We start from the raw sequence: 45,586 nt of genomic DNA on the forward strand, positions 1-45,586 counted from the left end.
TACATGTCCATGGACAGCGGCGGCAGCGCGGTCAGCCCGCCCAGCACCAGCGTCACCAGGAACCCCACCCGCCGCGCAGCCACGACACCGCGCTCGTTTTCCGACATCCAAGGCTCCTGTCGCGCTCTTTCCATGAAATCGCCCCCATGTTCTCAGTTGGTCCGTCGATACGAACCACCCGGTTTCGGGTGGGTGTGCGCCCCGCGACGCGCGCACGCTGACGTACGCTGCGGGCTCATGGACGACGCGAGGCGGAAGAGTGCCGTGGTCACCGGCGCGGGTTCGGGCATCGGCCGCAGTGTCGCGCTGGCGCTCGCGGCGTCGGGCTGGTCGGTCGCGCTGGCGGGACGGCGGGCGGAACCGCTGGAGGAGACGGCGGCGATGGCCGCCTCCGCGTCCCGGTCGGACGCGGTGAACGTGCTCTGCGTCCCGACCGATGTCACCTCACCGGAAGCCGTCGCGGGCTTGTTCACGGCGGCCCGGGACAGTTTCGGCGGGGTGGACCTGCTGTTCAACAACGCGGGCACGTTCGGCGCGAGCGGCGTGCCGGTCGATGAACTCCCGTACGAGACATGGCGTTCGGTCGTGGACACCAACCTCAACGGGGCGTTCCTGTGCGCCCAGGCCGCGTTCCGCGTCATGAAGGAGCAGGATCCGCGGGGCGGCCGGATCATCAACAACGGATCCGTCTCCGCCCATGTGCCGCGCCCTATGTCGGCGGCGTACACGGCGACCAAGCACGCGATCACCGGCCTGACCAAGTCGCTGTCCCTGGACGGGCGCGCCTACCGGATCGCCTGCGGTCAGATCGACATCGGCAACGCCGCGACCGACATGACCCAGGGCATGCGGACCGGGATCCTCCAGGCCGACGGGCGTACTGCGGTCGAGCCGGTGATGGACGTGGCGGACGTGGCGCGGACGGTGCTGCATATGGCGGAGCTGCCGCTGGAGGCGAACGTGCAGTTCGCGACGGTCATGGCGACCAACATGCCCTATATCGGGCGCGGCTGACATCCACCGCGACGGCGCGGGAACATCCGGTGATCACACGCGGTTCCCTCCACATGACGACAACGCATAACCAGGAAGTACTGCGCTACACGGCGTTCTCCGCCGACCCCGAGGGCGGGAACCCGGCTGGTGTGATGCTGGACGCCACCGGCCTGGACGACACCGACATGCTGCGGATCGCCGCAGAGCTCGGCTATTCGGAGTCCGCGTTCCTGACCCCGCCGCCCGAGGAGCTGGCCGGTGGCGGCACAGCCCCCACCGACGGCACATCCGGTATACGGGCCTACACCATCCGCTATTTCAGCCCCCAGGTCGAGGTGCCGTTCTGCGGGCACGCCACCGTCGCCACGGCCATCGCGCTGGCCGAGCGGACCGGTCCGGGTGAGCTGGTGTTCGCGACCAGGGCGGGGACCGTCCCGGTGACGGTGGCCGAGGACGAGGGCGGGGCGCTGCGGGCCACGCTCACCAGCGTCGAGCCGAAGATCGAGGAGATCGCCGACGCCGATCTGGCCGAGGCGCTGGCGGCGCTCGACTGGCCGTCCGCCGACCTGGACCCGGCCCTGCCGCCGCGTATCGCCTACGCGGGAGCGCGCCATCTGGTGCTCGCAGCGGCGACCCGCGCCCGTCTCGCGGACCTCGCGTATGACTTCGACCGCCTCGCGGCCCTGATGCGGCGCCTGGACCTGGTGACCTTGCAGCTGGTGTGGCGGGAGTCGGCCGATGTGTTCCATGTCCGCGACCCGTTCCCGGTCGGCGGCGTGGTCGAGGACCCGGCGACGGGCGCGGCGGCCGCCGCTTTCGGCGCGTACGCCCGCGAGCTGGGGCTGTTCCCTGGCGACGCGGCGGAGGACACCATCCTCACCCTCCACCAGGGCGAGGACCTGGGCCGCCCCGGCGTGCTCACGGTGACGCTGCGCCCCGGGGACCCGCGGGTCCGTGTCGGGGGCACGGGAGCGCGTATCGGCTGACCTGTCTCGACGCCCACCAGGGCACGCACCGCCGCCCGGCCTACTATGAGAATGCTCGAATAGTACGAATGGGGGGAATAGGGGGATACGGGGGTGTATGTCGCCAGGCGGAGGAGGACCCGTGACTGAAGCACGCAGAAGTGCCCCGGCCCGAAGGGACTCCCCCCGCTATCTGCCGATCTCCGAGCACGGTCTGATCGGCGACCTGCGCAGCGCCGCCCTGGTGGGCACCAACGGCACCATCGACTGGTACTGCTGCGGCCGCTTCGACGCGCCGAGTGTCTTCGCGTCGATCCTGGACGCCGAGCGGGGCGGCTGCTTCGAACTCGCCCCGGACGTACCCGTCAGGACCAAGCAGTTCTACTTCCCCGACACCAATGTGCTGATCACCCGCTTCTTCGCGGAGGACGGGGTGGGCGAGGTCCAGGACTTCATGCCGGTCACCGACGACGGCGTGGAGGCGGACCGCCACCGGCTGATCCGCCGGGTGGTCTGCGTACGCGGCACCCTGCCGTTCCGCGCCGTCGTGGCGCCCCGCTTCGGCTACGGGGCCCAGCAGCACACCGTACGCACGGACGGCGGCTGCCCGGTCTTCGAGTCGCCCGCCTTCAGCCTCGCGCTCACGGCCAGTGTGCCGGTGGAGAGCGACGGCCGGGATGTGTGGTCGCTGTTCAAGCTGAGCGAGGGCGAGACCGCCGTGTTCGCGCTGGACCGGGTCGGCGGACCGGTCGAGCCGCGCGGCTGCGCCGTGGCCGAGGCCGAGCAGTTGTTTGACTCCACGGTCCGCTACTGGCGGCAGTGGCTGTCGAAGTCCCGCTACCGGGGACGCTGGCGCGAGATGGTCCACCGCTCGGCCCTGACCCTCAAGCTGCTCACCTACGCCCCGACCGGCGCCATCGTGGCGGCCCCGACCACCAGCCTGCCGGAGCAGATCGGCGGCGAGCGCAACTGGGACTACCGCTACGTCTGGATCCGCGACGCCGCCTTCTGCGCCTACGCCATGCTGCGGCTGGGCTTCACCGACGAGGCGCGGGCCTTCATGGGCTTCCTGACCGACCATGTCTGCGTCTCGCGGTCCGCCGCCGGTCCCCTGCAGATCATGTACGGGGTCGACGGCCGCAAGGAGTTGCCGGAGCTGGAGGTGCCGCACCTCGAGGGCTATCTGGGCTCCGCCCCGGTCAGGATCGGCAACAGCGCCGTCGACCAGCTCCAGCTCGACATCTACGGGGCGCTGGTCGATTCGATCTACCTGTACGACAAGTGGGGCGAACCGATCTCCAGTGCCCACTGGGACACCGTCTGCGAGCTGGTCGACTGGGTCTGCGAGCACTGGGACCAGCCCGACGAGGGCGTATGGGAGACCCGCGGCGGACGTAAGAACTTCCTCTACTCACGCCTGATGTGCTGGGTGGCGATCGAACGCGCCATGCGTATCGCCCGCCGCCGGGGCCTGCCCGCCGACCTGGCCCGCTGGGGCGCGTCACGCGACCGCGTCTACCGCCGGATCATGGACCGCGGCTGGTCCGCCGAACGCAAGGCGTTCGTCCAGCACGAGGGCAGCGACGTACTCGACGCCTCGGTGCTGATGATGCCGCTCAGCAAGTTCATCTCGCCGACCGACCCGAAGTGGCTCTCCACCCTGGACGCACTGGGCGACGAACTGGTCTCCGACTCCCTGGTCTACCGCTACGACCCCCAGGCCAGCCCTGACGGTCTGCGCGGCGAGGAGGGCACCTTCTCGATCTGCTCGTTCTGGTACGTCGAGGCCCTCACCCGCGCCGGCCGACTGGACGACGCCCGGCTGGCATTCGAGAAGATGCTGACGTACGCGAACCATCTGGGCCTGTACGCCGAGGAGATCGGCCGCACGGGCGAGCAGAACGGCAACTTCCCGCAGGCGTTCACGCATCTCTCGCTGATCAGCGCGGCATTCAACCTGGACAAGGCGCTGGGCTGACGGGCCCAGCCGGGTGGTGTTCCGGCCCCCTGAAACGGGCCGGAGCCGCCCCACCGGCGACAGCCTCGGCGGCGGCGGCTTCGACCGGCTACGGCTTCGATCGGCGGCGGCTTCGATCGGCGGCGGACTCCTCGCCGGCGCTCAGGAGCGGACCGCGGTCAGCAGCTCGCCGGTCGCCACCACCCGGGCGAAACCGCCGCCGTGCAGCGAGACGGCACTGGCCCGGGCCAGTTCTTCGGCCGTCAGGTGCCAGCCGTCCGGGCCCGCCAGATCGAAGGTATGGGTGGCGTCGAGGGCGACCAGCACGTCATAGCCGAGGTTGCCGCCCATGCGGGCGGTGGTCTCCACACACATGTTGGTCTGGATACCGGCCAGCACGACCTGGGTGATGCCCACCGCCTCGAACCACTCGGCGAGGTCGGGGGTGCCGTAGAACGCCGAGTTCACGCACTTGGTGACGAGCAGTTCCGGCCCGCCGCCCTTGCCGCGCCTCTCCTCGACGTACTCCTTGAAGTCGTTGCCCTCGTATCCGGTCCGCAACGGCGAGCCGGGGTGCTCCGAGTCGTGCCGTACGAAGACGACCGGCCGGTCCGTGTCCTGCCAGGCCGCGATCAGCGAGGCGATGTTCTCGTCCGCGGCCGGGTTGTTGCGCGCTCCCCAGAACTCCGACTCGTCGAAGCCCTTCTGCACGTCCACCACTACCAGCGCCGCGTTCTGCGTGATCTCCATGACCACGATCCTGCCTCCCCTCCGGACTCGCTCACAGAAGGCAAGAAGACAGCGATCGATGGTTTACTGCCAGGATGACCCGACCGGTACCGACCCACCGCATCGCCCTGCTCGCCTTCCCCGGCATCCGGGCTTTCGACGTCTCGGTGATCACCGAGGTGTGGGGCGCGGACCGAACCGACCGCGGGGTGCCCGCCTTCGAGCTGCGCCGGGTGGCCGCAGGCCCTGAACCCGTACCGATGCACGGCGGGCTGGCGCTCACTCCGGACCGCACCCTCGCCTGGCTGCCCCGCGCCGAGCTGATCCTGGTGCCGGGCCTGGACGACCAGGCCACCCCGGCACCCGAGCCGGTCCTCGGGGCACTGCGCCGCGCCCATGCCCGGGGCACCACCATCGCCGCGCTGTGCGGCGGCGCCTTCACACTCGCCCAGGCGGGGCTGCTCGACGGCCGCCGGGCGCTGACCCACTGGGCACTGACCGACCTGCTGCGGGCACGCCACCCCCGGGTCCGGGTCGAGCCGGACGCCCTGTTCATCGAGGACGGCAATCTGTGGACCTCCGCCGGCACCGCCGCCGGCATCGACCTGTGCCTGCATCTGGTGCGCGCCGCGCACGGCGCGGAGGCGGCGGCGACTGTCGCCCGCTCCATGGTCACGGCACCGTTCAGGACCGGCACCCAAGCCCAGTTCATCGAGCACCCGACCCCGCACACCCACCGCGACGCGGACGCGCTTGCCGAGGTACGCGCCTATGCCCTGGCACATCTCGACGAGCCGCTCACCGTTACCTCACTCGCCGCGCGCGCAGGGATGTCGCCGCGCTCCTTCGCCCGGCACTTCGCGGCGGTCACCGGAACCACCCCCCTGCGCTGGCTTCTGGACCGCCGCATCGCGGCAGCCCAGAAACTCCTCGAACGCACCGACCTGCCCATGCCGGAGGTCGCCCGCCGGTGCGGCTTCGGCAGCGAGGTCACCATGCGCCAGCACTTCACATCCCGCCTGGCGACCAGCCCACGCGCCTACCGCATCTCCTTCGCCGAGCAACCGCCCCCTGCACAGCGGCGCTGACCGCAGGCCGCCACGACCCTCCGCGGACGGGACGGCGGCAGCGTCCGGCTCCAAGCCTGAGCGTCACTGCGGCCATATAAGATCCACACAAGATTTGATCATCAAATCTTGACCTGGGGGGCCGGATCATGAGCACGCACGTCATCAGAGGTGCTTTCGCACTCGCGCTGAGCGGAAGCCTGGTGGGGGCGCTGTCCATCGAAGCGGCTTCCGCGCCGAACGCGGGCACCGCGCCCGGTACGGCCGCGGTGGCCACCGATCCCGTACAGCCCGGAGTCTGGAGCACGGCCACCGAGCTCGCCCCCGCCGACCAGCACGGCGTCCTGGACCTGCAGGCCCGCCCCGATGGTGCCCTCGTCGCCTTGCGCGACCAGCCGCAGGACCCGGCGCAGACTGCGGAGGTCCGCCGGCTCACCGTCCAGATCCGCCCGGCGGGCGCCACCGCCTGGGCCGCGCCCAGGACCCTGTCCACCGCGGCCGACTACCGCAGCGCCCTCGTCCCGCAGGCCGACGGCTCCTTCGTCGCCTACTGGCTCGAACGCCTCCCGGAGGGAAGGAACCTGCTGAAGGCCGCCACCCTGGCCCCCGGCGCCACCCTCTGGTCCACCCCGACGACCGTCGCCACCCTCTCCGCCCGGACCGAGCATCCGCTGGTCTTCGGCAGCGCCACCGGCCGCCTCACCGCCGTCTGGGCCGAAAGGATCCCGGGCGGCGTCGAAATGCGTATGTCCGAGCGTCCGGCTCCCGGCGGCGCCTGGTCCGCGTCCACCGTGTTCGACACGGTCACGAGCGAAGCCGTGGACGAGGACTGGGAGGTCTACCTGACCGGGTTGCATGCCGCCATCGACAAGGCGGGCAACGCGGCCATCGCGTGGAATCTCGGCGACCGCCACGGCGAAGGGGGCTCCGTGTCCCCGGACGGACCCTCGTACCACTCCCGGATCATGGAGCGGAAGGCCGGCGCGACCACGTGGGGCCCCGCCGAGGCCCTGTCCCCCCTCACCGGCACCCAGCCCGGTGCCCTCCGCCTCGACGCCGATCCGGCCGGCGGCCTCACTCTCCTGTGGGCGAGCTCCGGCGGCCCAGTCCGCTTCGCCCGCAAGGCCGGCTCCGGTGACACGTGGAGCGCCCCCGAGCAGACCGGGCTCACCGGCTGGTACGCCCCCCGCGCCCTGCCCCGTCCGCTGACCGCCCCGAACGGCGACGTCACCCTCGTCGGAGCCACGGGCAAGGCGGTGGTCTCCACCACCCGCGCCGCCGGCACCGGCTCCTGGGGCGCCGTCGAGCAGGCCGACGCCCGCCGCCCCCTCGGCTCGACCGGCAACGCCGTCAGCTCCGGTATCGCCACCGACGGCACCGTGCACGCCGCGTGGGCCGTGTCCATCGGCAACGGCAAGTACCGCTTCGTGTCCGGCTTCCGCACCCGCGGTGGTTGGTCGGCCCCCAAGACGCTGGCCACCACCACCGGCACCCGGACCGTCGGCGGCGCCGTCACGGTCGCGGGCACCCGCCCAACAGCGCTCTGGTCCGACACCTCCGCTGTCGGCGGACCGCTGCACACCGTCTCCGGCACCAGCCGCGCGCTGCCCCGTGCCCGGGACTACGGCGACGACCGCCGCGCCGACCTGCTCGCCCTGACCGGCACCACCCTGACCCGCTACGACGGCGACGCCGCCGGCCACCTCGCCGCGGGCACCGTGCACAGCGGCGCGGTCACCACCGGCTGGCCCGCCGGCACCCGGTTCACCGGCTTCGGCGACCTGAACGGGGACCGCCTCAACGACGTCCTCGCCGTGCTGCCCACGGGCGAGGCGCGCATGTACCAGACCCCGGCGGGCCGGCTGCCCGCGCCGAACTCCCCGTACAGGAAGGCCGGCGGCGACTGGCGCGGCTACGACGTCCTCACCACCCCCGGCGACCTGACCGGCGACGGCCGCACCGACCTGCTGGCCCGCTCGGCCGCGACCGGAGACATCTACCTGTACAAGGGCGACGGCAGCGCGGGATTCGCCTCCCGCGTCAAGATCCGTTCCGCATGGAAGAGCTACACCCGGGTGATCGGCGCCGGAGACCTCAACGGCGACGGGCACGGGGACGTGCTTGCCCTCGACGGCTCCGGCGAACTGTGGCGCTACAACGGCACCGGCACCGGCAGACTCGCCGACCGCGTCCTGGTCTTCCGTGACTGGGGCAAGTCCTACCGCCAGGTCCTCGGCGCCGCCGACCTGAACGGCGACACCAAGGCAGACCTGCTCTCGATCGACACCGACGGCACGGCCTGGCTCAACCCGGGCACCGGCCAGGGCACCTTCGGCAACCGGGTCCGCGTCGGCTCTGGTTGGGCCGACCGCACCCTCTCCTGACCGGCGGCCCGCCCCCACCCGTCGGCGGCGTCAACCCGGTCTCGGGCGCCGGAAGGACGGTGACCGTCGCCTCGGCGCCGCCGGCGGACGCGGGGTGACGGACCGTCGTCCAGCCACCCGGCTTGCGGTCACGCACCCATTCGCGGATCCGCCCGAGTCACGAGCGTGGGTTGACCCGGTCCGGCCGAACCCCGAATGGGAGTATCGGCCAACCAGACCGGACATCGTCCGCGGCCGACAACGGGTGGCTGATTTCGAGTTCATAAACACCGGCAAAAGCGGCGTGCCACAGGGCGTGAATTCGCCGAATCCACCGCGGACGCCTCCGATGACAGGACCCGAACCCTGGACAGATGCGCAGCTCAGGGGCTCAATACAGAGCAGGGCAGCAAAGGAGGAAAGGCCTGGCGATTCTCGCTCACTGGAGAGCGAATACACGCAAGGGCGGAACAGCGGCGCACCCCCGCGCACAAATAGATGCATTCGAAGTTAGCATGACAATCACATAAGTCTCTGATGCTCCGAATACGCTCTGTTGGTGATGGCATTCATCGGGTTGAATCAGATTCAGGCGAGACGGACCGCCTAGATCGACCGATCGGCTGGATCTCCGATCCGTCAGGATCATTCGATCCGTCGGCGATTCGCTCCGGGTGGCCGGTCCCCTGCGCGAGGACCAGCAGACCATCCCGGCGAGACGCGGACCGTTCCACCGTACGACTCCTGCCTCACGGCTTCGTGACGCCCCACTCGCCTACCGCCGTCGGCCCCGCTGCGCACGCTCGAAGCGCTGTGGCAGCCCATCGGTTCCACCACCCGGCTTCACATCCCGCCGCAATCGCCCGGGACATGCCGTGAAGCCGCGGACTCGCACCACACCCGGTCAGCCGCACGCCTCCTACCACGGGAGCACAACGAGCTCAAGGAGACCCGTCATGGCAACTCTCACCTCACTGACACCCACCCAGAGCCACAACGGAATCACCCTCACCCTCACCGGCACGGGCCTGTCGGGTACGACCAAGGTGAACTTCGGAACGAAGAAGATCAACCCCGCCACGGTCGGCGCCACCACCGTCACCGTCGTCATCCCGGTGCTGTGCCCCGGCCAGGTCAACGTCAGTGTCAGCGCGGGAACTTCGACTAGCAATTCGCTGTCGTTCTTCTATATCGATCCCCCGGCACCCACCGGCCTCAGCGCCAACAACGGTCCGGCGACAGCCACTTCCCTGAGTGTCTACGGCAGCGGCCTGCTGACCGCGACCGGGGTGACGTTCGGCGCCGTGGGCGCCGGCACCGCGCTGACGGTCCTGTCGGACAGCGAACTGACCGTCACCTGCCCCGCGCACGGCGCCTTCGGCGGTGCCACCTTCGACACGGTGGACTGCACCGTCACCACCGCCGGAGGCACCAGCATCTCTCTCGGCGCCCCCACCCAGTACACCTACTACGACGCCCCGACCGTCACCAGCCTGGCTCCCACCTCAGGTCCGGTCGGCTCGGACACCACTGTCACCGGAACGAACCTGGTGGATGTCAGCAGCGTGACCTTCACCCCCACGGGCGGCGGTGCCGCGGTCGGCGCCGACTTCTCGAGCTTCTCCGACACGACACTGGTCGCCACCGTCCCACCGGGGCTCGCCACGGGCACATACGACGTCCGGGCGACCACTCCGGGCGGCCAGACCGCGATCGTCGCCGGTGACGTGTTCACCGTCATCTGATCTCCCGGCCCCGCCGGCTCAGCGCCAACGGGTCGTCAGTACCTCCCCGGCCGGTCGGGCACGACCTGATGACCGCCGAGTGTGAACCCGCTGCGCCCTGGCCGACACACGTCAGCCAGGGCGCAGCATTCTGAGGAGCACAGGAAGGAACAGGTCTCATGGCTCCGGTAGTGAGCAGTCTCAATCCCAACACGGGACCGGCCGCGGGAGGGACCGCGGTGACAATCAACGGCAGCGGCTTCACCGGGGTCACCGCGGTGAGGTTCGGAACCGTCCCGGCCGCGTTCATGGTGATCAACACCAGCCAGATCACCGCCACGTCGCCGATGGGCTCCGGGACGGTCAACGTCACGGTCGTCGCGACGTCGGGCACGAGCAACGGCGTCGCCTACACCTACATCGCGACCCCGGTACTCAGCTCCCTGACACCCGGCCGGGGGCCGACCTCGGGGGGAAACACGGTCACCCTCATCGGCAGTGCCCTGTCAGGGGCCACCGCGGTGAAGTTCGACTCGAGTCCGGCCGTCATCATCGGCAACTCCTCCACCCAGGTCACCGTCACCGCGCCGGCGGGGCCGGCCGCCCCCGCCGACGTCACGGTCACCACGCCGGGCGGTGTCAGCAATCCATTGCCCTACTTCCACATCGCGCCTCCGGTCATCAGCACGGTCAGCCCGGACAAGGGCCCCCTCGCCGGCGGAAACTCCGTCACCATCACCGGCAGCAACCTGACTCTCACCAGCACCGTCCGCTTCGGAGCCGGTACGGCCGCCGGCATCAGCATCGACTCCGACACCGAGGTCACCGCACTGGCCCCCAGCGGATCGGGCACCGTGGCCGTCACCGTCACCACCCCGGGCGGCACCAGCACCAACGGGCTGGGAGACGCCTACTACACCTACCTCGCGAACCCGTCCCTCAGCAGCCTCGACCCCTCATCGGGTCCCTCTCTCGGCGGAACCGTCGTCACCATCACCGGCAGCAACCTGACCTATGCCGACGAAGTGCGCTTCGCGGGCGTTCCGGTGCCCTTCACCGCGGTCTCCAACACCCAGGTCGTCGCCATCGCCCCCGCAGGGATTCCGGGAGCGGCGACGGTTGTCGTGCGCACCCCGGCGGGCACCAGCCCAGGCATCCCGTACCAGTACGTCGCTTGAGCCAGTACGTCACCCGAACCACTGCCCCGCCCTCGCACGCACGAGACGGGTGACGGCCAGGCACCGGTCGGCCCCGCGGCGGCCGCGACCCAGTCGCTCCGCCGCGGTGACGGCCATTCAGGTCGCAGCCGGATACGCCCGAGTCTTGGCGCCGCCGAGCCCGTCCCCTCCGGGAAGCGGGCGCTGGCCGCGTTGGGCGCTTGGATGGCGCCGCCTACCACTCTCCCGATCTCGCCGGACTCTGATTCTCCCCAGCGATGAGCCGGATCAAGGAATCTAGGGGAAAGCCCAGGTCAGAACCTTAAGGGGGCAGACGAGTCGGGCTGTACGCCGGGTTCTGTCACCCGGAGACCTCGCGGTCGCCGGGGAGACGGCCATCCATCTAGGGCCGGTGTTGCCACCGGCCTCGTGCGGTCTACCCGCGAACTCGGGCGGGCAGCCCTCGATCGTCCGCGCAGGAGCGCCGAGGCGCTCCCTCTTGACCTTGCTCCGGGTGGGGTTTACCTAGCTGCCCAGGTCACCCTGAGCACTGGTGGTCTCTTACACCACCGTTTCACCCTTACCGGGGACCGAGGTCCCCGGCGGTTTGCTTTCTGTGGCACTGTCCCGCGGGTCACCCCGGGTGGCCGTTAGCCACCACCCTGCCCTGTGGAGCCCGGACGTTCCTCGGGAGACTCCCCGAAGGGGCCCCACGCGGCCGTCCGCCCGGCTCGTCTGCCGTGGTGACCATGGTAGCGGGCAACCCTTGAGACCGGAGACGCCGGGACAGCCTCAGAGGAACTCGGCGGTGTCCAGCTCGAAGGCGAAGGGCTCGGGGAGACTCAGCACCTTGCCGAAGTGGATCGTGCGCTGCTGGAGGTAGTCACCTCCGTCGGGATCGCTGAAGAGCGTGAGCTCTGACTTGTCGCGGTCGATCAGCAGGTACAGCGGGATGTCGGCCCGTGCGTACGAGCGGCGCTTGGCCTCACGGTCCCGGTGCGGGCGGGTGGAGGTCACCTCCATGACCATGGCTACGCCGTCGGCGGGCATCCACGGGTCGGCGCCGCGGAACAGACGCAGTTCCGTGGGCGCGAACGTCCCGTCGGGGATGACATGGTCCCTGGAGCAGTCGGGCGCGCTCCTCAGCCTGAGGCCCTTGTGTCCTGAGAAGTCCATGTCGGTGTGTGAACGCCTGATCACCTGCTTCACGATCAGACTGATGTAGTCCTCGTGGTCCCCGTCCGGCGGCGGTGTCACAGCGATGTCCCCCTCGATCAGCTCCGCGCGGAAGCCCTCCGGCGTGTCCAGCGCCAGGAAGCCCTCCAGCAGGACGTCCGCCTGCGTGAGCGGTTCATGCGGCATGGCAGTCATGTCGCGCTCCTTCCTCGGTCGCTCGCCAGACTGGGACATCGCCGCACCCGCCGTTCGTGAGAAGGGGACTGGTTCCCTCGATCGTGGCACACCATCACCGGCCCCGGGGCCGTTCGCCACCGACCCCGTCTGTGGCAGCCTCGCTTATTGACCTTGCCGCAGCGTCAGGGTTTCTACTGGGCCCATGCGAATCGGAGAGATCGCCGCGCTCATCGGGGTCACCCCTCGGGCGGTACGGCACTACCACCATCAGGGCCTGCTGCCCGAGCCCGTGCGGCAGGCCAACGGCTACCGGGACTACTCCGTGCGCGACGCCGTGCTGCTGGCCAGGATCCGGCGGCTGACCGAGCTGGGGCTCGGGCTCGACGAGGTACGGGATGTCATCGCGGACGACGCCGGGCGGGAGCTGGTGGAGGTGCTGGAGGAGCTGGACGAGGATCTCGCGCGGCAGCAGGAGCAGCTCGGCGAGCGTCGGCGGCGGCTGGGATTGCTGCTGGCGCAGGCGCGGGCCGGGCGGCTGACGGCCGATGGTCCGCTGTCGCCGGAGTTGACAGCGCTGTTCGCGAACGTGGACGAGGCCATGGCCGGGCGGCCCGCCTCGGCGATGGCCGCCAAGGACCGGGAGATCCTCGCCCTGCTGGACACCGCCACCCCCGGCGACGGGCGCGAACAGCTGGTGGGGGCCATGCGGCGGCTGACCGAGGCGCCGGGAGTTGTGGACCGCGTGTACGAGGTGTACGCGCTGCTCGACGCGCTCGCGGACGCCGAGCCCGACGACCCGCGTGTGGAGCAGGCGGCGCAGGCGCTGGCGGATGTCATGCCCGACGAGCTCACGGCGGAGATGACCCACGTCCCGGAGGGCGGGTTCATGGACGCGCTGTACGCCGACTTCTCCCCCGCCCAGGCCGCCGTCGTACGCCGCGCTCTGCACCTGGTCATGGAGCGGACCCGGTGACGCGGCTGCTCAGAGGGATCGCCTACACGGTGCTCCCCGGCGAACTGGTGCTCATGGTCTGCCTGGTGGCCGGAACCCGGCCGCCCGCACCCGTGCTGGTCGCGGCCGAGGTGGTCGTGCTGCTGCTCCTCCTGACCGAAGCCGCCGCCTTCGTGAGGCTGCGCCGCGAGGGCCGCACCTCCCGTGAGTGCGTCGAGGAGCTGGTCCCCCGTGCCGTGCTGCGGCTCATTGGGCACGAGCTGCGGCTGATGTGGAGCCTCGTCCTGTGGGCCGCGCGGCGGCGGGACGGAGTCGGCCCGGACGACCAGGCGTTCGGCCACGCCCGTGACGGGGCCGCCCTGCTGCTCGGTTTCACCTTCGTCTGTGTGGTCGAGACCGTGGGGATGTCGTTTCTCCTCGCTGACGTGCCGGTCGTCCACGAGATCGTGCTCGTACTCGACGTGTACACCGTCGCCTTCATGCTCGGGCTGTACGCCGCGTCCGCCGCCCGTCCGCATGTACTCAGCGCGGACACTCTGCGGCTGCGCCAGGCCGCCCATGTCGACATACGCATTCCGCTGGAAAGCATCGCCACGGTCTCGTACGAGCTGCTCTTCTCCCACGACAAGAAGGAGGAAGGCGTGCTCAACCTCGCCGTCGGCGCTCAGACCTCCCTCACTCTGGAGCTCTCCGAGCCCGTCACCTCCGTCGGGCTGCTCGGCCGGGAACGCCGGGTCCACACCGTGCGCTGCCACGCCGACGACGCCCGCGCGCTGCTCGCCGCCCTGACCCGGGCTCGCACGGCTCACATGGGCCGCACCGACCGCACGGACCGCACCCCGGTATGAGCGGTACGGGGCACGACTACCCTGGCCGGGGGCCGCACCCCCGCCCCGTCGTGTACGTACCAAGAGGAGAACCACCGTGCTTGTGCTGTTGCCGCCGTCGGAGGGCAAGGCCGCTTCCGGCCGTGGGGCGCCGCTGAAGCCGGAAACCCTGTCGCTGCCCGGACTGGCCGAGGCGCGAGCGGCAGTGCTCGGTGAGCTGGTCGAGCTGTGCCGGGCCGACGAGGAGAAGGCCCGGGACGTACTGGGCCTCAGCGAGGGCCTGCGCGGGGAGATCGCGAAGAACGCCGGACTTGCGACGGCCGGGGCGCGTCCGGCCGGGGAGATCTACACCGGCGTGCTCTACGACGCCCTCGGCCTCGCCACCCTCGACCCGGCGGCGCGCCGCCGTGCCCGCAGGTCGCTGCTGGTCTTCTCCGGCCTGTGGGGCGCGGTCCACATCGACGACCGGATCCCCTCGTACCGCTGCTCGATGGGCGTGAAACTGCCGGGACTCGGGGCCCTGGGCGCGTACTGGCGGACCCCGATGGCCTCGGTGCTGCCCGAGGCCGCGGGGGACGGGCTGGTCCTGGACATGCGGTCGTCGGCGTACACGGCGGCCTGGCGCCCCAAGGGCGAGCTCGCGGGGCGCACCGCGACAGTGCGGGTGCTGCACTCGCAGGTGGTGGACGGGGTGGAGAAGCGCTCGGTCGTCTCCCACTTCAACAAGGCGACGAAGGGCCGCATCGTGCGCGCCCTGCTGGAGTCCGGCACCGCCGTGCCGAAGGACCCCGCCGCGCTGGTGGAGGCCTTGCGGGACCTCGGCTACACGGTGGAGGCGGAGGCTCCCGCGAGAGCCGGGAAGCCGTGGGCCCTCGACGTCGTCGTGACCGAGATCCACTGAGCGCAACCGCACCCGTGGTCCCCCGCCCCCCGTGCGACGGGCACACGAGGGGGCGGGGCACCACGGCGTGCGGAACCCGTCAGCGCAGGTGCGAGGTCTCGTTCAGGAGACGCACCGACGCGTTGCCGTCCGCGTAGTACGACACCGCCGACAGCGACGCCGCGTCCAGCTCCATCCGGAACAGCGCCTCCGGGGGCGCCCCGAGGGCCAGCCTCACCAGTTGCTTGATCGGGGTCACGTGGGTGACGAGAAGGACCGTGCGCCCTTGGTACTCCGCCACCAGGCGGTCCCGGGTCGCGGCGACGCGGCGGCCGACGGTGGCGAAGCTCTCGCCGCCACCCGTGGGGGCCGCCTTCGGTGAGGCGAGCCAGGCATCGAGGTCGTCGGGGTACCGCTCGCGGACCTCCGCGAAGGTCAGGCCCTCCCAGGCACCGAAGTCAGCCTCACGCAGGCCCTCGTCCACCCGCACGTCGAGTCCGAGGCGGGCACCCACCGCCGCTGCCGTCTGACGGCAGCGGACCATCGGTGACGAGACGATGTGCTGGATCCTGCCGCGCGCGGCGAACGCCGTCGCCGCCGCCTCGGCCTGGCGCAGTCCGGCCTCGGACAGCTCAGGGTCGGTACCGCCGCTGCCCGAGAAGCGCTTTTCGGGGGTCAGCGGCGTCTCGCCGTGCCGCAGCAGCACGAAGGTGGCCGGCGGCCCCAGGTCCGCGGGCCCCCAGCCGACGGCCGGAGCGTCCTCGTCCGCGTCAGCCGGGGCTGTGCGCACCGCGTCGACCGGCGCCGTACGGACCGCGTCCGTGCGCGCGGCCACGGCGACACCCGTGCCGGCGGTCGCGGCAGCACCCGCGTCACCCCGCCCCGGCAGCCCCGCCAGCGCCGCCCGTGCCTTCGCCGCACCCGCCGCCGCGTCGCCGACGATCCGGGCCGCGTCCGCGTCGGTGCCGGAAGCCGCTCCGGAGGCGAGCACGGCACTCGAGGCGGAGGGCTCCCACTGCCGGCCCCGCTTGCCCGCGTCCATCGCCTCGTTGGCGAGCCGGTCCGCGTGCTTGTTCCTCTCGCGCGGGATCCACTCGTAGCGGACCTGCCCGGCAGGAAAGATCCGCGCCGCCTCGGCGGCGAGCGGCTTCATGCCGGGGTGCTTGATCTTCCAGCGCCCGGACATCTGCTCCACGACCAGCTTGGAGTCCATCCGGACCCGCACCGACGCCCCGGGGGCGAGTTCCCTCGCCGCCATGAGGCCCGCGATCAGCCCGCGGTACTCGGCGACGTTGTTGGTCGCGACCCCGATGTACTCGGCGCGCTCCGCGAGCGTCTCACCCGTCACCGGGTCGAGTACGGCCGCGCCGTATCCGGCGGGACCCGGGTTGCCCCGGGAGCCGCCGTCCGCCTCGACGATCAGCTCGCGCATCAGAGGCTCACCCATCAGAGGCCGGACTCCGGGGTGCGGACAAGGATGCGGCGGCAGTTCTCGCAGCGCGTGACGGCGTCGGGCGCTGCGGCCCGCACCTCGTTGAGCTCGGTGATGTTGAGCTCGATGTGGCAGCCCTCGCAGCGGCGCTGGTAGAGCCGGGCCGCGCCGACCCCGCCCTGCTGGCCGCGCAGCTTCTCGTACAGCTTCATCAGGTCGGCGGGCACGGTCCCGGCGACGACCTCGCGCTCCTTGCCGACGGACGCGGCCTCGGTGTCGATCTCCCCGAAGGCCGCGTCCCGGCGGGCGGTCGCGTCGTCCACCCTGGCCTGCACCGACGAGACCCGGTCGGTCAGCTCGGAGACCCGCTCCTGGGCGGACTCGCGGCGCTCCATGACCTCCAGGACGACGTCTTCGAGGTCGCCCTGCCGCTTGGCGAGCGAGACGATCTCCTTCTGGAGGTTCTCCAGGTCCTTCGGCGAGGTGATCGCGCCCGAGTCGAGCCGCTGCTGGTCGCGGGCGGAGCGCTGGCGCACCTGGTCCACGTCCTGCTCGGCCTTGGTCTGCTCGCGGGCGCAGTCGCCCTCCTCCGTCTGCGCGGCGACGAGCAGGTCGCGCAGCTGGATGAGGTCCTTGTTCAGCGACTCCAGCTCGGCGTGCTCGGGCAGCGACTTGCGCTTGTGGGCGAGCTGGGACAGCCGTACGTCGAGAGCCTGGACGTCGAGGAGTCGGATCTGGTCGGCGGGCGCGGCGTTCAGTTGGGGGCTCCAGAGTTGTGGTGGGCGGACCAGGGGTCGGTGACCGTCTTCGAGACATGGACCCGCAGGTCCCAGCCGTGGCGGTCGGAGATCTCGTCGAGCTGGGCGGCGGCCTGCTCACACCAGGGCCATTCGGTGGCCCAGTGGGCGGCGTCGATCAGGCCAAGCGCCGACTGGGCCGACTGGGCCGAGTGCTGTACGGCCTCGGATGCCGGGTGGTGGCGCAGGTCGGCGGTGAGGTACGCGTCCACGCCCGATGCCCTCACGAGGTCGAACAGGCTGTCGCCCGAACCGCCGCTGACGGCGACCCGGCGCACGGTGGCGTCGAGGTTTCCGGCGACCCGGATGCCCTGGGCCGTGGCGGGCAGCCGCTTGGCTGCGCGCGCGGCGAACTCCCGCAGGGTTTCCGGGTGGTCGAGCTCGCAGATGCGGCCGAGCCCGGTTTCGGGGTCGAGCGGTCCGGTGACCCGGAGGTCGAGCGCGCCGGCGAGGGCGTCGGAGACCCCGGGGTCGGCGGTGTCGGCGTTGGTGTGCGCGACGTGCAGGGCGATGTCGTGCTTGATGAGGCTGTGCACGACCCGGCCCTTGAAGTGGGACGCGGCGACCGTCGTCGTACCGCGCAGATAGAGCGGGTGGTGGGCGACGATCAGGTCCGCGCCGAGCTCGATCGCCTCGTCGGCGATCTCCTGGACCGGGTCGACGGCGAACAGGACCCTGGTCACGTCGGTGTCGGGGTCTCCGCAGACCGTGCCGACGGCGTCCCATTGTTCGGCCCGCTCAGGGGGCCAGAGGGCGTCGAGCGCGGCGATGACTTCAGACAGACGGGGCACGGGTGCAAGGCTACCCGCCCCCTGGGGTCAGCGGTTCTGCGGCTGGTTCCGGCCGTGAACGAGGTGCGCAGCACAACCTTCCCGACGCGCTCAGGCGAACCGAAATACGGCCACACGTATGTGTGAAGAGAGCGCTCACGCATTGTTCGGGTGGAAGTGCGAAAACTAGCGTCGGTTGCGTGGAGGTGACCAACCGATGACAGCGTGTGCCATCGAGGAAGCGGTATCCGGGGACGGATCCGGGCGCGGTTTCGGGCTCGCTTTCGAGCCCGACAAGGCCGTACGGCTCCCGGAGACCCGGTTCACGCTCAGCGCGGACGGCTGCTACGCGGCGCGTCTCGCGGGGACGGGAGAGGCCCGGTACGTCGAGCGGTGGACGCTCGACGGGCCCGAGCCGTACACCGTCGCGCTTCCCCTCGGACAGCCCGAGGAGCCGGACTCCGAAGTGGCGCCGATGGCCGACGGGCGGGTGCTGATCCGGCGGCGGATCGCGGGGCGGCAGGCTTTCTCGCTGCTGTACCCCACGGGGCCGGGCACCGGGGAACTGCTCCTCGGGGTGGCCGACTCGTCGGCGATGACCCTGCTGCCTCCGTCCCCGGACGGCAACTGCGTCTACGCGCTGGCTCCGGACGCTTCGAGGACTACGAGCGCCTCGGGTGCTTCGACTGCTTCGGGCGAGGGGACGACGGCGGTATGGCGGGTGGCGGGCGGGGCGTTCGGCGCCGTACGGGTCGCCGAGGTGCCAGGGCACTGCTCGGGCGGGGTGTGGCTGGACCGCGGGGGCCGCATACTCGCGCTCGACCAGGAGCTGGGCGGGGTCACCAAGACGGTGACGGTGGACCTGGAGCGCGGCGGTGAGGTGACCCCGCTGCTCCAGATCGCGGAGGACAGCAACGACCGGCTGCTGCTCGCGGACCCGGAGAGCGGGCTGCTGCTGATCCGCTCGGACGCGGCGGGCCACGACCGGCTTGGCTGGGGCGTGCTCGGCAGCCGGCGGCCGGTGCGGTTCCCCGAGTGCCTGCGGCTGGCGGACGCGGCGGTGACACCATTCGCGATCCAGCCGGGCCAGGTCCTCAGTCCGGAGAACTGCGCGGTGGCGCTGCGGATCGACGGAGCGGCGGGCAGTTGGCTGGGCGTATGGCGCCCGGCGGCCCGCCGGATGGTCCAGATCGCGGCCCCGGACGGCTGGTTGCCCGGGGCCGGGATGTGGACCCGGCAAGGCGAGCTGCGACTGCCCTGCGCGACCCCTCAGACGCCTTGCTCGGTCGCCCGGGTGCCGATGCCGGAGCTACCGGACTCCGTCGGGGCGCCGACCGGTTCCACCCCGACGACGCACGCGGAATCCGCAGGTGGGGAGCGTCACGGGGGCGACGCGACCGGTGCGGGTGCGTCCGCTTGCAAGCCCGTACCGCTTCAGCAGGCGGCTCTCGTGGGGCGTCTGACCCCTGGTTAGACTTTCGGCCAGGGGCTACGCAGCCGCACTGCCCGGACGCGGACGGTGAGGTTCCCTGCGACAGGACACCAGCGATGATCGACGGGGTGACTTCCCACATGTCTGAAGCCCGAACCGACCCGGCCCAGGCGCGACCGCAGGGCACGGCCGCGAACCAGGCCGAATCAGGCGGCGCCGCCGGAAAGCACCGAGGGGGCGCGGCGGCTTCGGAGGACTCCACGACTCCGGCACACGGCCGCCATCGCCGCCCCTCGGGAGGCGAGTCGGCGTAAGCAGAGCGGTGGGGGTCGTCAACGACCGGTGGTGTCCCACCGGCCCTGACGGCCCCCACCGCGTTGGTGGCCCAGCGGGCTGTCACTGCTCCCGCTTGAGCCCCAGTACCTCCGCCGACGCGAACGTCTCGCCCTCCCTGGACTCGTAGTACGGGGACAGCAGTCCGTCCAGTTCCTCGTACGAGAACGTCTCCTTCGCCGAGTCGAACTGCGCCGCCACCCTGGGACGTTCGACCACCGCGACCATTCCGCCATGGACCACCAGGAGTTGGCCGTTGACCCGGGACGCGGACGGGGAGGCCAGATAGCCGACAAGCGGGGCGACGTGCTCGGGGGCCAGGGGGTCGAGGCGGCCTTCGTCCGGTTCGGCGAATCCGGCGAAGACATCCTCCGTCATACGGGTGCGGGCACGGGGGCAGATCGCGTTGACCGTGACCCCGTACTTGGCCAGGGCCAGTGCGGTGGAGGTCGTCAGGCCGACGATGCCGCCTTTCGCCGCCGCGTAGTTGGGCTGGCCCGCGGAGCCCGCGAGGAACGCCTCGGACGAGGTGTTGACGATCCTGCCGTACACCGGGGCACCCGACCCGGTCGCCTTGGAGCGTTCGCGCCAGTGGGCCGCGGCGAAATGGGTGGTGTTGAAGTGGCCCTTGAGGTGGACCCTGATCACCGAGTCCCACTCGTCCTCGCTCATCGAGAACACCATCCGGTCCCGCAGGATGCCCGCGTTGTTGACCAGGATGTCCAGCTTTCCGTACGCGCTGATCGCCAGGCCGATCAGGTCGCGGGCCGTTCCGTGGTCCGCGACGTCACCGAGGTGCGCCACCGCCTGTCCGCCCATCGCACGGATCTCCGCCGCGACGGACTCGGCGGGAGCGGCCGACGCCTCGCCGGAGCCGTCACGTCCCGGCTGACCGTAGTCGTTGACGACGACGCTCGCGCCGAGCCGGGCCAGCTCCAGCGCCTCGGCGCGGCCGAGGCCGCGTCCTGCGCCCGTGACGACGGCCGCGAGGCCGTCCAGGGGAAGGTCCACCGGTCCGCCCCTCACAGCTCGATGCAGGTACGCAAGGCCTCGCCCGTACGCATCTGGTTCAGCGCCTCGTTGATCTCCGGCAGCTGCACCCGGTGGGTGATCAGCGACTCCAGGTCGATCCGGCCCGCCCGCCACAGTGCGATGGCGCGCTCGTACGAGTGGAGCACGTCCCCGCCGCCGTACATCGACGGCAGGATGCGCTTCTCGTCGAAGAACAGCTCGAACATGTTGAGTTGGAGGAAGTCGTCCATCGCCCCGGCGCCCACGATGCACAGCGTGCCGCCGCGCCGGGTGGTCTCGTACGCGGTCCTGGCCGTGGCCGACTTTCCGACGACCTCGAAGACGTAGTCGAAGCCCTCGCCGCCGGTGATCCGCTGCTTGGCGTCACCTAGCGCGTCCGGGGCGACCGCCTCCGTGGCGCCGAACCTCAGGGCCGCCTCCCGCCGGGACTCCACCGGGTCGACGGCGATGATCTGCGCGGCGCCGCGCACCCGGGCGCCCTGGATCGTGGAGATGCCGACACCGCCGCAGCCGATCACGGCGACTGACGACCCGGCCGTCACCTGCGCGGTGTTGATGGCCGCGCCGAGTCCGGTGGTGACCCCGCAGCCGATGAGGGCGGCGATGTCGTACGGCACGTCATCCGGTATCGGCACAGCGCAGCCCGCGTCGACCACGAGCTCTTCGGCGAAGGTGCCGGTGCCGGCGAAGCCGAAGACATCGCCGCCGGGGCGGCGGAAGTTGGGGGTCCCGGCGTTCATGAACCCGGCCAGGCAGAGCTGGCTCTGGCCGCGCTTGCAGGCGGGGCAGCTGCCGCAGGCGGGCAGCCAGCACATCAGCACCCGGTCGCCCTGCTTGAGTCCGGTCACCCCGTCACCGATGTCGGTGATCTCGCCCGCGCCCTCGTGACCGGGGATGAAGGGGGCGGGCTGCGGAAGGACTCCGTTCATCGCGGAGATGTCCGAGTGGCACAGCCCGGTGGCCCTGATCCGGATCTTCACCTTGCCGGGGCCAAAACCCACCGTCTCTATGTCGTCGAGGACTTCGAGTTTGTCCTGGCCGATCTCGTGCAGTACGGCTGCGCGCATGGTGCGGCTCCCTTCAGGAGGGCCGGAGTTCCAGAGGAGAATCCAAAGGCTCGGTGAGGTTCGGGGAGATCAGGCGGGGCCGGGAAGGGTGGCGGGGGTCAGGCGAGTTCGACGAGCGTGTCCGCCAGCACCGGGGCGTCGTCCCGTTCCACCGCCGTCACCGACGCCTGGAGCGTGGTGGCGTCCTGTCGCCACATCCGGATGCGCAGCGTCTCCCCGGGGAAGACCACCCCCGCGAAGCGGGTGGCGTACGAGCGGACACGGCTGACGTCGCCGTCGAGCAGGGTGTCCACTACGGCCTTGAGCGTGATGCCGTAGGTGCACAGGCCGTGCAGGATCGGCCGGTCGAAGCCCGCCAGTTTGGCGAACTCGGGGTCGGCGTGCAGGGGGTTCCAGTCGCCGGACAGCCGGTAAAGCAGCGCCTGATCCTCGCGTACGGACCGCTCGGCCACCGCGTCCGGCTCGCGCTCGGGCTGTTCCGTGCGCGTGGACGGGCCGCGTTCACCGCCGAAGCCGCCCTCGCCGCGTACGAAGATCTGGGCGTCGCTCGTCCACAACGGGCCGTCCGCGTCGCCGGCTTCGGTGCGCAGTACGAGGATCGCCGCCTTGCCCTTGTCGTAGATCGCGGCGACCCGCGAGGTGCTGGTGGCGCTGCCCTTGACGGGGATGGGGCGGTGCAGTGTGATCTTCTGCCCGCCATGCAGTACGGCGGCGAGGTCCACTTCAATACCGGGGGCGGAAAGGCCGCCGACGACTCCCATACCCGCCCCCGCGACGGTGGCGAAGCTGGGCAGGACGTGCAGCCGGGACTCGAGGACATAGCGCAGCTCTTCGAGATCGGTCGCCGCGCCTGGCCGGTCCTGGGACGAGCCGGCGCCGAGGCCGAGGTGGTAGAGCTGGATGTCCTTGTGGTCCCAGCTGATCTCGGTGCTGCGCGGCTCTGCGGCGAGTGCCTTGGCGGCGTCGATGGGCATGGAGGTGCTGCTCCTTGGCTCCGTGTGGCGCTTTGGCTGTGGAAGACCTCGGCACGGCCGTCCGCACCGTCGGCCGCACCGAGGCCGTTACGGGTCCGGCCCCGCCCCGCATCCGTTTTAGAACGCGTTCTAGGTCGGACTGGCCTTATGTATAACGCACCCCTGGTGACTTGTGAAGGCCCGCTGACGGAGCATCAGACTGCGTGTCGGCGCCGCCGCGCGGCTCTGCCGGTGAAGGCACCGGCGCCACCCCTGACAGCCCGCGGAACCGCGGGCCACCGCGACCGGCCCCCGGGCCCTCGCGCCGCCGGACACGCCGTCCGGCCGGCAGGCGCCCATGACACGGCCGAGGGGTCGAAACACCTGCCAGTCACCGCTGCGTCGCCGTGCCGGCTCACAGCTCCCAGGCAGGGGCCGACCCCTCGCCGAGCCCCCGTCGGCGGAAGTATTGCATGGTGCAAAGGTCCAGCTCTACCGACTGCGACCGGCTACTGCCGGGCGCCACCGGGCACTACTGAGGTGGAGTCACCGCCTTCTCGACATCCGCCAGGGTCGCCGCGTCCACGAGACCGGTGTCCTCGAGGACCTCCATGTGGTCCAACACGGTCTGGTTCGCCTGCCGGGCGTGGCGGCGTATGAGGTCGTTCTGTGTGGCGGCCCTGACCTCGGCGATGGTGGCGAAGATCTTCCCGTGCGAGGCACGCAGCACGTTGGCGAACAGCCGGTCGAACTCGGCGCCCCGCGCCTCCTCAAGCTGCTTGACCCAGCCCTGCTGCTCCTCCGTGGCCTGGTCGGGCAACTGCACTCCCAGCATCCGCGCGTCCTCGCGTACGAGCTGGTCCAGCTTGCTGTGCCCCTCCAGCAGATGCAGACCCGCGCGCTTGACGGCCTCGCTGGAGGCCTGGGTCTGGGCGAGGCGGCCGGCCGGGATCTCCCACAGGCCCGCCTGCCGCACCTTGACCAGGAACGTCTTGTCGACCTCGGTGACCGGCTGCGGCCCGCCCTGCGCCGCAGACTGCGCGTCACCCGCCGCGGCGCCTCCCGAGTCGGCCGAACCACCGGTATGGCCGGAGCCGGAGTGGCCGTAACCCGAGCCCGCGGACTGGCCGTAGCCGCCGTTCTGCGCCACGACACCGGCGGGGACCTGCGCGTTCGCGGTCTGGTCGTCGTCCCCGCCGCGGGTCATGAGCAGCGCGGTGGCGATGACGGCGCAGACGGCCGCGATGACGGCGATCGTCCGTATCGGGATACCGGTCTCGGCTGAGTGTCGCTTCGGGCGCATGGTGTGCCTTCCGTTCGGCATGGGGTGGTGGTGCTGGTGCTCGGTCGTGTCGTCGGAAGCTGTGTGTTCGGTGCGGCTGGCACGGCGCGCAGCCTCCAGTACGGGCGGAGGCGCCGAACCGTTCACCGGGCCGATGCGGGGCACGATAAAAAGGAGGTATGACCGACATGAGGCAGTCTCCGCCGTCTCCGCCCCGCATCGGCGCCGTGGACGCCGTAGACGACGTGGACGCGGTCGCGCGTGCGGTTCTGACAGCCTCCCGGCTCCTGGTCGCGGTCTCCGCCCGTTCGCTGGCGGCCGTCGAGGAGCGGGTGACCCTGCCCCAGTTCCGGCTGCTCGTAGTGCTCTCCATGCAGGGCCCGGCGAAGCTCGTCACCCTCGCCGACCGACTCGGCGTCAACCCTTCCACCGCGATGCGCATGGTCGACCGGCTGATCGCGGCCGGGCTCGCGGTGCGCGAGCCCAACCCCGACAGCCGACGCGAGACCCTGCTGCGGCTCACGGACGAGGGTCACGCTCTGGTCGAGGACGTGATGGCCAGGCGGCGCCGGGAGATCACGGCCATCGTGACCCGGCTGGACCCCGCGCAGCGGACCGCCCTGGTGGACGCGCTGACCGCTTTCACCGAGGCGGGCGGCGAGCCTGCGGCACCGGCGGCCGGTCACGCCGCTGCCGCGACCGGCGCCTATCCGCTGAGCTGGGAGGACGCCCCGTAGACGCACCCACGGGCGCAGGGCGGTCGAGCGGGGCGTCGTGACCGCAGCAGCAGCTCGTCGCACCCTCTCGTGAACCTGATCGACTCCGTCGGGAAAAGGAAGGTGATCACACACAGACCAACCGCAATGTAGGGACCGAGATGAAAACGTCGCTGGCGGCGAAAGCAGCCTTCACAACATCCTGTGCCATGCTCGTCGGCGTCTTAGGCGTCGGCACGGCTACAGCCGCTCCCGTCTACACGGAGTCGTTCGACCGCACGGTGCACACGCTCGGCTACACCAAGGGCAGTGTCTCCTTCTACAACCAGTCGGTGGGCATCCAGGGTTCCGTCAAGTCGAACACCAAGGACTGCATGCAGGTTCGCTTCAATTTCTACAAGAACTACCCTGCCAGCGAAAAGGTGGCGGCGCAGCAGACCCGTACGGCATGCGGGCGTGGCACCGGAACCAGCACCGACTTCAACTTCACCGTGGACCCGAAGGTCCAGGTGTCCCTGGTGCAGATCGACCTGTACGACAACACCAGCGGCTTCTGGCTCGAGGCCGACCTGCACAACGTCTGGAACTGCGCTGTCGTACCCATTTGCTGAGATCCCCTGATTTCGCGCCGATGAGGGCTCCCTCCCGCGGACACCACGCGGGAGGGAGCCTTCGCACACCCCCGGCGCCCTGTCGCGCTACGAGGGACAGGGCCTCGGCGGCCCTCCGGTGGCTCAGGTCCACCCAAACCACCAGCGGTGACGGGGTGGTACAGGAGGCCGCCGCCACAGTGACGCGGTGACGGCCTCCTCGGCACGATTGACTCCCGAGGGGGTCAAGCCCTTTCCACGTCCGCGGCGGCGAGTTCGGCGGGCAGTCGTTTTCCCGATCCAGGCTGTGGCCCGCCTTGGTACACGTAGCGACTGCCCTTGAGAACGTAGATACCGTCCCCACCGGTGATCACGAAGTGGTCAGGATTCTCCTTTCCATCGTTCTTTCTGAGATAGAGCAGATAGGTGCGGCCTGCCTCCATCAAACGAGAGGTGTCGGGAGAATCGACGTCCTGTGTGCCGAGTTGCCGCACCTTTACGCTTGATCCGGAGATCTCTCCGGATAGCGTCCTGACCTTGTTGATGTCGAACTGTGTACTCGTCGAGTTCCACGCCTCCACCGCCTTGTGAGCGGCTGCGGAATAGCCGGACGTCGTGGTCGCGTCCTGCCATTTCAGGCTGCTGGTGGAGAACTTGCATCCAATGGGCTCGTACGCGGCCGCCGGAGAGGCCGGTACGACCACGACGGCGGAGGTGACGGCGAGCGTGGCCAGAATGCTCTTCTAGTGCTTCAGTGAATTCCCTTCAGGGCGTATACCGGACAACTCTCTTTACCCGGAGCTCGCATATGGGTTCACGGAAGGAAGCACACCCGCACGAGAGCTGCTGGCGAAGGCGAGTTCGGCATCACCGCGCCCCCGCTCCCTGCCGGGAACCTGCTGGATGCTGCCCAAGACCCGCGCGCTCACGTGTGACGTACCCTCTGGACGGTTGTACGAGGAATCGGTCGTGCGTGGGGGATTCAGCGCACGATGTCACCTAGGGGGAGTTGGGCGCATGGCGCCATCGCAGTCCGGTATCAAGCGCTCCGTCGTATCGCTGGTCCTGTCGGTCCTCGCCGGACTGATCCCGGCATGTCCCCGAACGGCGGACACACGTCACGAGCGTGTCACCGTCTGGATGTACCCGGTCGTCGCCGACCCTGAGCAGAACCGGCGCTACTGGTCCCGGATCGAGCGCGACTTCGAGAAGGCCGCTCCTGAGGTGGACCTCTCCGTCGTCCACCACGAGTGGGAAGGCCGGGACGAGGCGCTGGTGACCGCGCTCGCCCGCGGGCAGGGGCCGGATGTGGTCCTTCTGATGCCCGACCAGATTCCCCGGCTGGCCGCCGACGGACGGATACGGCCGGTTGAGCCGGTGCTCGGGGACGAAGCGAAGGCGTTCCTGCCGGCCGCCCTGGATGCCGTCAGCCACAGCGGGCACATCTACGCGGCGCCGGTCTACCAGACCGTCGCGACGACCATCTACAACACGCGTCTGCTGAAGGCAGCCGGTGTGAGCACACCACCCGGCACCTGGGACGAGATCAGAGCCGCCGCACCGAAACTGAGGAAGACCGGGGTCGCCCTCTTCGACTACTCGGCCGACGACGCGGCCACCCTCAACCTCAACTTCTATCCCTTGCTCTGGCAAGCGGGCGGCCGGGTGTTCAGGGAAGACGGCGAGAAGGTCGCGTTCGACGGGCCGGAGGGAATCGAGGCCCTCACCTTCCTCACCGACCTCTACCAAGCGGGCGGGATACCCAGGTCCGCGATGACGAACACCAACTTCGTCGTCGGCAAGGCACTGGGCAAGCAGGAGGCCGCCATGGGATACGCCGTGGTACTGGCGGGCGCCGAACTGGCCGCCAAGCTCTGGGGTCACGAGAACGTGCTGGTGGGCTCCCCGCTCAAAGGGCCGGTGAAGGAGGTCGCCTTCGGCGCACCGGGCTCACTGGCCGTCAACGCCGCGGGGAACACCGCTGCCGCCGAGAGGTTCGTCTCCTTCATGGCAGCGCCCCGGCAGATCCGGTCGCTCGTCCAGGCGAGCGGCTACTTCTCACCCCGTGCGGATGTCAGGGTTCCCAGCGACTCACCGTACGCACGGGAGTACCAGGCGGCGCTGGCCAGCGTCCATCCCGGGGAACCCCATGTCGCGGCGCGGCGGGTCATGGCGCTGCTCGCACCCGAGATCCGGGCGGCACTGGCGGGCCGCAAGAGCCCCGAGCAGGCCCTGCGGACCGCCGCCGACGCCGCGAACGCCCTGCTCGCAAAGGAGAACGCTGCTGCCGAGTAGAGCTGCGGCATGGCTCAGTCCGTGAGGCCCGCCTCCTCCACGATGCTCGTGGAGGTCCGGGTCGCCGTGGCGACGACGGTCCCCTTCTTCACCAACGGGCCCGATGATGAGGCACCACCGACGCGGTAGTCGATTCCCGCCACGTATCGCACACCCCGGTACGCGTAAGTGCTGGGATCGAGCAGCACCTGCATCGCGTTCCGTTCGTCGGAGTAGTCACGGAAACGCCCGCTGATGCCGATGGCGAGGACCGGGCGCCCCTCACCGTCCGTCACCCCGGCAGACGAGGTCGCTCCCGGAAGGCCGACGAGAAGCTCGTGCAGGAGCCTGGCCTTGTCAGCCGTGACCCTGGAGCATCCGGCAAGGACCTCCACGACTTCGCCGAAGTCCCGCTGAGCCTGGGTCATGCGTCCCGCGCCGACGAGACGGCTGGGAAGCGATCGCTCGCGGATCGTCAGCAGAGCCTTGCCCTGCTGGTCGGGCAGCGAAGCCACAAGCTCGTCCGACGACCGCGGTGGCAGCATCTGCCAAGCGTCCTGGAAGCGCCCCTTCCACACGTCCACATCGTCCGGATCCTCGGTGCTCTCGTCCGGGGTGGCCAGGGCGCCACCGTCGTAGCGGACCCACCGCGTCTGGTAGACGGGCTGCGCCGGCTTCGCCTCACAGGAGCGCGACACGGAGCCGAGGTTGAAGGATCCGACCTCGCTCGGACCGTATGTGCTGGCACCCGTGTCGCACTGCCAGGTGTCCCACCGCACCTTCTGATATACCCACGGTGCCGAGACGGGCGGGGGCGTCGCTGTGTCGTTCTGCCCACCGGCCCCCCAAGGGAGGGCTGACAGCAGCGCGACCGCGGCCACCCCGCACACCGCGGCGACGGCCGTCAGCTTCCAGCCGACGCGTCTGCGCGGCGACTTGTGGATCTCCTCGAACAGACGGCGGCCGACGCGCCCCAGCTCTGCGCGGTCGGGCAGTGGCGCGTCCTCGCGGAACCGCCGGACTGCTTCGATCTCATCCAACGCTCATCAACTCACGGAGGTCGTATACGGCCGTGGGGTCCTGTCCGCCGAAAGCGGCGCGCACCTTCTTGCGTGCGCGGTTGAGACGTGAGCGTACGGTGCCGACCGGTATGGACAGGGCCTCGGCCACCTCCAGGTAGCTCAGATCCGCCCACGCCACCAGCAGCAGGACATGGCGGTCACCTTTGGACAGGTCGGCGAGGGCCTCGGCAAGCGCCCCCTGCACGGCCTGGGCGGAGACCCGGCTGTCGGAGCGGTCGGCCCAGGAGTAGGACACGGCGTCGTGCCCGCTGCGCGCCAGGGCTCTCAGCGCCCGCACCTCGGCCCGGTGCTGCTTGGCGATGAGGTTGCCGGCGATGCCGTACAACCAGGGCAGGGCGTTGGGCCGCGAAAGATCGTAGGTACCGCGTGCCCGGAACGCCGCCAGGAACGTCTCGGCCGTGATGTCATCGGCAGCCTCCGTACCCAGCCGCCGGGCCACGTACCGGTGGATGGCGGCACCATGGCGGTGGAAGAGGGCGCCGAACGCCTCAGGCTGTGCCAGTGAGTCAGCGACGACCCCCGCGTCGTCCACTGCCTGACCATGCCGGTCGTACAAGCGTCCCTCCCTGTCCGGTGTGCACACCCCCTTTTACCCGTACGTGCCGATCGGGTAAAGAAGATCGCCGGCATGCGTCGGCACACCGAGACACGACACTGACGGGCGGTGCCGCCACCCGCACCGCTGAGGAGTTCCGTTGCAACGAGTATCACGAGTGATGAGACGACTGGGCGGAAGGACCAGCCCGGCGGTGCTGGCGGCCTTCGCGCTCTTCGCGGCACTGCTGGTCTCTGCGGCGCCCGCCCAGGCTGCCCCGGCCCGTCCGGGCGGCAAGGCGAACTGGGTGGTCTCGGTGGGGGGCCTGAACACCGCCGCCGCCAACAACTACCGCAACTGGGTCCGTTTGGGGTACTACGTCTTCGCCGGCGACGGAACGGTGACCACCACCCACTGGAACTGGGCCCAGCGGGACCAGCCGACACGTGTGGACGCCGTGACCGCCGACTGCGGCGGAAACGTGCCCGAGTGCACGGTGCGCACCGTCGACGGCTTCGCCGGTAATCCGACGGGCGGCTACCAGGGCACGTTCCGCTATGCCGACGACGGCCGGCTGGTGGTCACCTGGACCAAGGACACCGCGGGCAAGGCCCTGACACGTCCGCTCACCGAGTACTGGAACCTGGAGACCGGGCTCGCCTCCGGGGGCGCGGCACGCATCACCAGTCCGAGCTACTACGGCGCGTACGGACGCGACGTCGAGATCCCGGCGACCGGTGAGTTCTCCGACTACACCGCCACCTTCGGTGTCGGCTACGGAAGCAACGCCTCACTGGGCCGCGACAGCCGGGCCACCATGAAACAACTCGTGACGGACCCGCGGTACAACGCCCAGCCCTACCGCGGAGCGTACGTCACCACGACGGCCTCGTCCGCGGATCCGGACACCCGGGTGGGCATCGTGGAGCGTCAGGGCACGGGGGGTATGTGGAGCTTCGGCGACACGGCCAACCCGTGGAAGGTCTGCTCCAGCGGCTCCTGCATGGGCTGGCTGCAACCCAACACGTCCTGCAACAGCGTCGACAAGGACCGTGTGCGCTACATCGCGGAGATCGGAGGAGGGCGCCGGAACACCGAGGAGTACTGGTGCCAGTCGCTTGCCCAGGGCAAGCCCTGCTACAAGTACAACTCGCACCCCCGCCCCATGCTCCAGGTCATCGACGACAGCGGAAGATTCCAGGGCTGGGTCGGCGTCGAGGCATTCACCCACGTGAAGACGTCGACCGGGCTGCCCGACAGCGAATGGATCTCGGGCTACTGGGGTGTCTTCGACATGGTGTCCGCCAACCTGAAGCCCAAGCTGCCCGCCTGAGGGATGTGAGGCCGCTTGGCATGTCCGGGCATGCCAGTAGCGGCGACGCTATCGGAGGTCCGCCAGTGTGACGCTTCGGGGAAGTTCCGTCTCTTCACCTCCCTTGAAACGGTACTTCCCGCTTCGGCTGTCCATGATGTACGAGCCGCGCCCTCCGGTGATCACGTATCGGCCGGACTTCTTGTCGGCCGGCACGAACAGCAGATAATTGCTGCCCTCCTTCAGGACCTCTGAAGCATTGCTCACCTGCATGTCCACAGACCCGACCTGCGACACCGAAATCCCTTGCCCGCGATGCGCCCGTAAAGGACCTCATCGGCCCTGACCTGAGTTACGGTCACGGGGATTCCCTTTTCTTCAGTGTGACTCGCCCCCCTTGGCTGTCACGCGGACGATGACACTGCTATCCGACCTGAGGGAGGAGATGTCCCGATAGTCGCTCGCTCGGTCCGGTGCATTCTCCCCGCCTGTTGCTGTTCTCGGGGCAGTGGTACAGCCTGCAGCAAAAGCCGCCACCACAAGGAAGCCGACCACGGAAATCTCGAGCATTCCACGAGAACACGGGCCGTGCTCAGCAGCCCATCTTTGGCCCCCGCCGTCCCGCAAGGGTCACTTTCTGCCTCTCCCTTCGATTTTAAGCGTTAAGTCGCTATCTTGTTCCATTACCAGAGCGCTCGCAGACATGTAATCCCAGCGCACCGATCACCCATCTATCCAACCGAAAGAGGCTTTTCTATCCATGCGAACTTCGTGGCGTTCCCGGACTGTCGCAGTAGCCGCAGCCTTTGGCTGCGTTACCATCTCCGCACCACAATCCCACGCCTATGATTTTGAATTCTGGCCAGGCGTTACCTGCAAATACAATGCCGGCGGGAATACATTGAAATGGTCCAATGTGACCTCGTCGTACACTTATTCCAACCCGGCGCAGCTTGCCATAAGCGCATGGAACTCCACTTCAACTCAGTTCAATTTCACCCAGGTTAACACCGGGGCGAACCTTCGAGTTGCTGACGGGAACTTCGGCAACGTCTCTTACGATGGGATAATCCTCGACGCTTCAGGCGTGAACCGAGAAACTGACAGTGCGCTGGCCAAGTGCCGGGACTCGGGGACTGGATTCTGGCAGGAAACCAACACGGCATGGATAAACCGAAAGTACGCCGATTCGTATCCTGCAGCGAAGAGGAAATCCATATTTGTTCATGAAATCGGGCACGCCTTGGGTCTGGCCCACGAGGACGACCTGGGGTGCGCGATCATGAATGAGGGATCTTACACACGTTATGACGAATGCGGACTTCACGTGCCGGCGGCGGATGACATAGCCGGCGCCAACGCACTCTACTGATCGCACTTGGAGAAACGAAATGAAGCGGATATTTGCGGTGCTCGCGGCCTGCGCGGCGGTCGTGCTCGCGTCTGGATGTGGCGCCTCAGACTCCAGCCCGAAGCCCAATGCGTCAAATGAGCGTAATCCCGTGCTGCATGCCAGCCGCGTAAAGGATTACAATTCATTCGCTGAGCTCAAGCGCGACAGTGTCGCCGCTGTCAGTGTCACTGCGGTCAAGTCGACGGTAGGTAGCCTTAATGGTGTTGCGACGACAACCGTCGAAGTCAAGGTAGAAAAGGTACTGTGGGGCAAACTGAACGAGGTGTCGATTTCGGTTCTTCAGCTCGGAAAGGCTGGCTGGGGTCTCGAGGATAGTGGCGCAATTCTTGAAGAAGGCCAGCGGTATGTCCTTTTTGTTCATCCGTACCACCTGAAGCCCAATGACGACACAGGTCTCTACGTTATCACTGGCGGTCAGGGTGCCTATAAGCTGGACGGGGAATATTCGGAGTACAATTTCGCCGGAGGTGGGCATCCTCGCCTTCCTGAGGAAGTCTCCGTCAAGGATTTCAGGGCCCACATTCTGAACGAGCAATAACCTAGATTATCGCGACGGTCCGTTGGAGCTTCCAGCGGACCGTTCCGGTATCGCTCGATCATTCACGTGCGCGCCGGCGTGAGGGGGCTGGCTGGGGCGTCCGGTTCCTGGCAGTTCGTTCTGTGGGCTGATTACTGCGGGTCAGGTCGGTGGGTCGCGTGTCGTCGCGGGATGCCGTCGGCGTCCACTCGCCGAGGGTGCTGCGGGGCTCCGCCGGCCTGAAGCCCAAGCTGTCCGACTGAACCAGGGCGTGTTCGCCCGCGTCAGGAACGCTGCGGGTCAACACACCTGGGGGTCGAGGTCCTCTGGAGGTCCCCGCAGAAGCCAGGACCTTCCCACTCGCGGATCCGCGCTCAGGAGCTGCCGGAAGGGAGCCGTCTCCACACAGGACCTCCCACCTGGTGTGACGACAACTCCTGAGCCTGCGTGCGTCAGACGTTGAGGAACGCGTTCACGCCCCGCGCAGCACCGTCACCACCGCCGCCCCGCCGAGACCGATGTTGTGGGCGAGTCCGTTCCTGGCCCCCGGCACCTGTCGCGGCCCCGCCTCGCCGCGCAACTGCCAGGTCAGCTCCGCGGCTTGGGCGAGCCCGGTCGCGCCGAGCGGGTGCCCCTTGGAGATCAGACCACCCGACGGGTTGACCACCCAGCGGCCCCCGTACGTCGTCGCCCCCGACTCGGCCAGCTTGCCCGACTCGCCGTCCGGGCACATGCCGAGCGCCTCGTACGTCAGCAGCTCGTTGACCGAGAAGCAGTCATGCAGCTCGATCACGTCGATGTCCTCGATGCCGAGCCCCGATGCCTCGTACGCCTGCCGGGCCGCCGCCCGCGACATCGGGCGGCCGACCACGTCGATACACGAACCGGAGGCGAAGGACTCCTCGGTGTCGGTGGTCATGGCCTGCCCGGCGATCTCGACGGCCTTGCGGTGCAGCCCGTGCTCGACCACGAACCGCTCGGACGCCACCAGCACCGCCGCCGCCCCGTCCGATGTCGGGGAGCACTGGAGCCGGGTGAGGGGCCGGTGCACCGGCTTGGCGGCGAGGATGTCGACCACCTCGTACACCTCGCGGAACTGGGCGTACGGATTGGCCGCCGAGTGCCGGTGGTTCTTGGCGGCCACGGCGGCGAGCTGGCGCGGTGTGGTGCCGTGCAGTTCCATGTGCTCACGGGCCGCGTCGCCGAAGATCTGGGCGGTGGGCGGGGTCATGTCGAAGCCGTGCCGGGCGGCCATGATGCCGTAGTGGCGGGCCACCGGCGAGGTCCTGAGGTCGCCGTCGCCGCCTCCCGCGCCGCCCAGCGAGCCGCGCTTCATCTTCTCGAAGCCCAGGGCGAGTACGCAGTCGGCGAGCCCGCCGGTGACGAACTGCCGGGCCATCATCAGGGCCGTGGAGCCGGTCGCGCAGTTGTTGTTGACGTTGTAGACGGGGATGCCGGTGAGGCCCAACTCGTAGACGGCCCGCTGGCCGGCCGTGGAGGGCTGGAAGCAGTAGCCGACGGCGGCCTGCTGGACGCGTTCGTACGGGATTCCGGCGTCGGTGAGCGCGGCGTTACCGGCCTCCCTCGCCATGTCCCAGTACTGCCAGTCCCGGGATTCGGGCTTCTCGAACCTGGTCATTCCGACCCCGACGATGTACGCCTTCATCTCTTGTCCCCAAGCCCTTCGGTTCAGTCTCGCGGCAGGCCGAGGATGCGCTCGGCGACGACATTCAGCTGCACCTGGGTGGTGCCGCCCGCGATGGTCAGACAGCGGCTCATCAGCAGCCCGTGCAACGCCCGTTCGCCCGCACCCTCCCGCACCGCGCCCGCAGGGCCGAGTAGTTCGAGGGCGAGCTCGGCGACGTTCTGCTGGTGCGTGGTCTGGATGAGCTTGCGTACGGATGCCCCGGCGCCCGGCTCCAGGCCGTCGACCTGCCGCAGGGTGGTCCGCAGCCCGATGCAGGCCAGTGCGTGCGCCTCGGCGGCCAGCGCGCCGACGCGGACGCGGCGCCCGTCGTCAAGCCCCGGCGCACGGGCGATCAGTTCCTCAAGCCCCGTGTCGAACGTCAACTGGTCTGCCATGTGCACGCGTTCGTTGCCCAGCGTGTGCCGGGCGACCCGCCATCCCCCGTTCACCTCCCCCACGACGGCGTCGGCGGGCAGCAGCGCGCCGTCGAAGTACACCTCGTTGAAGAGCGAGTCCCCGGTGATCTCCTTCAGCGGGCGGATATCGATCCCGTGGGTGGCCTTCATATCGACCAGGAAGTAGGTGAGGCCCTTGTGCTTGGGCGCCTCGGGGTCGGTGCGGGCCAGCAGGATTCCGTGATCGGCCCACTGCGCCGCGCTGGTCCACACCTTCTGGCCCGTGATCCGCCAGCGGCCGTCCGGCAGACGCTCGGCCCGGGTGCGCAGACCGGCCAGATCGGAACCGGCGCCTGGTTCGCTGAAGAGCTGGCACCAGAGCAGCTCTCCGCGCAGAGTAGGCGGCAGATAGCGGGACTTCTGCTCCTCGCTGCCGTAGGAGATGAGCGACGGCACCACCCAGGTGGCGATCCCGAGCTCGCTCAACTCAACTCGTGCGGCACGCAGTTCCTGTTGCACGGCGAGCTGCTGGACAGCCCCTGCGCCGAGGCCGTACGGAGGCGCCAGGTGCGGGGCCGCGTATCCGGTGGGCGCGAGGGTGCGGCGGGCGGCCCGGGGGTCGAGTCCGCGGGCGGCGGCGATCGCCGAGCGGGCCTGCGCCCGGTACGGAGCCGCCTCGGCGGGCAGTTCGAGGCGCAGCTCCCGCCGGGCGCCCTCGGCGGCGAACCCGGCCGCGCGATGCCGGTGTGTGTCGCCCGGCCCGAGCAGCTGGCGGGCGACGACGGCCCGGCGCAGATGCAGATGTGCGTCGTGCTCCCAGGTGAAGCCGATGCCGCCGAGTATCTGGATGCAGTCCTTGGCGCAGCTGTACGCGGCGTCCAGTGCGGTGGCCGCGGCGAGCGCGGCGGTGAATCCGCGGATGGCGGGGGCGTCCTCGTCGGCGGCCCGCGCCGCGTCCCAGGTCAGCGCCCGCGCCTGTTCGAGGCGGACCAGCATGTCGGCACACAGATGCTTGACCGCCTGGAACTGTCCGATGGGCCGCCCGAACTGCTCGCGAACCGCGGCGTATTCGGCGGCGGTGCCGAGCGCCCATGCGGCGGTCCCGCAGGCTTCGGCCGCGAACAGCAAGGCCGCGAGGTCGCCGACAAGCCCGGGATCGACGTCAAGGGCCCGCGCCTCGGGCACGAGCACCCGCACGGCGGTGACCTCGGCGGTGGGCCGGGTGGGGTCGGCGCTCTCATGCCCTCGGATCGCCAGGTCGGCGGCGTCCACGGCGAACCACCCGGCGTCCGCGGCCAGCACGACCAGATCCGCCTGCCCCGCCCCGAGCACGGGCGGCGCTGCCCCGTCGAGCCGGTACCCCGTGCCCGTCCGCACGGCTCTGAGCTCCCCGGCCCCGAGCGCGACCGCCCCGATCCGCCGCCCGCTCGCGAGGTCCCGCACCAGCTCCCGTACGCATTCCCCACTCCCCGCACCCCTCGCAGGCACCGCACGCTCCAGCACGGCGGACGCCAGCACACTCGGCAGATACGGCCCCGGGAGGGCGGCTCGTCCGGTCTCCTCCAGCACCACGGCCAGGTCGAGAAGCGTGCCGCCCCCGCCTCCGTACTCCTCGGCCAGATGCACCCCGGGCAGCCCCTGACCCACAGCCCCGTCCCAGTACCCGGGCCGCGTCCCGGCGCCGGGGCCGGGAGTGTCCAGCAGTTTCCGTACGGCTTCGGGCGGCATGGCGCGCGCCACCCAGCGGCGCACCGAGTCCGCCAACTCGGCGTGCTCCTCGGTGATTCCGATGCTTCCGGAGCGTGGTGTGCCCATGCCCGGCAGAGTAGAACACGTTTCAATCTGACGGAAGGTCAGATGCATGTACGCCCCGGCACAGGGGCCGGGGCGTACGTCATGTCCTGCACGCGTGAACCTGGCGAATTCCAGATCAACCTTGCGAGGGAAGTGGCGAGTTCCGCGACAACCTTGCGAATCGGCTGACCGTTAGGTCGGCATGGTCCACGAGTTACGCGTCATCGACGGTGAGGTGGCAGGTCCTCCGCTCGATGGGTTCGAGGTTGCGTACATCGACGCAGACGGAACAGAGCGACGCCGCCCGCTGGTCGATGCATGGCACGTACGGTTCGAGGACGTCATGCCTGTACGCGAGTTCCGTTCGTACAAAGGGCAACGGCATCTGCCGGGACTGTGGTGGTCGCCGACGGCTGGTGGGCACATCGGATACGAGTCCTGGCTGGAGCGCGATCACGTGATGCTCCTGGACTTCGATCCGTTTGTGACCGGGGTGTCCTCGCAGCCCTTCTGGCTGTTCTGGACGGCCGAAACCGGCAAAGCCATCTCTCACGCACCGGACTACTTCGCACGTCGCACCGACGGCTCCGCAATCGTGGTCGACTGCCGTCCGGCCGACCGCCGAAAGCCCCGGGACTGGGCCAAGTTCGAGGCGACGCAGAGAGCATGCGACCGCCTGGGGTGGGAGTTTCGCCTGGTCGGAGCACCGGATCAAGTCGTTGTCGCCAACGTGCGGTGGCTCGCGGGCTACCGACACGCACGGCACTGGCTGGAACCGACCGCCTCGACGCTCCTGGAAGTATTCGCCGAGCCTCGTCCGCTGATGGAAGGGGCTGCTCTTGCCGGGGATCCGATCTCGGTGCTTCCGGTGCTCTTCCACCTCCTCTGGAAGCACGAGCTGTCGGTGGATGTGTCGGTGCCGCTTCACGCCGCGTCCCTCGTTTCATCGGAGGCACGATGAACAGGAATCTCCCGGTGCTGCGGCCCGGCGACTGGGTCACCTACTGCACCGGCGACCACCAGGTCGTCGCGCTCGCCGGCACCGCGGTGAGGCTGCGCTCGCCAGAAGGCACCGAGATAGTCGTCCTCGCCTCGCACCTGATGGCGGCACCCGACTTCTCGGTCACGGGAACGGAGCCGCTGCCGGAGCTGGAGCCGTTCGGTCTGCTGGACTCGGTGCCAGATGCGGCTCTGGCCGCCGCCCGTGAATGGGAGCGTCACGTCGTCGAGGTCCAGTCTGGTCTGCCGCCGGACCCGCAGCCGGACTCTGCCCCCCGCCCTGAGTACGATCCGGCTGTTCGCTCCCTGGCCGAGCGGGACGCCGCGAAGGCTGCTGAGCTCGGGGTGGGTGTCCGCAGTATCCAGCGGCGGCGTTACGCCTACGCCCAGCAGGGGCTTTGGGGCCTGCTCGACCATCGGGCGGCCCGGTTGTCAACGGCAACCGGGCGGGCAGACGCCCGACTGGTCGCCGCGATCGAAGAGGTCCTGGCCACCGAGACGAACGCCTCGACCGGCACCCGATCACGGCTGATCCGGCGGGTGGTCAAGGCCGTGGAAAACACGCACGGTCCGGGAGTGGTGCCGCTGCCCGGGCAGAGCACTTTCTACAAACTCATCGACACGCTCTCCACGGGGCGGCACACCTTCGGCTCGGCAGTCACCCGCCGACAGACCGCGAACCGTCCGCAAGGACAGTTCACCCCTACGTTCGCCGCCCGGCCCGGGGAGCAAGTGCAGATCGACTCCACTCCGCTAGACGTGATGGTCGTGCTGGATTCCGGGCAGACCGTCCGCGCGGACCTGACGATCGCCGTTGACGTCGCAACCCGCACAATCTGCGCCGCCGTGCTTCGGCCGATGGGAACGAAAGCGGTCGATGCCGCGCTGCTGCTGGGCCGGATGCTGGTGCCCGAACCGATGCGTCCCGGCTGGTCGGCCGCACTGCGCATGGCGTCCTCACGGATGCCCCACATGAGGCTGCTGGACGCGGACGCCCGGATGGAGCAGGCCGCCGCGAAACCAGTGATCGTGCCGGACACCATCGTGATCGACGGCGGGCAGGTGTTCCTCTCGGACACCTTCACCCGGGCTTGCAACCGGCTGGGCATCTCGGTTCAACGAGCAAGGCCGCGCACGCCGACCGACAAGGCGATCGTCGAGGCGACTTTCTCCTCGATCAACACGCTGTTCTGCCAGCATCTCGCCGCATACACCGGCCCGAACGTTTCCCGCCGCGGTGAACGAGTCGAAGAGCATGCGGCCTGGACAATCCCCGAGCTCCAGGACCTACTGGACGAGTGGCTGATTGTCGGATGGCAGGCCCGCCCGCACGACAGCCTCCGTGACCCCTACCGGCCGCGACAGGCCATGTCCCCGAACGACAAGTACGCCTCCTTGGTCGCGGCCTGCGGCTACCTGCCACTGGTCCTCCGCAGTGAGGACTACCTGGAGCTGCTGCCGGTCGCCTGGCGCACGGTCAACGACTACGGGATCCGCATCGACCACCGCACTTACGACAGCGCGGACCTGGGCCCCTGGCGGCGCCAGCCCTCAGGGAATACCGCGAAGCGCGGCCTCTGGGAAGTGCACTACGACCCCTACGACCTCTCCCAGGTATTCGTACGCACCCAGCGCGGCTGGATCACTGTTCCCTGGATCCACCAGCCCCTGGTGAACGCTCCTTTCGCGGATTTCACCTGGCAACACGCCCGCCGCCTGGCTGCTGCGGCCGGCCTAGACGACACCCAGGAAACCGCCGTCGCACGCGTCTTGGACAACCTGCTCACCCGCGCCCATCACGGCCCTGACAAACGCACCGCCCGGATCGTCGGCCGCACCCGGGCCGGCGCCGCCACACACCGTCCGCCCGCTCCGAGAACCGAGCCGAACCCCGCCCGAACCGACAACGACGACACGCACAAACCGGCGGCGACAGTCGTCCCGTTCGGCGTCTTCGACGCCCACGCAGAAGCCGATAGGTGGCTATGAGCCCGCGCCGCAAATCATGGCCCGCCACACCACAAGAGGCCCCGTCCGACAGCCCGCTGACGACAAGGGAGGGATGGCGCCGGTTCATCGAGCACGCCCCGGCGCCACCGGAACTGAAGACCGCAACTGAGCGGGCCGCACTCACTCCTCATGAGCAGTTGCTCGATGACGAGCTCCGCCGCGACTACCACGCCGACCTGCCGCTGGTGCACACTCCCACGATCCGCAAGGCGATTGCCACGTCCCGGCTGCTCGTCCAGCTCAATCGCAGGCAGGTCTCCGCCCGTCGCGGCGTCATCATCAGCGGCGCCTCCGGCACCGGGAAGACCACCGCCCTGTCACAACTCGGGCGCACGCACGAACTCGCCGTCCGCAAACGTTTCCCGAACGACCGCAGCCGCCTGCCCGTCCTCTACGCCACAGTCCCGCCAGCCGCCACACCGAAGATGCTCGCCATGGAATTCGCCCGCTTCTACGGCCTGGACTTTCCCAGTCGGGCCAACATCACCGACGTTGTCAACTCGGTCTGCACCACCGCCGCACACACGCACGTCGACCTCGTCCTGATCGACGAAATCCACAACCTCAGCCTCGCCACCCGCACCGGCGCCGAAGCATCCGACCAACTGAAGTACTTCGCCGAACGGCTGCCCGCCACGTTCATCTACGCGGGCATTGATGTCAAAGGCTGCGGGCTGTTCGCAGGCACTCGCGGACGCCAGATCGCCGGACGATTCACCGTCATCTCCGCCACCCCGTTCTCCTACGCGCCCGGCACCGACCGCGACGCCTGGCAAGCCTTGGTCGACACCCTGGAGTCCACGCTGCGACTGCACCACCACCGCCCCGGAACGCTCGCTGGTCTGAGCGAGTACCTCTACCACCGCACAGGCGGCACAATCGGGACCCTGTCCCAGCTCATCCGCGGAGCCGCCGTCCTGGCCATCGAAGACGGCAGCGAGAGCATCACACAGGACCTCCTCGAAACCGTCCCCATCGACCACGCAGCCGAGGAATCAGAAGAACTCACCGCCCCCGCACAATCCGGCAAACGCAAGGCGCAAGCCGCCTGATGGCCGCTCTCCGCCTGCCGTCCTCGATCCCGCCGGCCCAGCACGAGGTCACCGCCTCCTACGTCGCCCGCCTCGCCCACCTGCACGGCATGGATTTCCACCTGCTCTGGGAGCAAGTAACCCGCCCCATCGCAGCAAGAAGCTCAATCCGCACGATCAACCCGGCTGCCCTCGCATCCGCCACCGGCCGCCCCCTCGAACACCTCGCGGGCGCCCTTCCCGAGCTCCGCACCCCGAAGCCCGACTGGAGCATGTTCCGCCACGAACCACAGCCCGGATGCCACCTCTGCACAGCGCGTCATCCCGGCGGGCGCATCGTCCACTTGCTGCCCCACCACCTCTATGTCTGCACCAAGCACCGGATCTGGATCGGACCGCCCGACACCGGCGAACAAACCACCCCTCTCGATGCGCTTCCCGAAGTCGTCCACGCACAGCATCGGCATCTGCGTCTCATCCGACGCCGCGGCTGGGAGATCACCTACGACGCAGTGCTCACGGGACTGCTCGTCTGCGCCCAGCTCTGGTCGCTTCCCGAAGGAGACAACGGCGCCGCATGGCACAACTGGGTCCGCCGAGCCAATCTCCTCATCCCACCCGGCACCTCTGAAACGACCTTCTCAGTCGCGCGTCTCTGCGCGGCGGTCTATCCCGAAGCCATCGACCTGGCGAGCGTCTTCGCCTCCCTTTATTGGAGACACCAAGCCCAGGGCACTCCTATGGATCGCAGCCGCTTCGAGCAGAGAATCGACCAACTGCTGCGGCACCCCGTCTGCCAGCTGAACGACGGACACAACCCGATCAGCCACTGGGCCGACGTCAGCTCCAGGCTCATGCCACTCACCCCCATCCGCGTCCACGGCGACAAACGGCCAGCGCGAGAGCCCCACCTCCGAAAGCCGTCCCTGCACTCCGCCACCCGACGCGCACAGCAACGGCACGCCCAAACCTTCGACCCGACCCACCGGGCCGGCGAACCGCTGATCGCCCATCGCCATCTGGCCACCGTCGTTCGACGCGCATGGTCGCCGTTCCGGGCCCCGCGAAACCGCTCTTGAAGCACCCGTCCCGGACCACTCCCAACTGGCAATAAGAACCGCATGTCTAGGACGGTCGGCTGAGGAACGGTTTGGAGTGGCCCCACCTTGGCTGTGATGACGTCGACGCCCCTCCTGGACGCCCTGTCTGACCGCCTTGATACAACCTCGTCATGACGTACCAATTCACCGCTCGCGTCGCTACCACGGAGATCGATCCTGACGGCTACTTCACCGAGGCCGCCCTCGCGGAGGGCGAGGACGGCAGCGGCTTCATCCTGATGTTCATGGCGGGCGAAGAAGAGCCCGATGACCAGGAGGTCGCGCTGGGAATGGACACGCACTGCCTCGTCACCGCTGGCCAGGGGACGGCATACGGATGCGTGCGGGAAGCCGTCCTGGACGGCAACATCCTCCGCATCTCACTGGATCCCGAGGCGCTGGAGAGCCTTCGGCTGGACGAGGGCGAGATCGAGGCCGTCATCGAGGCTCCGGCCGAAGATGTCACCCGGTTCCGCGAGATCCTTGCCCAGGTGCTCGCCTACGGGCGGGCGGACGCCGTGCCCACGCGGCTGGCAGTCTGACGAGAGGGGTGGGGCCAGAACATGCCGTCGAAGACACCCTCGATTTCGCCACCTAAACCTGGACGGTCCGAGGCTTCGACTTCCAACCGAAGCTTGCGAGCCGCAGGTCAGCTCACGCCCCGCTCGCCAAGTGAAGTCGGAGAGGGCACGTCATACCGGTGTGCGGTCAGCGGGGTCCGGGACGGTGGCCGTGGCTGGGGCGGCCATGGCTGGGCTTGCCGTGATCGGGCTTCCCATAGCCGGGCTTGCCGTGACCGGGCTTACCGGGCTTACCGTGGTGCGGCGGCTTGGGCTTGGGTTGCTGCTTCTTGTCGATGGTGGTGGTAGCGGTGGCGGTGCTGACGCCAGCGGAGCCGCCGCCGGTGACGGTGGCGGTGTTGGTGACCTGGTTGGGCGCGTTGTCGGCGATCTGGACGGTGAGGGTGATCGGCGGGTAGCTGGCGCCGGGGTCCAGGACGTCGGTCCGGGTGCAGGTGAGGGTGCCCAGGTCGCAGGTCCAGCCGGTGCCGGAGATGCTGATGGGGGTCAGTCCGGTGGGGAGGGTGTCGGTGACGGTGACCGTGGAGCCGTCGGTGGGTCCGTCGCCGGTGTTGGTGACGGTGAGGGTGTAGGTGCCCTGCCCGCCTTGGACGAACGTCCCGTCCGCGGTGAGCTTGGTCAGCGTCAGGGCGGGTGCTACCTGCTGGGGCACCACCGCGATCGCCACCCCACCCGGGAAGGCGCCGACGGAGACCGTGTCCACGACGGTGTTGGTGGCGGTGTCGATCACCGACACGGTGCCGTCGCTCCGGTTGGTGACGTAGACGAAGGTGCTGTCCGGCGTCACCGCCACCCCGAACGGCCCGCTGCCGACATTGACGGTGTCGACGACGGTGTTGGTGGCGGTGTCGATCACCGACACCGTGTCATCGCCGAAGTTGGTGACGTAGACGAAGGCGCCGTCCGGGGACACCGCCACGTCGTTCGGGGTGGTGCCCACTGCGATGGTGTCGACCACCGTGTTCGTCGCTGTGTCGATCACCGACACCGTACCGTCGCCACTGTTGGTGACGTAGACGAAGGCACCGTTCGGGGTGACCGCCACGTCGCTCGGGAAGTTGCCGACGGGGACGGTGGCTACCACGGTGTCGGTGGCGGTGTCGATCACAGACACCGCGCCGCCGAGGTTGCCGACGTAGACGCGGGTGCCGTCCGGAGAAACCGCCACTCCGGTCGGGTTGTCGCCGGCGGGGATCGTCACGACAACGGTGTTGGTGGCGGTGTCGATCACCGACACAGTGTCGTCATTCTGGTTGGCGACGTAGGCGTAGGTACCGCCCGGCACGGCATGCGCAGGCTGCGAGGCCGCCATGGGCAGGGCGAGACCGGCGACCAGAACCAGCCCGGCCAGCAGAGCCCGCAGCAGCCCGCCAGACCATGAGTGGTGCGCTCGGCGACCGGGTGGTGCCGATGACGAGAGAACATCCCCCGAGCCCGCTTGACACACAATCACAACGATCCTCCTGAATCATCTCATTCCATAGATCAGGATGAATCATGACAATGCATCACATTCAATTGGCCGAGGACACGCGTGTGCCCACCCGGGTGGGGCCTTCGCAGGCGAGCGGCACCGAGGTGTCTCCTCGGCCGCCGACGATGGCGCATGCCAGGAGGTTCATGGCCGGACGGACTCGACGGCACGGCCGATCTGCGGTGGCGCCGTCGGTGCGGCTGAGGACTTCGCCGTGTTCGCAGGGCAGGGCGAAGCCGCGCGAACGGCAGGGGCGGGCGGCCCACGATGTGGGCCGCCGGGCTCAGACGGCGAAGGCGTCAGCCAGGGAAGTGGAAGACGCTGCCGCCGCCCTCCTTCACCAACTCGACGGCCGCCTGGTGTGCATGGCGGGCGGTGGGCTCGTCGACGGCGGGCACGGGGCTGCCCGCCAGGCCGTACCACTCCAAGGCGCCGGTGTGCTGGACGGTCACCTGGGCCTGGCCGTCGATCCAGGTGGTGTGCACCGTCAGGTCGCCGGTGATGGGGCCGCCCTCGGTGGTCATGACGCCGCCCGAGCCGGCGATGATTCCCTGGGTGGTCCATGTGGCGAACGTGTCCATGACGCCTCCGCAATGGTGCCGGGGTCGGACGGTGAAGCAGGCCAATAATCGAACAAGCGCGGTGACACCATGGTGGACCAGATCGCCCGTACGCACCCCCGGGCGGACATCAGGTCTTCTCGGCGGGCTCCGGGCCGCCGCCCATCGCGCGCAGCATGCCGGGACCACCGGTCCGCAGGAAGCGCACCACGAGGACCGCCGCGAGCAGCAGGAACGCGATGTTCAGCCACGTCGTGTAGTCCCATGACACCCCTTCGTCGGGGATCGTCGCTGTGGTGTTGTCCGGGATGATCCCGAGGGCGCCGAAGACGAACTCGACGGCATACGCGGCGACGACGATCGAGGCGTAGAAGGTCACCAGAATGAAGGCGGCCATGCGCGCCCCGTAGTACTTCCGGTAGATGTTGAGGATCGGCACGATCAGCAGGTCGGCGAAGATGAAGGCGATCACCCCGCCGAAGCTGATGCCGCCCTTCCACAGCACCACGGCGAGCGGCACATTGCCGACCGAGCAGACGAACGAGGCGATGGCGACAAGCGGCCCGATCAGCGGACCCCAGATCTTCGCGGCCAGCGGGTGCCCCTCGAAGAAGAACGCCGACCAGAAGGAGTCCGGCACCCAGGCGGCGACGGCCCCGGCGATGAGCAGGCCCAGCACCAGATCGCGGATGATCGCGGCCCATTCCATCACGAAGACGTGCGAGGTGGCGGTGAAGCCCGCGCCCGACAGGAGGCGGCGGCGGAAGGAGCCCTCACCCGGGATGGACATGTCCATCGCCGCATGCCCTTCCATCGAGCCCGCGCGTCCACGTCCTGCCTGCTCACGGGCCTCGCGCAGCAGCTGCTCGCGCAGGAACAGCCGGAACAGCACCGCCAGCACCACGATCATGATCGGCCCGCCCGCGAACTCGGCGGCGGTGAACTGCCAGCCCATGAGCAGCGCCAGGATCACTCCGAGCTCCACGACGAGGTTGGTGGAGGCGATCTCGAAGGCCATGGCGGCGGTGAAGTTCGCGCCCTTGCGGAACAGGGAGCGGGCGAGCGCGACGGCCGCGTAGGAGCAGGACGAGGAGGCGATCCCGAGCCCGGCGGCAAGAGCAAGGCTCCTGGGGCTGTCGTCGCCGAGGAGGGAGACCACGGTGGCCTTGCGGACCACCGCCTGGACGACGGCGGACAGGGCGAAGCCCAGGATCAGGGCCCAGGTGATCTCCCAGGCCATGGACCCGCTGAGGGTCAGGGCGTGCAGCACGGCGTCGACTGCGGCGTTCATGCCGCACAGCCTGGCGGTACGGCCCCCGGGGACGGCTCGGAGACACGGCGGGGGGGGGGGGGGGGGGCCCGGGGGGGGGGGGGGGGCGGGGGCGGGGGCGGGGGGGGCAGAGGACCCCCCCCGGCGGGCGGGGAGGCCCGGGAAGGGCGGGTGGGG

The 45,586-nt window shown here is 69.5% G+C and carries 41 protein-coding genes and 1 other RNA gene; 23 read left to right on the plus strand and 19 right to left on the minus strand.

All coding sequences use genetic code 11. The features are described 5' to 3' along the window. Positions 1-237: 237 nt before the first annotated feature. The 3 genes from ACFWI9_RS13815 (at position 238) to ACFWI9_RS13825 (ending at position 3,939) form a co-directional block, all read left to right on the plus strand. Entirely contained in the window at positions 238-1,014 is a 777-nt protein-coding gene (locus ACFWI9_RS13815) for an SDR family oxidoreductase (RefSeq protein WP_387161655.1), read from the plus strand. A gap of 53 nt (positions 1,015-1,067) precedes the next feature. Then, complete coding sequence (locus ACFWI9_RS13820; protein ID WP_387161657.1) at positions 1,068-1,982, plus strand: PhzF family phenazine biosynthesis protein; 915 nt, start codon at positions 1,068-1,070, stop codon at positions 1,980-1,982. Positions 1,983-2,079: 97 nt separating this feature from the next. Then, positions 2,080-3,939 (plus strand): glycoside hydrolase family 15 protein, encoded by a 1,860-nt coding sequence (locus ACFWI9_RS13825; protein ID WP_387161659.1) that lies wholly within the window; start codon positions 2,080-2,082, stop codon positions 3,937-3,939. A gap of 141 nt (positions 3,940-4,080) precedes the next feature. On the opposite strand, the gene ACFWI9_RS13830 is transcribed toward ACFWI9_RS13825, so the two are convergent. Further along, complete coding sequence (locus tag ACFWI9_RS13830) at positions 4,081-4,668, minus strand: cysteine hydrolase family protein (RefSeq protein WP_387161661.1); 588 nt, start codon at positions 4,666-4,668, stop codon at positions 4,081-4,083. A gap of 74 nt (positions 4,669-4,742) precedes the next feature. On the opposite strand from ACFWI9_RS13830, the gene ACFWI9_RS13835 reads away from it, so the two are divergent. From ACFWI9_RS13835 to ACFWI9_RS13850, 4 genes are all read left to right on the plus strand, one after another. Beyond that, positions 4,743-5,735, plus strand: a complete 993-nt coding sequence (locus ACFWI9_RS13835; protein WP_387161662.1) for a GlxA family transcriptional regulator — start codon at positions 4,743-4,745, stop codon at positions 5,733-5,735. Positions 5,736-5,863: 128 nt separating this feature from the next. After that, positions 5,864-8,098 (plus strand): FG-GAP repeat domain-containing protein, encoded by a 2,235-nt coding sequence (locus tag ACFWI9_RS13840; protein ID WP_387161664.1) that lies wholly within the window; start codon positions 5,864-5,866, stop codon positions 8,096-8,098. Positions 8,099-9,033: 935 nt separating this feature from the next. After that, positions 9,034-9,822, plus strand: coding sequence for an IPT/TIG domain-containing protein (locus ACFWI9_RS13845; protein WP_387161666.1), 789 nt, complete (start codon positions 9,034-9,036; stop codon positions 9,820-9,822). 158 nt (positions 9,823-9,980) lie between these two features. Then, the gene (locus tag ACFWI9_RS13850) at positions 9,981-10,979 is read left to right on the plus strand and encodes an IPT/TIG domain-containing protein (RefSeq protein ID WP_387161667.1); all 999 of its coding nucleotides are present in this window, start codon (positions 9,981-9,983) and stop codon (positions 10,977-10,979) included. A gap of 310 nt (positions 10,980-11,289) precedes the next feature. Here the strand turns inward: ACFWI9_RS13850 and rnpB are convergent. Both rnpB and ACFWI9_RS13860 read right to left on the minus strand, forming a co-directional pair. After that, an RNA gene (gene rnpB / locus ACFWI9_RS13855) (RNase P RNA component class A) lies at positions 11,290-11,692 on the minus strand. A gap of 58 nt (positions 11,693-11,750) precedes the next feature. Next, positions 11,751-12,329 carry a Uma2 family endonuclease gene (locus ACFWI9_RS13860; protein WP_387161669.1) on the minus strand — a complete coding sequence of 193 codons (579 nt, stop codon included), beginning with the start codon at positions 12,327-12,329 and terminating at the stop codon, positions 11,751-11,753. 184 nt (positions 12,330-12,513) lie between these two features. Here ACFWI9_RS13860 and ACFWI9_RS13865 point away from each other — a divergent pair, with 184 nt between their 5' ends. The 3 genes from ACFWI9_RS13865 to yaaA all read left to right on the plus strand — a co-directional run bounded on the left by ACFWI9_RS13865 (position 12,514) and on the right by yaaA (position 14,991). Then, positions 12,514-13,284, plus strand: coding sequence for a MerR family transcriptional regulator (locus tag ACFWI9_RS13865; protein ID WP_387161671.1), 771 nt, complete (start codon positions 12,514-12,516; stop codon positions 13,282-13,284). Then, entirely contained in the window at positions 13,281-14,111 is an 831-nt protein-coding gene (locus tag ACFWI9_RS13870; protein ID WP_387161673.1) for a hypothetical protein, read from the plus strand. Before ACFWI9_RS13865 ends, ACFWI9_RS13870 begins: the two co-directional genes overlap by 4 nt. A gap of 76 nt (positions 14,112-14,187) precedes the next feature. Then, positions 14,188-14,991: a peroxide stress protein YaaA gene (yaaA, locus tag ACFWI9_RS13875; protein WP_387161674.1), complete on the plus strand. Its 804-nt coding sequence runs from the start codon at positions 14,188-14,190 to the stop codon at positions 14,989-14,991. A 79-nt stretch (positions 14,992-15,070) separates the two neighbouring features. Here yaaA and ACFWI9_RS13880 read toward each other — a convergent pair whose 3' ends face one another. Genes ACFWI9_RS13880 through ACFWI9_RS13890 form a run of 3 tightly spaced genes read right to left on the minus strand, consistent with a single transcriptional unit; the run spans position 15,071 to position 17,990 of the window. Next, positions 15,071-16,402, minus strand: coding sequence for a bifunctional RNase H/acid phosphatase (locus ACFWI9_RS13880; RefSeq protein ID WP_387161720.1), 1,332 nt, complete (start codon positions 16,400-16,402; stop codon positions 15,071-15,073). 14 nt (positions 16,403-16,416) lie between these two features. Next, positions 16,417-17,160, minus strand: coding sequence for a zinc ribbon domain-containing protein (locus ACFWI9_RS13885; RefSeq protein ID WP_387161722.1), 744 nt, complete (start codon positions 17,158-17,160; stop codon positions 16,417-16,419). After that, positions 17,157-17,990, minus strand: a complete 834-nt coding sequence (locus ACFWI9_RS13890; protein WP_387161676.1) for a Nif3-like dinuclear metal center hexameric protein — start codon at positions 17,988-17,990, stop codon at positions 17,157-17,159. The genes ACFWI9_RS13885 and ACFWI9_RS13890 overlap by 4 nt, the downstream gene beginning before the upstream one ends. A gap of 196 nt (positions 17,991-18,186) precedes the next feature. On the opposite strand from ACFWI9_RS13890, the gene ACFWI9_RS13895 reads away from it, so the two are divergent. Both ACFWI9_RS13895 and ACFWI9_RS13900 read left to right on the plus strand, forming a co-directional pair. Continuing rightward, positions 18,187-19,443: a hypothetical protein gene (locus tag ACFWI9_RS13895; protein ID WP_387161677.1), complete on the plus strand. Its 1,257-nt coding sequence runs from the start codon at positions 18,187-18,189 to the stop codon at positions 19,441-19,443. A 98-nt stretch (positions 19,444-19,541) separates the two neighbouring features. Beyond that, on the plus strand, positions 19,542-19,715 hold the full coding sequence (locus tag ACFWI9_RS13900; protein WP_387161678.1) for a hypothetical protein: 174 nt from the start codon (positions 19,542-19,544) through the stop codon (positions 19,713-19,715). An 82-nt stretch (positions 19,716-19,797) separates the two neighbouring features. Here the strand turns inward: ACFWI9_RS13900 and ACFWI9_RS13905 are convergent, their stop codons facing one another. The 4 genes from ACFWI9_RS13905 to ACFWI9_RS13920 all read right to left on the minus strand — a co-directional run bounded on the left by ACFWI9_RS13905 (position 19,798) and on the right by ACFWI9_RS13920 (position 24,089). Further along, positions 19,798-20,745 carry a 3-oxoacyl-ACP reductase gene (locus ACFWI9_RS13905; RefSeq protein WP_387161679.1) on the minus strand — a complete coding sequence of 316 codons (948 nt, stop codon included), beginning with the start codon at positions 20,743-20,745 and terminating at the stop codon, positions 19,798-19,800. An 11-nt stretch (positions 20,746-20,756) separates the two neighbouring features. Further along, entirely contained in the window at positions 20,757-21,833 is a 1,077-nt protein-coding gene (locus ACFWI9_RS13910) for a Zn-dependent alcohol dehydrogenase (RefSeq protein ID WP_387161681.1), read from the minus strand. Between the two features lie 98 nt (positions 21,834-21,931). Next, positions 21,932-22,807, minus strand: coding sequence for a MaoC/PaaZ C-terminal domain-containing protein (locus tag ACFWI9_RS13915; RefSeq protein WP_387161684.1), 876 nt, complete (start codon positions 22,805-22,807; stop codon positions 21,932-21,934). 511 nt (positions 22,808-23,318) lie between these two features. Then, the gene (locus ACFWI9_RS13920; RefSeq protein WP_387161686.1) at positions 23,319-24,089 is read right to left on the minus strand and encodes a DUF4142 domain-containing protein; all 771 of its coding nucleotides are present in this window, start codon (positions 24,087-24,089) and stop codon (positions 23,319-23,321) included. A gap of 167 nt (positions 24,090-24,256) precedes the next feature. Here ACFWI9_RS13920 and ACFWI9_RS13925 point away from each other — a divergent pair, with 167 nt between their 5' ends. Continuing rightward, a complete protein-coding gene (locus tag ACFWI9_RS13925; RefSeq protein ID WP_387161688.1) occupies positions 24,257-24,805 on the plus strand; it encodes a MarR family winged helix-turn-helix transcriptional regulator in 549 nt (182 codons plus the stop codon). Between the two features lie 188 nt (positions 24,806-24,993). Continuing rightward, positions 24,994-25,395 carry a hypothetical protein gene (locus ACFWI9_RS13930; RefSeq protein WP_387161689.1) on the plus strand — a complete coding sequence of 134 codons (402 nt, stop codon included), beginning with the start codon at positions 24,994-24,996 and terminating at the stop codon, positions 25,393-25,395. Positions 25,396-25,619: 224 nt separating this feature from the next. Here the strand turns inward: ACFWI9_RS13930 and ACFWI9_RS13935 are convergent, their stop codons facing one another. Further along, on the minus strand, positions 25,620-26,078 hold the full coding sequence (locus tag ACFWI9_RS13935; RefSeq protein WP_387161691.1) for a hypothetical protein: 459 nt from the start codon (positions 26,076-26,078) through the stop codon (positions 25,620-25,622). Between the two features lie 313 nt (positions 26,079-26,391). On the opposite strand from ACFWI9_RS13935, the gene ACFWI9_RS13940 reads away from it, so the two are divergent. Further along, a complete protein-coding gene (locus tag ACFWI9_RS13940; protein WP_387161692.1) occupies positions 26,392-27,669 on the plus strand; it encodes an ABC transporter substrate-binding protein in 1,278 nt (425 codons plus the stop codon). Positions 27,670-27,683: 14 nt separating this feature from the next. On the opposite strand, the gene ACFWI9_RS13945 is transcribed toward ACFWI9_RS13940, so the two are convergent. Both ACFWI9_RS13945 and ACFWI9_RS13950 read right to left on the minus strand, forming a co-directional pair. Continuing rightward, on the minus strand, positions 27,684-28,688 hold the full coding sequence (locus ACFWI9_RS13945) for a hypothetical protein (protein ID WP_387161694.1): 1,005 nt from the start codon (positions 28,686-28,688) through the stop codon (positions 27,684-27,686). Then, positions 28,681-29,286, minus strand: coding sequence for an RNA polymerase sigma factor (locus tag ACFWI9_RS13950; RefSeq protein ID WP_387161696.1), 606 nt, complete (start codon positions 29,284-29,286; stop codon positions 28,681-28,683). The genes ACFWI9_RS13945 and ACFWI9_RS13950 overlap by 8 nt, the downstream gene beginning before the upstream one ends. Before the next feature lie 160 nt (positions 29,287-29,446). Here ACFWI9_RS13950 and ACFWI9_RS13955 point away from each other — a divergent pair, with 160 nt between their 5' ends. Next, positions 29,447-30,598: a hypothetical protein gene (locus ACFWI9_RS13955; RefSeq protein WP_387161698.1), complete on the plus strand. Its 1,152-nt coding sequence runs from the start codon at positions 29,447-29,449 to the stop codon at positions 30,596-30,598. Between the two features lie 48 nt (positions 30,599-30,646). Here the strand turns inward: ACFWI9_RS13955 and ACFWI9_RS13960 are convergent, their stop codons facing one another. Beyond that, positions 30,647-30,844, minus strand: a complete 198-nt coding sequence (locus tag ACFWI9_RS13960) for a hypothetical protein (RefSeq protein WP_387161700.1) — start codon at positions 30,842-30,844, stop codon at positions 30,647-30,649. Between the two features lie 493 nt (positions 30,845-31,337). Between ACFWI9_RS13960 and ACFWI9_RS13965 the strand changes: the two genes are divergently transcribed. Together ACFWI9_RS13965 and ACFWI9_RS13970 are read left to right on the plus strand one after the other, a co-directional pair. Next, on the plus strand, positions 31,338-31,949 hold the full coding sequence (locus ACFWI9_RS13965; RefSeq protein WP_387161702.1) for a matrixin family metalloprotease: 612 nt from the start codon (positions 31,338-31,340) through the stop codon (positions 31,947-31,949). Between the two features lie 19 nt (positions 31,950-31,968). Further along, a complete protein-coding gene (locus ACFWI9_RS13970) occupies positions 31,969-32,529 on the plus strand; it encodes a hypothetical protein (RefSeq protein ID WP_387161704.1) in 561 nt (186 codons plus the stop codon). 451 nt (positions 32,530-32,980) lie between these two features. Here the strand turns inward: ACFWI9_RS13970 and ACFWI9_RS13975 are convergent, their stop codons facing one another. Both ACFWI9_RS13975 and ACFWI9_RS13980 read right to left on the minus strand, forming a co-directional pair. Then, the gene (locus ACFWI9_RS13975) at positions 32,981-34,174 is read right to left on the minus strand and encodes a lipid-transfer protein (protein ID WP_387161706.1); all 1,194 of its coding nucleotides are present in this window, start codon (positions 34,172-34,174) and stop codon (positions 32,981-32,983) included. A 23-nt stretch (positions 34,175-34,197) separates the two neighbouring features. Further along, complete coding sequence (locus tag ACFWI9_RS13980) at positions 34,198-36,405, minus strand: acyl-CoA dehydrogenase (RefSeq protein WP_387161707.1); 2,208 nt, start codon at positions 36,403-36,405, stop codon at positions 34,198-34,200. Positions 36,406-36,586: 181 nt separating this feature from the next. Here ACFWI9_RS13980 and ACFWI9_RS13985 point away from each other — a divergent pair, with 181 nt between their 5' ends. The 5 genes from ACFWI9_RS13985 (at position 36,587) to ACFWI9_RS14005 (ending at position 42,066) form a co-directional block, all read left to right on the plus strand. Next, positions 36,587-37,345, plus strand: a complete 759-nt coding sequence (locus ACFWI9_RS13985; protein WP_387161709.1) for a TnsA-like heteromeric transposase endonuclease subunit — start codon at positions 36,587-36,589, stop codon at positions 37,343-37,345. After that, complete coding sequence (locus tag ACFWI9_RS13990) at positions 37,342-39,372, plus strand: Mu transposase C-terminal domain-containing protein (RefSeq protein ID WP_387161711.1); 2,031 nt, start codon at positions 37,342-37,344, stop codon at positions 39,370-39,372. The genes ACFWI9_RS13985 and ACFWI9_RS13990 overlap by 4 nt, the downstream gene beginning before the upstream one ends. After that, the gene (locus ACFWI9_RS13995) at positions 39,369-40,445 is read left to right on the plus strand and encodes a TniB family NTP-binding protein (protein WP_387161724.1); all 1,077 of its coding nucleotides are present in this window, start codon (positions 39,369-39,371) and stop codon (positions 40,443-40,445) included. Before ACFWI9_RS13990 ends, ACFWI9_RS13995 begins: the two co-directional genes overlap by 4 nt. Further along, positions 40,445-41,503 (plus strand): TniQ family protein, encoded by a 1,059-nt coding sequence (locus ACFWI9_RS14000; protein ID WP_387161712.1) that lies wholly within the window; start codon positions 40,445-40,447, stop codon positions 41,501-41,503. The genes ACFWI9_RS13995 and ACFWI9_RS14000 overlap by 1 nt, the downstream gene beginning before the upstream one ends. 152 nt (positions 41,504-41,655) lie before the next feature. After that, positions 41,656-42,066, plus strand: a complete 411-nt coding sequence (locus ACFWI9_RS14005) for a hypothetical protein (RefSeq protein WP_387161714.1) — start codon at positions 41,656-41,658, stop codon at positions 42,064-42,066. Between the two features lie 166 nt (positions 42,067-42,232). Here the strand turns inward: ACFWI9_RS14005 and ACFWI9_RS14010 are convergent, their stop codons facing one another. From ACFWI9_RS14010 to ACFWI9_RS14020, 3 genes are all read right to left on the minus strand, one after another. After that, a complete protein-coding gene (locus ACFWI9_RS14010) occupies positions 42,233-43,558 on the minus strand; it encodes a beta-propeller fold lactonase family protein (RefSeq protein ID WP_387161716.1) in 1,326 nt (441 codons plus the stop codon). Positions 43,559-43,878: 320 nt separating this feature from the next. Then, the gene (locus ACFWI9_RS14015; RefSeq protein WP_387161717.1) at positions 43,879-44,160 is read right to left on the minus strand and encodes a hypothetical protein; all 282 of its coding nucleotides are present in this window, start codon (positions 44,158-44,160) and stop codon (positions 43,879-43,881) included. Between the two features lie 109 nt (positions 44,161-44,269). Next, positions 44,270-45,430, minus strand: a complete 1,161-nt coding sequence (locus ACFWI9_RS14020) for a permease (protein WP_387161719.1) — start codon at positions 45,428-45,430, stop codon at positions 44,270-44,272. Positions 45,431-45,586 lie beyond the last annotated feature (156 nt).

The sequence above is a fragment of the Streptomyces sp. NPDC127084 genome, assembly GCF_042724175.1.
GTDB lineage: Bacteria > Actinomycetota > Actinomycetes > Streptomycetales > Streptomycetaceae > Streptomyces.

What these genes read in the sequence shown, in the direction of transcription:
- ACFWI9_RS13815 (WP_387161655.1), top strand. Translation starts at nt 238, where the DNA reads ATGGACGACGCGAGGCGGAAGAGTGCCGTGGTCACCGGCGCGGGTTCG.
- ACFWI9_RS13820 (WP_387161657.1), top strand. Translation starts at nt 1,068, where the DNA reads ATGACGACAACGCATAACCAGGAAGTACTGCGCTACACGGCGTTCTCC.
- ACFWI9_RS13825 (WP_387161659.1), top strand. Translation starts at nt 2,080, where the DNA reads ATGTCGCCAGGCGGAGGAGGACCCGTGACTGAAGCACGCAGAAGTGCC.
- ACFWI9_RS13830 (WP_387161661.1), bottom strand. Translation starts at nt 4,668, where the DNA reads ATGGAGATCACGCAGAACGCGGCGCTGGTAGTGGTGGACGTGCAGAAG.
- ACFWI9_RS13835 (WP_387161662.1), top strand. Translation starts at nt 4,743, where the DNA reads ATGACCCGACCGGTACCGACCCACCGCATCGCCCTGCTCGCCTTCCCC.
- ACFWI9_RS13840 (WP_387161664.1), top strand. Translation starts at nt 5,864, where the DNA reads ATGAGCACGCACGTCATCAGAGGTGCTTTCGCACTCGCGCTGAGCGGA.
- ACFWI9_RS13845 (WP_387161666.1), top strand. Translation starts at nt 9,034, where the DNA reads ATGGCAACTCTCACCTCACTGACACCCACCCAGAGCCACAACGGAATC.
- ACFWI9_RS13850 (WP_387161667.1), top strand. Translation starts at nt 9,981, where the DNA reads ATGGCTCCGGTAGTGAGCAGTCTCAATCCCAACACGGGACCGGCCGCG.
- ACFWI9_RS13860 (WP_387161669.1), bottom strand. Translation starts at nt 12,329, where the DNA reads ATGACTGCCATGCCGCATGAACCGCTCACGCAGGCGGACGTCCTGCTG.
- ACFWI9_RS13865 (WP_387161671.1), top strand. Translation starts at nt 12,514, where the DNA reads ATGCGAATCGGAGAGATCGCCGCGCTCATCGGGGTCACCCCTCGGGCG.
- ACFWI9_RS13880 (WP_387161720.1), bottom strand. Translation starts at nt 16,402, where the DNA reads ATGCGCGAGCTGATCGTCGAGGCGGACGGCGGCTCCCGGGGCAACCCG.
- ACFWI9_RS13895 (WP_387161677.1), top strand. Translation starts at nt 18,187, where the DNA reads ATGACAGCGTGTGCCATCGAGGAAGCGGTATCCGGGGACGGATCCGGG.
- ACFWI9_RS13900 (WP_387161678.1), top strand. Translation starts at nt 19,542, where the DNA reads ATGTCTGAAGCCCGAACCGACCCGGCCCAGGCGCGACCGCAGGGCACG.
- ACFWI9_RS13910 (WP_387161681.1), bottom strand. Translation starts at nt 21,833, where the DNA reads ATGCGCGCAGCCGTACTGCACGAGATCGGCCAGGACAAACTCGAAGTC.
- ACFWI9_RS13915 (WP_387161684.1), bottom strand. Translation starts at nt 22,807, where the DNA reads ATGCCCATCGACGCCGCCAAGGCACTCGCCGCAGAGCCGCGCAGCACC.
- ACFWI9_RS13920 (WP_387161686.1), bottom strand. Translation starts at nt 24,089, where the DNA reads ATGCGCCCGAAGCGACACTCAGCCGAGACCGGTATCCCGATACGGACG.
- ACFWI9_RS13925 (WP_387161688.1), top strand. Translation starts at nt 24,257, where the DNA reads ATGAGGCAGTCTCCGCCGTCTCCGCCCCGCATCGGCGCCGTGGACGCC.
- ACFWI9_RS13930 (WP_387161689.1), top strand. Translation starts at nt 24,994, where the DNA reads ATGCTCGTCGGCGTCTTAGGCGTCGGCACGGCTACAGCCGCTCCCGTC.
- ACFWI9_RS13940 (WP_387161692.1), top strand. Translation starts at nt 26,392, where the DNA reads ATGGCGCCATCGCAGTCCGGTATCAAGCGCTCCGTCGTATCGCTGGTC.
- ACFWI9_RS13955 (WP_387161698.1), top strand. Translation starts at nt 29,447, where the DNA reads ATGAGACGACTGGGCGGAAGGACCAGCCCGGCGGTGCTGGCGGCCTTC.
- ACFWI9_RS13965 (WP_387161702.1), top strand. Translation starts at nt 31,338, where the DNA reads ATGCGAACTTCGTGGCGTTCCCGGACTGTCGCAGTAGCCGCAGCCTTT.
- ACFWI9_RS13970 (WP_387161704.1), top strand. Translation starts at nt 31,969, where the DNA reads ATGAAGCGGATATTTGCGGTGCTCGCGGCCTGCGCGGCGGTCGTGCTC.
- ACFWI9_RS13975 (WP_387161706.1), bottom strand. Translation starts at nt 34,174, where the DNA reads ATGAAGGCGTACATCGTCGGGGTCGGAATGACCAGGTTCGAGAAGCCC.
- ACFWI9_RS13980 (WP_387161707.1), bottom strand. Translation starts at nt 36,405, where the DNA reads ATGGGCACACCACGCTCCGGAAGCATCGGAATCACCGAGGAGCACGCC.
- ACFWI9_RS13985 (WP_387161709.1), top strand. Translation starts at nt 36,587, where the DNA reads ATGGTCCACGAGTTACGCGTCATCGACGGTGAGGTGGCAGGTCCTCCG.
- ACFWI9_RS13990 (WP_387161711.1), top strand. Translation starts at nt 37,342, where the DNA reads ATGAACAGGAATCTCCCGGTGCTGCGGCCCGGCGACTGGGTCACCTAC.
- ACFWI9_RS13995 (WP_387161724.1), top strand. Translation starts at nt 39,369, where the DNA reads ATGAGCCCGCGCCGCAAATCATGGCCCGCCACACCACAAGAGGCCCCG.
- ACFWI9_RS14000 (WP_387161712.1), top strand. Translation starts at nt 40,445, where the DNA reads ATGGCCGCTCTCCGCCTGCCGTCCTCGATCCCGCCGGCCCAGCACGAG.
- ACFWI9_RS14005 (WP_387161714.1), top strand. Translation starts at nt 41,656, where the DNA reads ATGACGTACCAATTCACCGCTCGCGTCGCTACCACGGAGATCGATCCT.
- ACFWI9_RS14015 (WP_387161717.1), bottom strand. Translation starts at nt 44,160, where the DNA reads ATGGACACGTTCGCCACATGGACCACCCAGGGAATCATCGCCGGCTCG.
- ACFWI9_RS14020 (WP_387161719.1), bottom strand. Translation starts at nt 45,430, where the DNA reads ATGAACGCCGCAGTCGACGCCGTGCTGCACGCCCTGACCCTCAGCGGG.